This is a genomic window from Entomoplasma ellychniae (genome assembly GCF_002930155.1).
Classification (GTDB): domain Bacteria; phylum Bacillota_I; class Bacilli_A; order Mycoplasmatales; family Mycoplasmataceae; genus Entomoplasma; species Entomoplasma ellychniae.
The window spans coordinates 749725-807395 of sequence record NZ_PHND01000001.1 but is presented as its reverse complement, the minus strand read 5'-3'; the positions used below and the strand labels follow the sequence as shown (position 1 = coordinate 807395).

The window sequence follows — 57671 nt, the reverse complement described above, 5'->3', positions numbered from 1 at the left end:
ATTTTTAACTAAATTAATTCAGGGCATCATGTTAGATGAATGTTCTAATTCTGTTAATAAAATTTCATCATCTTTTTTAATAAATTCTGCAATACCATTTGCCAAAGTGTTAATAGATTGAGTGGTGCCACTAGTAAAAATAACTTCTTCTGTCTTGCATGCATTGATCATATTTCTCACTAAACTTCTAACATAATTTAATTTTTCAAGTGCTTCAAAACCTTTCTCATAATCTGTTACGTGTGGATTAGCACCATTTGTTGTTAAAAAATTCCTTTCTGCTTCAATGACTTTTGATAATTTTAAAGATGAAGCTGCACTGTCAAAATAGACTTTTTCTGGATTATTTTTAAAAAATGGAAACAAATTTTTAATATTTTTATTCATAATGTTCTTTCTTATTTTTTTAACTTTTAGGTCAAATATATTTTATATTCTATCACTTTTAATATATAATTATTTTAAATTGTGAATTGCTTGTGTTATATAATTGATACATAAACAAAGATTTTACTTTTTAAAATTCAGGAGGAATAAGAATGAAAAAATTATTAGCTTTAGTTGGAGCTTTAACCATTTCAGCAAGTACAGCAACAGTTGTTATTGCATGTGATAATGACAAGGATGACACCAAATATGGCGAGGTGTTTATAAATGGCGATGGTAGTTTAAGAATTAATGCTGAAAAATTGAATGAATGGTATATTTCAGTTTATGGACCACTAGGTAAAAATCCAAATAAATATATAACACAGTTTTATAACTTTTTTGCAGTGAGCATATTTATGGAAGCTGCAAGTGATGAAAAAGGTGGAGTTTTAAAAAACTTAGATAAAAATACTTTAGCTGAAATTAAAAAAGCTTGAGGAAATGATTCAACTGTTGGTTCAATTCAATATCAAGCTAAATCTGCTATGGAAGCTAAAAGAAAAACTTATTTAGATAATAAAAAAGAAAAAACTAAGGGTTGATTAAAATATTTAAGAGATCAATTCCCAACAGTTGATGACAATCAAACAGCTTTAGAAAACGCTTTTATATCTAATGACATTTTAAATAACACTGATTATAGCGCTTATAAAACTTTGACTAAAATATTAGCTTTTGCTGGAATGAATACTTCAACTAAATGATCTAAAGGTAATGTCAATAGAAATTTATTAACTTCAAGTTCAACAATTCATAATAATCTTTTACTTGATTTTAAATCTCAATTTGCAGACAAAACAATTTCTGAACTTGAAAATTTAAGTTTAACTGGCTTATCTTCAACACAACAGTTAAGTATTATTAATTTAGTTAACTCTATTGGTGGGAAAAATGCTATTAAATCTTCAACTAGCGAACAATCTCCCTCTTTCAAAGTTGAATACATTGACAATGTAGCGGAAATAAAAAACTTTACAAATTTATTTAATTCTATTTCTAACAGTTATGCTAAAAAACAAATATCAAATAAAGATATTGCAATTGGTAGTTTGTCTGATTTTATGTCAACTTCTGACTTAGAAGCACTTTTAACTAATGACCTTCCTTTTGGTGATTTTTTAAACTGAAAAGGTGTAAAACCAACAAAATTAACCGAAGTAGTCAATTACATTCCTGAATATACTATTGAAAATGAAAAAGTTGAGTTAAAAGCAACTGAATCTACAAATGATGGAAGAGTGGGGTTATTAAACGAAAGTCAAAGATACTTGTCAAATAAATACTTCACAGATAAAAAACCCGTTGCAGTTAGTGAAATAGTTTTAAAATTTAATAACACTTCTGTAGACATTAAAAAAGAAATTAGTTCTAACTTATTTATTAATCCTGAAAGTGATACAAATACTTTGCTTAACTATTTTAAGGGTTTTGGCAAATTTTATGTTGATATTGTTAAAAATGACAAAATAGAAGAACAAACAGGTTTAAGTTTATTTGATTCATTTTATAGGGGTGCTAATAGTGGAACTTTATTAATTAATAGTAGCAACGAGTGAGCAAGTTCATATTTAACTTCAAAAAAAGATGCAGGTATTCTGACTGTTGATAATGAAAGTTATTCAAATGTTGCCAAATATGCTATTTATGACTTTTTAAATGGTGGAAAAGGAACAAAAGCTATTGATGGTGGATTTGATCATGCATCAACAAATATACCAGAATCAGCTTTAAAAGATAAAGCTGTTGCATTTGCTGATCCTAACTTTAAAAAACTTACAGGATTAGTTGAAGCGACAAGAAGATTTGCTGATGTTGATCAAGAAGCTTCAAATAGTGGATCAAATATATATTCTGTTGTTAATTCAAATTTAGGAATTATTGCTTATATAGAAAGTGATGGTTTGCATTTTGCTAAAATAGATGGTTATAGTTTAATGAAGCCTGAAAATAATGTAACTGAAAATCAGGAATCTGTTTCAACAACTGATGATCTAGATAAAAAAGAATCAATTGCTTATGATGCTATTTTCAGCACTTCAAATGCTTATTCCACTTACATATTAAACAGAGATTTAGTAACTGAGTCTTCAAGTAAAACAAATGAGGGTGATCCTACAAGAGCATGAGATATTAAAAATCAAGAAGTGATCGATAAAATTAAAAATATGAATGGTGTAAATGACTACAAAAATGTTATTAACTATAATATTAAAAACAGGTATGAAAGATTTTTAGTTAATAGTTCTATTGCTAAAAATAAAAACACAACTGGGTCTTTATATGATTTTGATTACTTGACAGATTTAACTTCTGCATTATCTAATACTGATGGTGATTTTAAAGAATTAGGGCAATGAATGTGACTTTATTTAAAAGATGTCTTAAATAAAGATGATGAAGGTTTATTTGAAACATTCTTTGAAACTGAAAAAGAAGTTGATAAAAAAGGATGAAAAGCAATTATTGAACAAATTGCTAACATTGACAAAGTATCTGATGCGAAAATTTCAAGTAGTTTTGATAAAAAAAATAAATCTTGAGTAGAAGATGTGAAAAATAATTTTGATGTTCAAAATAACATAATTCTTACAGATCAAGCTAAGAAGTTCATTCCTAACCAAACTTTAAAAGCTGATTATGAAACAACAATTCAAGGTAACACAATTTGATCAAAAACAAAAAAAGTTCAAGTTGCTATGTCAAGCATTCAATTTGTTTTTAATTACGATAATGTTTCTTTAAAAATGAAAGGGGATGAATAGTATGAAAAAATTACTACTAATTTTAGGTGCTGCTGGTTTAACAGCTTCTACATCCGCTATTGTTGTATCTTGTAAAACCTCTGTCATTAGATGAGATAAAATAAAATTTAGTGATGAAAATATTTACAAGAATTTAATTATTAAACTTAAGCAAGGTGGGATTATTACCAAAAGTCAAGCTGATGAATTCTTTGCAATCAGTGATTCTGAAAGAACCACTGATATTGTTAAATTAATAAACAAATCAATTACTGATTATGAGTACGAAGCAAATTACAACAAACAAAATGATATTTTTAAAATAAAACAAGATGAAACCACTTCATCAGATAATATTTTAGATAATTTATCATCAACAATTATTTACAATACTTATACAAGCAAACTTATAAAAAATTCAAATGGATATGATGAAGAATTTGCAAAAAATAGAAGTTTAAACCCAAATAAAATAGTAAAAAATGACGAAGACTATAAATATGCAATTTATTATAAAGAAAGTTCTGAGGAAAACAGTGGCAATGAATGGTTAAGATGACAATTCCAAGGTGAGTTTGGACAAAATGAATCACATCAAACACCAAGTTTAACTTTATTAACTAACAACGATAATGAAACTAACAAAAATTTTATAATAGTCGGTTCTAAAAAAATACAAGGTGTTGAAACGACAAGTCTTGATCAATTGCCTAAAGTCGCATTAGGTGAAGAAATTCCTGAAAACACTGATACTTTTAAAATTGATGCTGAATTTAGTGGTTTTGATATTTTAAAATATCGTTTCCAAAACTACATTACTAGTGAAATTAAAACTACTCTTTACGATCAATTAATTGGGATGGCTTATTTAAATGAAAGTATTATTTCAACAAATTGAACCAATTTAAATTATGTTAATACCAATGCTAGATTAAATACTTCTAACAAATTAGTTAATTCATTTCAAAATAGATTAAATGAAAGTCAAGAATCAAACATTAAAATGATTTGATCAATTCAACACAAAGATACTGATGAAAATATTGCAAAATGAATAGCTAGAATTAAACAAGAAATTGGTGATACAACTGAAAACGGTAACATTAGATTACAAAATTATTCATTACCTGATCTTAAAGAATTAATTGAAAAAGGTCCAGAAGGTACAGAAAATGTAAGTGATTGAAATATTGTTGAGGAAGGATATGATAATTTTTTTGGTATAAAAGGTTATAATGGAATAGTCAGAAATACCGAATCTTCTGTAGAAGCAATTACATCTCAAGAACTAAAAATATCTAGTGATGCTCAAACAGCTGCTAAGTCAATTACCTCTCCAACAATATTAATTAATAATGGTGCGGGATTTAAAGTTGGGGAAGCAGGAGCAAAAGAAATAGTTTTGGTTTTACCTTTATATTTAAATGATATATATAGTGGTCATGGTATAAATATAACTTCAGAAACTTCAACAGAAAGTGATAGTTCTAATTTTAATGAGATTGTTTTACCATTAAATACTTGATTAAGCCTTTCAGATAAAGTGATTAATAATTCACTAATAACAAAAGTTGAAAATGTTGGCGGAACTGAAATCGTTCAAGATAATTCAAATAATTATTATGTTAAATTAGCTGGTGAAGAAGCTGGTAAAATTAAAGTTAATAACATTGAAGTTCAAGTTACACCAACCAGTGATATATCAACTCTTGGTGTTAATGATACAATAGACAAAAAAGCTAGTGTATTTACAAATAAATTTAGTTCTGATGATCAAAGTAAATTTAATGAAGGGGATAAAATTATTTATCAAGTTAACTTATCAAGAACAATTGATCCATTAGCTAACTATAGATTAATGAGAGATTGAGAATTAAATGCAAATCAAAGCACTTATGTTAGAGGATTGTCTGCTTCTTCAAAACAATCTTTACTAGATCAAGTTTCAAATGGTTTGATTTCTAAAGATTCAGAATACGTTGAAGAAGCTAAAACAGTTTTATATACTAAATACATAAGTGATGGGGATAAAGTGCTTTATCAAGGCCTATATGATCAAATTTCTAAATATATTAAAGATGATGAAGATGAGACTAGCGATTAATGAATAACGAGTGCTTATTTTGTAAAATCTTAAATAAAGAAATTCCATCATATCATATTTATGAAAATGAATATGTTTATGCATTCTTAGACGCATTCCCAAATGCAGATGGTCATACATTAGTAATTCCAAAAAAACACTTTAAAGATTTTAGTAGTACTGATGATTTATATATAATAGAAGTCGCTAAGGCTAAAAAGATAGTAGCAAAGATTTTAATGGATAAAATTAAAGACATTAAAGGATTTAATTTCGTTTCTAATCAAGAAGCAATAGCTTCACAAGTAATCTTTCATTATCATGAGCATGTAGTTCCTAAGTATATTAAAGAAGAAGGATATTTACATAATAAAAATGTAATTTTAAAACACAAAGTGCATGATTTACATAAAATATTAAAAGACTCTTAGTAGAGTCTTTTTTTTGACCAAAAGGCCTTGACAAAAAAAAAAAAAAAAGAATAAGATTTATGAATGAAGGTTAATTTGCTAACAATTTTAAATATCATATATAAACAAATTAAAAGGAGCAAATAAGGTGAAAAACTATGATCCCAAAAGAAAAATCATAATAACTTTTGTTTTTTTATTAATTTTAATTTTTTATACATTTTTGGTATTTTCAAAAATTAGCTCTACTGATTCGCATAAGTATGCAGTTGATTATGAAAAAATAGAGAAAAAAATAGATGATTATTCAAAGCAAAAAGAATCTTTTAAAAACTTAGATGAGTTTGAAGAGGGAATTAATCTTTTAAATTTTGATGGGGTTAGTTTAAGTGCATTTGACACAAGTGACAACAACTCAGAATCAAATGAAGAAATCTACTTCAAAAATTTAAATGTCAAAGTTATTTTCAGGTTAAACAAAAATTATTATTGAAAACAAAGCACTTTAGGCACAACTGAACAGAGCCACATTTATCAAATAACTATTGATAAAAGAATTATAGTTGAAAAAACAGAAATAGAAAAAGAATTAAATGAAATCATTTCAGATATAGATTATGAACAGGCCTTATCTTCAGCTTGAATAAAAAATCAAATTAAAACAAGTGAGAAAAGCAATCTAAATGTCTGATATATATTAAATGTTTCAATAATTGATAAAGATGATAAAGAAAACCAAAATCTAAATCAAGAAAATTTTGAAATAAAAATCACTATTGGATTAAGGAAAAGTTACAAATGATTAGAAACAGGAAATCAAGAAAATTTAACTTTTGAATTTACAAATAATATTTACATTTTAAAAAATAAAATTGATTTATTTGATGAGATAGTTGATATTAAAAAATTCTTTAAGAGTAAGACCATAAAAAGTTATGAAGATCTTGAGAATATAACAAAAGAGAAAAATAATGAAAAAACAAATTACAAAATTGATCTACTAAGTAAAAATGAAACCATAAATAAAGAATATATAGTTGAATTACAACTTTCATTAAATGATGGATTTGAATGAAAAATAGGTGATGAATTAAGTAAAGCTGAAATAACTTTGAACTTTACTATCAATAATTTGGAAGAAGGAGAAAAATAATGAAAAAACTATTAAGTATATTTGGAGCAACTTCTTTGGTTGCCACATCAGGGACATTTGTGTTACGAAACAATAACAATATTAATTTAAATTATGAAAATAAAGAAGATGTATCAGGAAAAACGTTGGAAAAAAACACTATTTCTATTATGAGCGTTAGTAGCAAAATTCACGAATTAGCAAAAAGCAAAACTTTCAAATCTATTGAAGATGCAGAAAATGAAATAATAAACAATAAATTAGAAGGTACTCAAATTAAAACTAAAGACAGCGATAGTGTAATTTCAGACAGTGATGGAAATGATATTATCAACGACTATGTAAGCATCTCATTTGAAGCTTCATTATTAGATGACTACCAATGAGACAATGATTGGACAGAAGGTGTAGTTGAAATTACAACTGCTGTAAAGATAGATAATCGAGAAGTTAAAGAACCTTTAGAGGTATCAAAGATTTTTGATTCTTTATATACTGAAGTTCCAGCTACTGATGATAAAGTAGCTCACAAAAGATATTTTTATGATTTGCACAAAGCAATAGTTGAAATTTTAAACACTAATTTTCAAGATGGAGAAATTATTAATGTTAAGCTAAAAGATCCCCTTAAGGATTCAACTTTTATTAATGAAGAAGTTTCATTTGTTGTTGAAGTAATGTTAAAGAAAAAGTGAAAATGAAATAATAATTTACCTTCAAGTATTAATACTTTTGAATTTAAGTTAAAAGTTGATCAAAGAACAGAAGTTCAATTTGAAAACATTAAAGAAGATATTCTTTCTAAAATATCAAATAGTAAAAAGTATTATTCTGAAAGTGAAGCTATAGATGCAATTAATAACTACAAAAATACTTCAGAAATTGAGCAAATTAAAAATGGTGATATAGAATTAGAGATCCAAGAGAAAAGTTATTCTCAAGATTATCCACTTTCTACAAAAGAGTTTGAGATAGTTGTTAAATTAAACAGTGAAAAAATTAAATGAAGCGATGAAACAATATCTGATAAAAAAATAGATCTTTCTACTACAATAGACACAAGACAAGTGGTTAAAAAACAAGAAGTTGAAAAAATATTACAAAATATTGTCAACGATCAAAATCAATTTAATACAGAAGGTGATTTAATTAATGTATTAAATAATACAACAATTGGTGATGGTGTTAACATTGGAAAAATTGAAATAAACATCATTAATAATGAAGCAAATGTTGACATACAAATATTAATGGATTCAAAACACAGATGAGATGATGAAGATGACAATAATAAAGATTGAACATTAAATTTAAAAACTAAAATTGAAGATACTAGAATTGATTTAAGTAGTGTAAAACAAAAAATAAACGAAGAATTAAATTCACAAAACTTTAATTCACAAGATGAGATTAAAAATTATATTGCAAATAGTTTAAAATATACAGGATTAAAAATTAGTGATATCTCAATTGAAGGTGATAAAGAATCACAATGGTTGGTAAGTTTAAAATTAGTTTTAGACTTAAAATACACTTGAATTGATTTAAGTAAGGATGAAAAAGAAATTCTAATGGTGGTAAGTTAACACATGAAAAATTTGTTATCCATATTAGCTAGTTTTTCATTCTTTGCAACTCCAGTACTTTCTTTGTCTGTTAACTTGAATTCTGAAGAGAGTGAAGTTGAAGAAAAGGTCATTTTAAAAGTTGAAGACATCCAAAATGACCTTCATCAACAACTAAACAATGTTTTTGAAACAGTTGAAGAAGTAATAAACAAAATTAATAGTAACTCTGTTGAAGATTTAACTTTTATTGCTGATCTTAATAACAATAATGAAGATTTACTAAGTTATGGATATAAATCTTTTAATGTAAAAATTACAATAAAAGATAATTCTAAAAAGTATAAATGAGAAAATAATGACTCAAGCAGTGTTTATTTGACTTTTGCTGTTTATGTTGATGGTAGAAATAAAATAATTTCAAATGATATTGACAATATTTTGAAAAATCAATTTAAAAATAAAATTTATAACTCTTCATTTGAAGCGAAAAAAGATATTCTTACTAGCAAATTAAATCAAGATGTGTGTATACTGAATATTAAAGAAATTAATAAAAATGATGCAAACTTAAATGAAATTTATCAAATAATTTATGATCTGGAGTTATCTTTAAATAACGACAAGAAATGAGATAATGAAAGTGTTTTAACCAAAATAATGACTATTACTACAAAAATTGATGGTAGAAATAAGATTGATGGTAAAAGCATAAGTAATCAAATAGAATTATTGTTAAAAGATAAAGTTTTTTTAAGCGAAGATGAAGCTTGTCTTGCTCTTGAATCTTTAAAGTATGATGGAAAAGAATATGCTCAAATAACAAACATTAAAATTAAAGAAAATCAAACAAGAATAAAATCAGATGCATTAACTTTACAATATGATTTAAAAATAAATGATTTCATTAAAAATCGTTGATTAGATCAAAATCGTGAAAATGATACTTTTAGTTCAGAAATAGAACTACAAGTTGACAATCGAAGCATTATAGACTTCCAACAAATAACTAACAACATAAACAATCAATTAAACCAACAACATTTTACTTCTGTTAGCCAAGCACAAAGTTATATTAATGATCAACAACTTACAAATGGAATTCAAATCGTTAATATCGTCGCTGACAAACCAAACGCAACATACGATGATGTCATCTTTGCTGTTGAATTCGCACTAACAGATCCAAACGCTTACAAATGAAGCGATGAATCAATAACTAACAAATCAAATTCATTTACAACAAAAGTTGACAATCGAAGCATTATAGACTTCCAACAAATAACTAACAACATAAACAATCAATTAAACCAACAACATTTTACTTCTGTTAGCCAAGCACAAAGTTATATTAATGATCAACAACTTACAAATGGAATTCAAATCGTTAATATCGTCGCTGACAAACCAAACGCAACATACGATGATGTCATCTTTGCTGTTGAATTCGCACTAACAGATCCAAACGCTTACAAATGAAGCGATGAATCAATAACTAACAAATCAAATTCATTTACAACAAAAGTTGACGCAAGAGTATCTCTATCTAAAGATTTGACCAATTTGGATTTAGGATATTTTACTTGAAACGATTCTAATGCTGAAAGCGTGATAAAAGAACAATTAATAGCTAAAAACAGTAATGTTAAATTAAGTGAAATTGAAATATCAAACATAACTAATTCTTCTGCTATTGTAAATGTTATAACAAATTCTAAAATATATTTTAAAGAAACAATAAATATCAGATTGGAAAAAGATGTAAGAGTTAAACTTTCAAGTGTTTTAAACATTAGAGATCTCGGTTTAATAACCACTACTAATAAAAATATAAATGCAAATATAATAAATGCAATTAAAATAAAGAATTCAAATGTGAATACTAGTGAAATATCTTTAACACAAATAAATGTTAACAATCTTCAAAATGCATCTGCAAAAGTTAATGTGAAATCTAATTCAAAAACTTATTTTAACGAAACATTTACTATTAATTTCAAAATAGAAAAAAAAGGTTTAATTTACTCTAGTTCATCAAGAATTTATATTCCAGAATTCGAAAAATTGACAAATACTTCTGCATTGGCTTTCTTATCAAAAAAAATAAATACAATTGAGTGAAGCGATGTTGAAGTTATAGAAATTAAACAAACAAGCAGGCGTTATGATTCTGCATATCAAGTATATAAAATAGAAGGTTATATCACAATACGCCCTAAAACAGATTCGTTGTATTACACTCAAAATACAAAGGGTGTAAATATATTAATGGAATCATGATAAAACCCTTATTGTGACCCTAAACTTTATTTCAAAACATTTAAATTATTTTAACTAAAATAAAATAATTTAAAACTACAAAACTTTTGAGCTAAATTCTCATAAGTCTTGTAGTTTTTTGATGTGTTATTAGTTGTTAATAACGATGCTATTTTCAACAATATTATTACAATAATTTTAAGGGATAAGCATCACTTAAATTATAGTGTTTAAAGTTATACTTATGATGCTTTTTAATAATTAATAGAATAATTCAATGTTAAGTCAAATATTCTACTAGCAAGCAATATCAGATTCATAACTAATTCAAATTTAGTTAGATCATCTTAAAACAGATAATTTTAGGGGGTTTTATATCATTAGTTAAATATTTAAACTCTATTACTTTTGTAATAGGTACAACAATTTTACTTATTGTGTTTATAAAACATTTTTCCATCAACACTAGGTATTCTTTGTGTTCATGATTTCACTTCAACTTTATTAAGTTCGTCGTTGACCTTAAAAACTTTAGCATCCAAGTCGTCAAACATTGATAACATAATTGCTTCGATAATTGCAGGCTCTGTTGGAGAACCAAATTCTTTTTTACCATGGCTCGCTAAAATCATATGTTGTAATAAAGTTAATGATTCATTAATGTTTCCTTCATTATCTTTGTATATATTTAACTCTTCAGCTAGTTTATTTAACTCAGCATTGCCAATGCTAATATGTCCAAGAATTTTACCTTCTAAACTATAATCAACACCAGAGCTATCAATTATTTCAATTACTTTACCAATATCATGCAGTATTGCACCACAAATTAGTAATTCTCAGTCAATTGATGCATAAGCATAATTTGGCTTTAATGCTAAAGCATTTTGAACTAGTGTGAAACTATGTCAAAATAACCCTCCTTTTACATTATGATGAATGGTCATTGCTGCTGGATAAGCCAAAAATTCTTTTTCATATTTTTTAATTAACCCAATTGTTAACTGTTTGTATGTTTGATTTTCTAAACCATTTAAAATTTCTAATAAATTTTTATACTGTTTTTCAACATCTAGTGGGGCTTTAATAAAAAAGTCTTCTTCTCTAATTCCGTGTTGTTGTAATTGATCAGTATCAATTATTTGATAATCAGATATTTTAAGTTGCAATACGCCTCTAAATTCATTGACAACAGCATTTTCTATTCTAATAAATGCATTGGGAATTAAATTAGTTTTGTCTTCTTCTGCAACTGTTCATTTTCTACATTCAATCCTTCCACTAGAATCTGATAAATGCATTATGATATAGCTTGAACCATTTGTTGATGTTGAAAATAATACTTTTTCAATTCTAGCAACAAATGAAACTTGTGACATAGATGTGTTTATTTCATGGATTTTTTTCATTAAAATGCTCCTTTAATTTATATTTTATATTATTTACTTCAATCTATTGGTTTTATACCTAATTCTTTCAGTATTTCATTAATTTTAGAAAATGGTTTTGATTCTTTAAACCCTCTTGAATAGCTCAAAGGTGAAGGGTGAGCAGATGTTATTTTGGCCGATGATTGATAATCTAAAATTTCATATACTTTTTTTGCATAATTACCTCATAAACAATATACAATGTTTTGGTTTATGATATTTAACTCATTCAATATTTTTATTACTATATCTTCTCACCCTAATTTAGCATGACTAGCTGGTTGATTTTCAATAACAGTTCAACTCGTATTTATTAAGAGCACACCTTGTTTCACTCAACCAGATAGATCGTTATTATAAAAATGATCTATATTTAAATCTGCTTTTAGTTCTGTAAAGATGTTAAGTAAAGATTTTGGTGTTTTAACGTCATTTGAAGCACTAAAAGCAATTCCGTTTGCTTGTTTTGGGTTATGATAAGGATCTTGCCCCACAATCACTACTTTGATATCTTTTGGTTCAATTAAATCAAATAAACTTAAAACTTTTTCTTTTGATGGATAAACAACTTTATCAGAACAAAAAATTTGTTCTATCATATTGTTTATTCTAATATCTAATTGTGTTTTTTCAAAAAAAATTTTTCATGCTTTCAACATTTTATTTACCCACTTTAAATACAAGTTTATTTTTTTCAACAAATAATTTTATATTTTTTTGAGATTGTTCGTATGAATAAAACTCTGGTTTAGAATTCTTATTTTCTTGTTCTAAAATCCCTAAATTACATTTCATAGGTTTTAATTGTTTGTGTTTTGGATTAGTAATATAAAAATTTAAAGCACCTATCATCGTTTTTCTGTTAGGTAATTTTAGTTTAGTATTTGCTAAATACGCAATCACATTTAGTGCACAAAGAATTCCACTACTTGCTGATTCTATATAGCCTTCAACACCAGTTAATTGCCCTGCTAAAAAAATATTTTTGTTATTTTTTAATTGTAAATTACTGTTCAATACTTTTGGTGAATTAAGATAATAATTTTTATGCATAACGCCATATCTTATAATATTTAATTTTTCAAGTCCTGGCAGTTTTGCCAATATTCTTTTTTGTTCTGGTCATGTAATATTTGTTTGAAAGCCAATAAAGTTATATAACGTATCAACTGCATTGTCTTGTCTTAATTGGACAACTGCAAAGGGTTGAAGGCCATTTTCATCAACCAAATTGTTTGATGACATTGGACCATTCAATAAAACTTTTTTACTTATCTTAGCGATTTGTTCAATTGGTTGGCAACCTTTAAAATATATTTCTTTTTCAAAACTTTTCAACTCAACTAATTCTGCGTTTTTTAATTCATCAGCAAAATCAAGAAATTGTTTTTCATTTAAAGGGATGCAAATTTGTTCTTTTGATTCCTTATTATGTCGATTAGCTCAAAAAACTTTTGACATATCAATTGAATCTTTTGTAATTATTGGTGATGAAGCGTCTAAAAAGAATAATTTATCCTTATTTAAATATTTTTCTATTTCTGCATTCATTGCACTTGTTGTTAAAGGACCTGTGCATATAATAGTTACTTTAGAAAAGTCTATCTTTGTTACTTCTTCATAAATAACTTGAATCAAAGGGTGATTTTCAATTTTAGAAGTTATATATTCACTAAATCCAATTCTATCAACACTTAGTGCGTCATCACCTGGAACTGTGTTTTTTAATGCTGACTCAATTACAATTGAACCTAGTGCTTGCATTTCTGCTTTTAAAATACCAGCGGCATTTTTTAATGATTTACTTCTTAATGTGTTAGAACAAACTAACTCAGATAAAAAATCAGTTTTTTGAACTGGATTTTTTTTAAGTTTTTTAACTTCAAATAAATTTACTTTTATATTATTGTTAGCTAATGTATATGCAGCTTCACAACCAGCAAGACCAGCTCCGATAATGTTTACTTCTTTTAACATGTATTCCTCTTTAATTTAAATTATAAATTAAAATAAAAAAATGTCCTTAATAATAAAGGGCATTAGATAAATTTTATCAAACTTTGACTCTTTCTTCTTTTGGTTTATACATTTTATCCCCAGGTTTAGTTTTATATAAATCGTGAAATTCATCAATATTAACTAAAACACCGTTACATCTGAAAATTTCAGGTGAGTGAGGGTCGGTTAAAACTCTAAAATTCATTTGTTCTGGAGTTGACTTTCTACATCAAACAAGAGCATAATTTTCAAAAAACTCTTTCAAACTATCACTAGCTTCTTCTTTACAAATATCAAGAGCTGCAGATACACCAGATAAGTCACCAATGTTTTCACCACAAGTTAATTTACCGTTAACTTTTGTATCAACAATTTCATATTGATTATATTGATCAACAACTGCTTGAGTTCTTTTTGAATACTCTTTATGATCTTTTTCAGTTCATCAATTTTTAAAATTACCATCTTTATCAAACTGACTTCCTTCATCATCAAAACCATGACTAACTTCATGGCCAATAACAGCTCCAATTCCACCAAGGTTTGCTGCATGTGATTGGTTTTCATCATAAAAAGGTTTTTGTAAAATACCAGCGGGAAAACAAATTTCATTTGACGATGGATTGTAATAAGCATTAACAGTTTGCGCATACATATGTCATTCTTCTTTGTCTACAGGTAAATTTATGTCTCTAATTTCTTTGTTGTAGTTATGTTTTTTTAAACTTAACAAGTTTTCAAACAAGCTAGAATTATTAGTATAACTTTCAACAACTATATCACTATAATCTTCTCATTTATCAGGATAACCAATTTTTACAGTAAATGATTTTACTTTTTCAATTGCTTTAATTTTTGTTTCTGGTGTCATTCATTCTAATGCGTTAATTCTAATAATGTATTTTTCAAACAAGTTTTTAACCATTTTTAATACGTCTTTTTTTGCATTTTCTGAAAAATGGTGTTTAATATATTCTTTTGATAATAATTCCCCAAGCGAACCATTTACAAATCTTACCGCACGTTCTTCAACAGGTCTTTTTTTCTTAACACCACTAAATACTGAACTAAAATTAAAATTAATCTCATATAATTCTGGAGAAAGAATTGAAGCATAGTCTTCAATAACTCCAAATTTCATAATATCTTTTAAATCTTCAATATTTGTTGCTTTTACTTGTTTAGAAATTTCTTCTAAATATTTTGGTTCAACAACAATTATTTTTGCTGCTTGATCATAACTTAAAGCATTTAAATAACTTTTTCAATCAATAAAATCACAAATCTTTTGTATTTCACTAATAGTCATAATATTATAAATTCTTGCTGGATCTCTAAATTCTTCTGGCTTTAACATATGCTTAGCAATTTTATCTTCAAAATTAAAAACTAATTCAAATAAATTTTTGGAAGCAAATTTAATAGTAGAAGTTTTTGCTAGTTCTTCAACAAAAACTTTATATGCAGCTTTAATTTCTTCATGTCTTGGATTACTTCTTTCATAGAACTCTCTATTTGACATACCTAGACTCATTGATTCAATTGCTAAAGCTCTTAAATTTGAATCTTTGAAATCAGCTGTTATTCCTTTTGAATGAAAAAAACTTATGTGATATTTTTTATACAAAGAAATCATTAAATTCGTCAAGTCTTTAAAGTCACTTAACTGATCAATTTCTTTAATGATTGGAATAATTGGATTAATACCATCTTTTGCTCTTGCTTCGTCATTTAAATAATTTTCATATAGATTGACAATAAACTTGCTTTCTTTAGAAATATCTTTTTGTTTTTGTAAATTCTTAATAATGTTTTTAATGTCATCATTTGACTTTTTATCTAACATTTCAAAACTACCTCATGAAGCATAACCTTCTGGTAATTCTGTTTTATCTAATCATTCTTTATTGATATGATCATAAAAATTATCTTGTGCTCTTACTTTAATACTCATATAGACTCCTTTTTTATGTTTAATTGATTATATTCTAATTAAGTGATTAATTCAATCCTAAATAAAAAAGTGTGACATATCACACTTTATTTTATAATTTAATTAAATTTACTTTATCTAATTTTTCTCATCTGAAATCATCTTTTCCAAAATGCCCATAAGTTGATGTTTTTAAGAAAACTGGTTTTCTTAAATCTAATTCTTTAATTATTTTACCTACTGTAAAATCAAAATTTTGGTTTAACACTTTTGTTATGGTTTCAATGTCTGTGTGTTCTGTTCCAAAGGTTTCAATAAAAATTGAAACTGGTTCAGGTTTTCCTATTGCATATGAAACTTGAATTTCCAACTTATCAGCATAACCAGCAGCAACTAAATTTTTAGCAGCATATCTTGCCATATAAGCAGCACTTCTATCTACTTTAGTTGCATCTTTTCCTGAAAAAGCACCCCCACCATGTCTTGAATATCCACCATAAGTATCAACAATTATTTTTCTACCTGTTAACCCAGTGTCTCCTTGCGGTCCACCAATTACAAATCTTCCTGTGGGGTTAATTAAAACATTAAAATCTGTATTTAAGTTAAATTCATTTGCCACTACATCCATAATGTTTTTTTTAACAAAGTTTTTAAATTCTTTTTCATTAAAATCATTATCATGTTGAATTGACATTAAAACAGTTTCAATTCTGGGATTTTGCACATCAGTATAGTCTATAGTAACTTGTGACTTCATATCTGGTCTAGCTCATTTAAAAAGTTTTTCTTTTCTTAATTTAGAAGCAAGATAAACTAATTCGTGTGATAAAGTTATGGCTAATGGTAAATATGTTTTAGATTCATTGGTTGCATATCCAAACATAATCCCTTGGTCACCAGCCCCAATATTACTATCATCCAGTTCAATTCCCAAAGCAATATCTGGTGATTGCTCTTCAATTTTAATATCAATTTGACAAGTTTGAGCATTAATACCATAATCATTATTGGTATATCCAATTTTTTTAAGTATCTTTCTTGCAACAGCTTCATAATCGACTTTTGCTGATGTTGATATTTGTCCACCTATTAATAAATAATTTGTTGTTGCAAAAACTTCACAAGCAACTTTAGCGACAGGGTCTTGTTTTAAAACCTCATCCAAAATAGCATCTGATATTTGATCACAAACTTTATCTGGATGCCCTTCAGACACACTTTCACTAGTAAATAAATTTCTCATTTTTCCTTTTACCTTTCTTTTTGCTTTAAATATTATACAAAAAAACGATTTGCATCTGTTAAATGAGCAGATACAAAACATTTACTTTTTAATTCTTTTTATTGACTGAGCTTTAAATAGTTTATCATCAATGTCAATAACAACACCATTAAGTTCAGCTTTACCTTTTGCAGGTTCAAACTTTACCATTAATCCAGTTCTTTGTTTGTAAATTGCTTGTTCTGGTTCAACACCAATAACTGAGTTAATGACACCACTCATCCCTATATCAGTAATGAAAGCAGTTCCTTTAGGCAATATTCTTTCATCTGCTGTTGCTACGTGTGTGTGTGTGCCAACAAGAGCAGTTATAATTCCATCATAATTTAATGCGAATGCAATTTTTTCAGCAGTGGTTTCTGCATGAAAGTCAACTAATAAAATATCATAATGCAACTCAAGAGATAAAAAATCATCCATGGCTTCATAAACATTATTTGAAGGTTCCATAAAATTGTTGCCCATTAAATTTAATACACAAACATCAATTCCATTTTTATTAACAATAACATAACCATTACCTGGGGTATGATACATGTTTAATGGCTTTAAGAGATCATCATGTTTTGTAATATAATCCAAAACTTCTTTATTTTTAAAAATGTGATTACCGCTTGTGATAACATCTACGTGATTATTTTTATAGAAATTATAATGATCATAAGAAATAGATTTACCATGTGTTGTATTCTCACCATTAACAACTACAAAATCTATTTTTCTCTCTTTAATAATATTGTTTATTTCTTTTTGAAAAATATCTCTGCCTGCTTTGGCATATATATCACCAATCATTAATACTTTCATTAGTTTATTTCCTTTATTTTTTGCAATATTTCATTTATTTTCGAATTATCAGATTCATATTGATTTACAAGTAAATTAATTTTTTCTTTTTTTTCACTTAATTTTAACTTTGATTCTAAATCTTCAAGTATATTAATTATCTTATTAATGGCATCATGAACAGCTGTTTTTGAAACCGACTTTTCATCAGCTATTTCTTGAAAACTTAAATCTTCTGCAAAATATAGTTCAAAGTACTCAACTTGTTTATCAGTTAATAAATTTTTATAACAATCAAATAGCTTTGAAATTTCAATATTTTTTTCTACTCTATTTTTCATCATTATTGTCTTCCATGAATCCTACAGTTAAACCATATATATATTCATCAACGTCAAATTGGACCAAGTCGTCAACTTGTTCACCAATACCAACTAATTTAACTGGTATATCTAATTCATCTTTTATAGCTAAAGCTATGCCACCTTTACTTGTACCATCCATTTTAGTTAAAACGATTCCACTGACTTCAGCAACACCGTCAAACTCTTTTGCTTGAATAACCCCATTTTGCCCAGTTGTTGCATCAATAACTAAAAATAACTCATGAGGAGCTTTTCTATCTTCTTGTCTTATTATTTGATACATTTTTTCTAATTCTTTCATTAGATTAACTTTATTTTGCAATCTACCTGCTGTGTCAATTAATAGTAAATCATATTTTTCATTTTTTGCTTTTTCATATGCATCATATACAACTGATGCAGGGTCTTGATTTTGTTTCAACCCTTTTATTAAATCAACTTTATTATTTAATCTTGTTGAAATTCATTCTTCTAATTGTTCAACAGCTCCAGCTCTGAAAGTGTCGGCAGCTGCAATTAAAACTTTTTTACCTTGTTTAGCATAAAAATTAGCTATCTTAGATAATGATGTGGTTTTTCCAGTTCCATTAACTCCAATTACCATAAATACATTTAATCTATTGTCTTCAAAATTAATAGGTTTTATTTTTTTGCCCTCATTGTAAAAGTTGTAGATTTCTTCAACAAGAGTCTCTTTAAAACCTTCTTCAGAGGTAGTTGATTTAATTTTTTTTCTTAATGAATTAGAAATTTTTAAAACCATTTTTATGCCCATATCAGTTTTAATTAATACTTCTTCTAATTCTTCAAAAAAATCATCATCCATTTTTTTATACTTTTTAGATAGTTTTTTAATATCTTTTGAAAATGATAATGAAGAATTAGCAATTGCTTTTTCTACTTTTTGAGTTTTTTCTTTTTTCTTTTGATTTTGAAGTTCAATTTTTTTAGCTAGTTTTTTTGCTTTTTGCTTTTGTTTAAAATCAATACTTTTTTCTTTAACCACGATTTCTGGTTTAAAAAATGTTGGTGGAATTTTTAAAACATCAGCGGTGTCTTCAAGAATCACTTCTTCTGAAAGTTTTTTATTAATGGAATCTAATTTAATTTTAGCTTCTTTCGCATAGTTTTTTTTAACTATTTCATTTTCAATTTTATTATTATTAAAATCACTTTCAAATTGGTCATTTTTCTTTTTAGTTATTTTTTGTTTTAAATTACTTCAAAAACTCATAATTGCCTCATGTCTATTTTTAATATTTTACCAAATAAAAAAGTCTTATACCAAGACTTTTTTAACTTATAGTTGAGTTTGTAAATAATAGCATACTTTCAAATAAATCATTTGTTTCTTCAAACTTACCAATACGCATGAAAGAAACAATTTCTTGAACAGTCAATAAGTGATCTCCTGCTCGCTCTAAATTTTTCAACTGCAAAATTGCAGCTGATATCTCACTAGTTTCTTCTTTTGTTTTTGCTTTTTTTAGTACTGATATTAAATGTTTGTATGCTTCAGAAAATTCTTCATTAATTTTTTTTTCAATTTCCATAACTTTTATAACTTGGTCAGAATTGTAATTAATAAAAAAATCTGAAAAAGCGTCTAACATATCAACAACTAATTGAAACATTGTCATAATCGAAGTTGCATGTGCTTTAGAAGGTTTATATTTATTGAAAAAAATACAAAGTTTTTTAGCATAGTTTGCAATTATCTCAATTTCACGAGCTAATAAAATTCCACCAACTGCCATTCTTAAATCTTTTGCTACTAATTGCTGTTTTGCTATTTTTCATAAAGCTGTTGAAGTAAACTCATTAAGCATATTGTTAATAATTTTGTCATGCTCAACTATCATCATAGCTTTTGATTCATCACCAAAATTTAAAATTTCAAAAGTTTCTGCATATTGAATTTTCGTTTCATTTATCATTTTTTCAAGCATGTCTTTTATTTGCAACATATCTTTATCTAAAATTTTATTTGTTGGCATATTAATCACCATACCTTCCTGAAATGTAATCTTCTGTTCTTGGATCTTTTGGATTTGTAAACAATCTTCTAGTTCTATTGTACTCTATTAATTCTCCTTTTAAAAAATATGCTGTTCTATCACTGATGCGTGTAGCTTGTTGCAAGGAGTGAGTAACCAAGACAATAGTATATTCTTTTTTAAGCTCAACTATTAAATCCTCTATTTTTAAAGTTGCTATTGGGTCAAGAGCTGATGTTGGTTCATCCATTAGCAATATTTTTGGTTTCATTGCAATTGCTCTTGCAATACATAATCTTTGTTGTTGACCACCAGACAATCCTGTTGCGGAATCGTTTAGTTTATCTTTAACCTCTTCTCAAAGTGCAGCTTTTCTTAAAGAATCTTCACATAATTGATCAAGTACTTTTTTGGCTTTAACTCCTTGTGATTTTGGACCATAAATTACATTTTCATAAATAGATAAAGGAAATGGATTAGGTTTTTGAAAAACCATACCAACTTCAGTTCTTAGTTTTGATATATCAATATTATTCGAATATATATTTTGACCAAAAACATTAATTTCACCTTTGCCACTTACTCCATTAAATAAATCATTCATTCTGTTAATAGATCTTAATAAAGTTGATTTACCACAACCAGATGGACCAATAAAAGCTGTTATAGTTTTTTCTTTAATTTTTAAATTTATATCAAATAAAGCTTGTTTGTGTTTTGAGTAAAAGAAATTAAAATCTTTTATCTCAATAACTTCTGTGAACTTTTGATGTTTTGTTTCAACAATTGGCGTGTTATTTAATTGAGTAGCCATATTAATCCACCTTCTTTCCTTTTTTAATTTGTCTATACTTGTGGTTTCTTTTAAATCAATTAATTGTATTATTTGGAGCATTTCTAAAAAATCCAATAAAACTATTTCACTGTAACTTTATTTGTTTTTCAAATAGCATAAATCTATATTTAAATGATGGTTTAGTCGCATTTTTAAGCATAACTTTTTTATCTTTAAAATTAAGCTTTAGTTTTTTGGATTTTTGTACCAATAAAGATGAGATATTACCAGCTGTAAAATTTAAAACTATGATAAATGATATTGTAATTAATGCTAGTAAATAAAGAGTATCTTGTGATTCGCTAGGAATACCTTCTGCAACTATCATATAAATACTTGTAGTTAGTGTAGTTCCTTGAGATAAAAAACCTTCTGTTGGTAACTGAATATCAGTCCCCAAAGTTAAATATATAGGAGCTGATTCTCCTATAATTTTAGCCATAGCTAAAATTGTTCCTGTAACAATACCCTCAATGGCATTTGGTAATATGACTTTAAATAAAACTTTTGTTCTACCCATCCCTAAACCAATTGCAGCTTCTCTAAATTGTGTAGGAACATCATTTATTGAAGTTTCAAAATTTGATATTAACATAGGCATAACAACCAAAGTCATTGTAAGAGATGCTGCTAAAATACTAAATGGCAGTCCTAAAAAAACAATAAATATCGTTAGACCAATAATTCCAAATACAATTGAAGGCGTAGATGCTAATAAGTTAATTAAGAATCTGAAAACTTTTGTTGAGAAAGCTTTTTTATTTGCATACTCAGAAAGATAAATTGAACCCGCTAGCGCTAAGGGAATAGCAAATATAAGAACACCTAATACCAAGATCAATGTTGTTAATAGAGCAGCCAATATACCATCTCCACCATCAATACTCATAAATAATTGAGGTGATCTTAATCCTATTAAACCTCTAATAATTACATCGCCTAAAATTCAAAATGTAAATGAAATAACTATAGCAGTTGATATTCACATAAGAATGAGCATTAAAGCTGAATAACTTTTCTTAGAAAATTTATTTTCTGATTTAGATGAAATCATCATTTTCATCATTCTAGAATCATATGTTATTTTACGTTTTTTAACTTTTGCATTTGAATCATAATCATTGAACTCAATATTTGATTTTCTTTGACTTCAAGTTTTCTTTCAACTTTCAGCATTAGAAACTATTAAAATAACCAAATTTATTAAAAACACAATAATAAACAATATTAAACCAATAGCAAACAATGCTGATTTATGAGTAGCACCGCTATTCTCTGTCATTTCTAATCCAATTGTTGCAGCAAGTGTTCTAATAGATGAAAATAAGAAACCACTTACTCCTCCATCTACGATTAAACCATGAGTTGAATTACCAGCAATCATCATGATTGCCATAGTTTCACCAATAACTCTTGCCATACCTAAAATAACAGCTGTTATTATTTGTGGAGTTGCTGATTTTCTAATAATTCTAAATGTTGTTTTTTCTTTTGATATACCCAAAGCTAAACTACCAAGTCGATAACCTTCTGGAACTGCTTTAATTGCATTATAACTTAAAGAGATCATTGTTGGTGCTGCCATAAATGTCATTGTTACAGCAGCTACTAGTAAGTTATCATTATTAGGAGCACCCATTAATTGAAATAAACTACCTATTTGATCTCTTGCAAAAAGTCCAAAAATAACAGATGGTACACTAGCAAGTAATTTAACAATTCCCATAACTCTTTTTTGCATTTTTTCAGAAAGATATTCACTTATAAAAAGTGTTGTAAAGATAGTTAAAGGAACAGCAAATAACATTGTTATTCCTAAAAGAGATATAGTCATTAGTGCAATCATGCCAATTTCATAACTACCTTTTCCGTCTTTTCCAGGCACTCAATTAGTTCCTGATAAAAATTTTCATAAGTTAAAATTTTCACTTTTAAATAAAGGAACTGATTGAACAATAATAAATATTAGTGTTGAAACAAAACCAATCAAAACTATTGATGTTAAACAATAAATAAAGTATTTAAAAAACTTAGAAAGAAAAAATTCTTTAACTTTTAAATTTTTAATTTTGAAATTATTGTTTTCTTTCATATTTTTTATTGTCATAAATTTCTTTCTATGAAGATTTAGTTTTTATTGTTTTTTGAAGTCCAGCATCTTCGTAATGTTTAAGAGAGTTTTCACTAGCGCACATTCAAAATATAAAGTCTAGTGCTCTTCAAAAATTTTTATTGGATTTATCAACTTTTATTATTGCAATAAAAGGTCTAGTTAATGGATAACCTTCTTTATTTTTTTCTTCACTCTTGTTTAAATTTCAAGTGTCTTCACCTTTTTTAACAATTACTGCTTTAACATCTTTAGTTAAGTTTTGACCATATAACATAGATACAAAACCTATAGAACCAGGTGAATGAATTAATTGCCCATATATTGCCCCATTGGAATTATATTCTTTTGCTGCTTGACCAGGATTTATTCCGCCTGTTAAGTTACTAAAAGAACTTCTTGTTCCAGAACCACTTGTAGACGTGTAGGGAATAATTTTTTTGTTAGAAACTTTTTCAGCTTCTGCTTGTGAGTTTAGTATTGTTGGATTTTTAGATGCTAAATATTTTGCCAGTTTTTTTCATGTTCAAAGTTCTTTTGTATCATTATTTTGGTATATGTTTTTAAGAATTTCAATGCCTTGATCATCAATAGTATTTTGATCAGTAATGCCAAAGCTAAATTCTATACCAGTATTATCTAAAAATTCACCAAACCCTGTATCTTTGTCATTATAAACAAAAACAAATGAATCTTTTGCTAACTCAACGCTTCTATAGGTTCCATTTTGAATAGTTTCATCTTTTTTTATAAACTCACTATAAGAATGTTGATTATCATTAGTCCATTTTTCAGCCCCATCTTTAAAAAATTGATCATTTTCACTTACAGGTTGAACTTCTCAATCTGTTGGATTAATACTTTTTGATATAAACCCTGTTTCATAAACATCAGCTTTCACATTTGTTATACCAGCCCCACTTCCAGTTGCTGAGTATACAAAATATTTCTTATCTTCTGTTTTGTACTCATTAGTAAATTTTTTTAATAACGGTTGTACACTTGCACTACCACCAATACTAATAGAGTTAGTTGGAACAGCTAAAGTTCATGTCCATAGCCCAATAACAGCACCAATGATAACGACAAGCACTAAGAAAAGTTTTTTACTCATTATTCCCCTTTTTTATTTAATTAAAAATCGGTCTTTAATATTAATAATATTATATAACAATTTAATTAAATTTTATAAATATAACATCTTTTAAGATAAGAACTTAAAAAGACAGAAAATGTGCTTTTTATTAAAAAGTATTTGCAATAAAATAAAAGTAAAAAATAAGCTTTAAAAAGCTATTTTTACTTTTATTAATTTTTTAAAAGTTTTTTAATTACGTCTCATTTCAAATCAAGGTTAACAATTTTTGTAATACCTTTAGTTTGCATTGTAACACCAAACAATATATCACAGTTTTCCATTGTACCTTCACGGTGAGTAACAATGATAAATTGAGTTACATCTACAAATTCACGCACATATTTAGCAAATCTTGTAACATTAGCAACATCAAGTGGAGCTTCAACTTCATCAAGAATAACTAATGGTAAAGGTCTTACTTTTAAAATTGAAAATAAGACTGATAATGCAACAAGTGATTTTTCACCACCAGACAATAAATTAATATTTTGGATTATCTTTCCTGGTGGCTGAACATCAATGTCTATACCTGTTTCTAAAATATTATCAGGGTCAGTGTAAATTAAAGTTGCAGTTCCCCCATTAAATAGTTTTTTAAACGCTTCTGGTAATGCAGCATTAACATCGTCAACAATTTTTTTAAATTGTGTTTTCATTTCTATATCAATATCAGCGATAATACTTTCAAGTTTTTCAATAGCTTCTTGTATATCTTTTAGCTGAACATCATAATAGTCAAAGCGTTCTTGTTCACCTTTGTATTCTTCAATTGAATCTATTGAAACATCTCCAATTTCTTTTAATTCCATTGATAATTCTAAAATTCTAGCTCGAGTTTGCTCAACATTTTCAATTACATCAAAACTCATTTCTCTTACAGCATCTAAATTTAAATTATACTTTTCTGATAACTTCTGTAATATTATAATATTAGTATTTTCCATCATATTTAAATCTGATTTTACTGACGCTAAAGTATCTTTTCATTCATTTAAAATATTACGTTTTTCTTTGTTATCTTTGTTAATTTCATGTTGACGATCAGAATTTTGAGTGCGCGAATTTGAAAGGATATTTAATTTAACTGAAATTTCATTTCTTTGCGACTCAAGTTTTGCAATTTCTCTAGATATTCTAATTGATTCAGATTCATTTGAAAATGATGTATTTTTATCCGCATATAATTCTTTACCTGTAAGAATTTTGTAATTTTCTGATAGAACTTCTAAATTAGACTCTAAACTGGTTATTGAAAACTTTGAAACTTTAATGTTAGACATTATTTCTTGAATCTTTGCAGAAGATTTTTCCCTTGATTCTCTTAACCCATTAAACTCTTTTTGATAATCTTCATATAAATTATTTAAAGTTTGAATGTTTTTAGCTATTGTTTCAGGGTTAATTGATTCATCTACTCTTTTAGCAGCAAATATATTTGTAGCCTTGCTTACTGAACCACCGCTCATAGCACCTCTAGGCATAACTCGCTGACCATCTAATGAAACAATCCCGTATCTATAATTAATGCTTCTTCCAAGTCTAACAGCATCATCAAAAGTTTTAGTAACAATAGCTGTACCATAAATATAATCTAAAACAACTTGACAGTTTTCTTTTATTTCAACAAGTTCATTAGCAAAACCAATAAAACCAGGAGCTTTTTTAATAACTTGTTTTTGTGCTTCAGCTATTGAAGATGGATTTAAAGTGTTAACTGGCAATGCATTAACTCTTCCAAAATTGTTTCTTTTTAAAAACTCAATTGCTTTTTTAGCATCTTCATCGGTTTTAAAAACAACAGATTGTAAATGATTACCTGTAATTAAACTAAAAGCTACATGATATTCTTCTTTTACACTAATTAAAGATTCAACAGTTCCAACAACACCAGAAAGTCTGTTTTTGTTTTCAATAATGTTTTTAGCACCAGAACTTGCAGAAATACTTGAAGTTCTTGCCCTTTGATTGATGTCATCAAGTTTAAACTGCAATCTGTTTTTTTCAGACTCAATTTCTTGTCTTTTTAAATGTATTCTTTCAAAAGAATCACTGATTTGATCATATTCTCTTTTAGCTTCTTTTTCTTGCGCTTCAAAAGAAGCAACCAAATCCTTTTCGCTATGTAACGAAATAGTTTTTTCATCATATTCTTTTTTAAGATTGATTGCTTTAATTTCATCAATATTTGCTTCAGAATGTTTTTCTGACTCTTTTGAATCAACTTTTTGTTTTTGTGTTTTAAGACTAGCTACTCTTTCAACAATCTTTTGGAATGAACTATTAAGTTCATTTATTTCAATATCAGTTGATGAAGATTTTGATAGCATAACGTCTAATTCATCTTGAGATAAATTAATTTCATTAGCCAATTTTTCCGTTTTAATTTCTAAACTTCTTTTTGCAGTTCTTAATTTTTCAAGTTCAACTTCATAAGTTAAAGCATCTTTTGCTAAAACAGCAAGCTCAATGTTTTGTAATTCTTCAGCTAAGTGTTTATATTTTTCAGCTTTTTCAGCTTTCTTTTTTAAAGTTGGAAGTCTACGGCCTATTTCATCTGATATATCTTTTATTCTCAAAAGATTGTCACTAGCTTTTTCAAGTTTTCTTTGAGTTTCTAATTTTCTTTTCTTATATTTAGCAACTCCAGCTGCTTCATCAAAAATTTCTCTTCTTACATCAGGTTTTGCTTCTGCAAATCTAGAAATTGTTCCTTGAGAAATAATTGCTATTGATGATTTTGTCAAACCAGTTTCTAATGCAATATCTTGTATATCTCTTAGTTTACATTTAACACCATTAATATAAAATTCACTTTCTCTATTTTTTTTAGAGAATTTTCTTGTTATTTCAACTATGTCTGTTGAAAGAGTTGAAAAAATATCTCTTTGGTTATCAAAAACCAAAGTTACTTCTGCATATTCAGCAGCTGGTCGACCAACACTACCAGAAAATACAATATCGTCCATATTTGAACCACGCAAAGACTTATTAGATTGCTCACCAAGAGCTCATCTAATTGAATCAGTAATGTTTGACTTACCTGACCCATTAGGTCCAACAACACCTATCATTTCTTTTGTGAAATTTAAAATAGTTGTATCTGCAAACGATTTAAAACCAGTAGCTCTTATTTGTTTTAAAAATAACATTAATACTCCTTTTTAATTCTTTTTTAATTATAATTTATTTTTACTTGTTTTAATCAATTTTAACAAACAGTCTTTTGCTGCATTCTGTGAGGCTTCTTGTTTAGAAAAACCTTTACCTATACCATATCTAATCCCGTCAAGATTAACACTAACTGTGTATTCAATTTTATTATCTTGCTCAATTGCTTTACTAGATTCTATTTTATATTCTAAATCGCTTCTTATTTCTGCTTGAATTATTTCTTGTAGCTCAGATTTATAATCATGAGTCATAGAGTCAATATTATTATTTTTTAAAAACTCAATCATTGTGTCAAAAAGTCATTTTTCTAATACTTCTTCTGACTGATCTAAAAATATTGCTGCTGTTACTGATTCAAATACATCTGCTAAAATAGAAGATTTTTCATAACCTTTAGATTTTAATTCACCTTGCCCTAATCGAATCATTCTACCTAATCCAATTTTTTTTGAAATTTCAGCGAGTGTTTCTTGCCTAACTAAGTCAGATCTAGTTTTAGTTAATTTTCCTTCTTTAAACTGTTTTAAATTTAAGTATAAGTATTTTGAAACATATAATTGTAGTACTGCGTCTCCAAGAAATTCTAACCTTTGATATGTGTAATTCAAATGTTTTTCATTAGAATAAGAATTGTGCGTTAAAGCTGTTATAAATAACTCTTCATTATTAATTATAATTCCAAAATTTTTAAAAAAATTTTTCATTAAAAATTACCAGCTTTTCTTTTTATTTTATTTAAAACATCATTTTCAACAGCATCACAAGTCATTCTTAAAGTTCCTTTTCAAGATTTCACATCACTTGAACCATGAGTTTTGAAGGCTATACCATCAGCACCTATCAACAATGCTCCTGAATGATTTTTATAATCAAATTTTTCACCAACAGCTTTAAAAGATTTTTTTAAAGTTAAAGCCTTGATTTTTTTAATAAAAGATGACGTTAACTCTTTTTTTATTTCGTTCATCAATATTTTAGAAGCACCTTCTAATGATTTTAGGGCCATGTTTCCTGTATAACCATCTGTTATAATAATATCAACTTGACCTGAAAGGATTTCTCTTGCTTCCATGTTTCCTAAAAAGTTTATAAAAGGATCAGCAGATAAAGCTTTAAATGCTTCTTTTTGAAGTAAAGTACCTTTTGTTTCTTCGACACCAATATTAAGTAATGTTGTTTGAGGGTTTGAAACTTTTAACACTTCTTGAGAATAAACAGTTGCCATTTTAGCAAAACCTAATAAATCTTCTTCATCACATTCCATATTAGCGCCAACATCTAATAATAAAGTAACTTTATTTTTTATTGCAGTTGGGATAGTGGGCATAAATCCAGCTCTTTTTATGCCTTCAATTTCACCTAAAATAAAATGAGAACCAGCTATAAAGGCTGCAGAGTTTCCAGCTGTAATCATTGCATCAATTTCCTTTGCTTTAAGTAATTCCAAAACTTTAACCATTGAAGAATTTCTTTTTCTTCTGATATCCATTATTGAACCACGCATATCAATAAATTCTGTGGTAGGATATATAGAAAATCTATTTGAATCTATTTTATACTTTGCTAGCGCTGATTTTATTTCTTCTTCATTTCCAACAAAAACTAAAAAAAGTTCTTTTCTAGTTTTTATAAATTCACTTGCTGCTTGAATAGCAACTTCAACACCATTGTCACTTCCCATGACATCATAACCTATTTTGTACATAATTTTTCCCTTTACTTTATTTTATAAATATAAAACACCTATCTTAAAATAGGTGTTTTAATTATTCTATAGCAATTATAAAACTATAAACTTTTTGACCACCCTCGATGATTTCGTATTCAACATCACAATTTTCATCTAAAAATTTTCTTAATTGACTAACATTTTTTGAAGAAGCATCTTGACCTACAAAAATAGTTATCATTTCTGTTTTAGAAGTTATATATCTTGATAAGTGTTTTTCAAAAACTGATGAGATTTCAGAAGTTGTCCCAACAATTTTACCATCTACAATTGCCATTTGTTGATCTTTTTTGACAGTTATTCCGTTAACAACTGAATCTTTTGCAGCTTGAGAAATTTGAAATGATATAACGTTTTTAATTGCAGCAGTTAAGGCTTTTGTTATTTTTACAACTGTATTAGAAGGATCAAATGATATTGACGAAACCATACCTTGCTGAATTGTTTTTGTTGGAACAACAACAACTTTAGACTTTAACTCTTCTTTTTCTGCTTGCTTAGCAGTCAGTAGAACATTTCCATTATTAGGCATTAAGAAAACGGTTTTAGCATCTACTTCTTCAATGGCTTTTAAAAAGTCGTTTGTTGAAGGATTCATTTTTGAACCACCATTAATAGCAATGTCAATTCCCAATTCTTTTTCAAAATACTTTTTCATTTCTTCTGATGGTACAACAGCAATTGTTGCAACTTCATTTACTAATTTTCTTTCTGAAACTACAGTTGTTTTTTCTTCTCATTGTCTATCATCAGAAGATTTAACTTGTTTATCAGCTTGCAAATTCATGTTTTCAACTTTAATAGTTTTAAAATCACCATACTGTTGTAAAAACATTAATATTTGACCTGGACTTAAAGCATGTGTATGAACTTTTAAAATGTCTTCATCAATAACTACAACTATTGATGTGTTTCCATAAATTTGAAGCTGATCTCTAATTGCACTAACTTCCAATTTAGAAATCCAATTTTCATTAAGCATTACAATACCCTCAGTACAATAACCAAATTCAGTCTCAATATCCATTTCGATATTTCCACCTTCATTTAACTCAAGTTTATCAGTTTTTGAAATAATTTCATTTTTTTGAAATACTGAATTCATTCCTTCAAAAAATTTCATTAAACCATAAGCTCCAGAATCAACAACTCCGACATCTTTTAATGCTTGCAATAAATTTGGGGTATTTTCTAAAGCTTCATTACCTATTGTTATAATTTTTTTTCATAAAGCTTTTAAATCAACAGAGTCATCTACTGATTGAATTTGATCTGCAATTTCTCTTATAACAGTTAGTATTGTTCCTTCAACTGGTTTCATAACTGCTTTATAAGCAATATTTTTAGCTTCAGCAAAGCCTTTTTTTCATTCATGTGTGGAAAGTTCTGTTGAACTTTGCATTCCTTTTGCTAAACCCTTAATTATTTGAGAAAATATTACACCAGAGTTACCTCTGGCCCCCATAATTAAACCTCTTGAAAATGAATTTAAAAAATCTCCAACACTTTTAAAATCAATGTCTTTAACATCTTTATAAGCATTTGTTGTTGTTAAGTTCATATTAGTCCCAGTGTCGCCATCAGGTACAGGGAATACATTTAATTTATCGATGTAAGGGTAGTTGTTATATAAATTATTAACCGCACTTGTAATTGAGTCTATTAATATTGTTAAATTCTTCATTTTTTCTCTCTCTGTCTCTTTATGTTTTATGCTAAATCGTCAACAACGATATCAGCCATATATTTAACTGTGAATTTAGACATTTTTTCTAATTCGTATTTTACTCTAATTTGAATTTCTTTTAAAACATCCCTAATATTAACGCCAGACAATATAATCACATGTATTCTAAATCGATTTATATTATCTGTATTTGTAAATTCAATAGCTTTTTCAATTTCACTAGTTGGTAGTTCATCTCTGCTATCTGCATTAAAGTTAGAAAATGAAACTACTCCAGGAACAGTAACAATAGCATCTTTTATTACTTTCATAACAGATTCATCTATGCTATTCATGAACATCACCTAACTTTCGCTTTATATATTTTACCAAAAATGAATTAAGAAATTTAATAAAATGTTAATAATTGTTGTTTTTTGGTTTATTTTTTAGTATCATTTTTTAGTATATCTATTTACAAAAAGAGCAGGGGTGAATACAATGGCAAGAAAAGATATGTTAACAGGAAAAGGTCCTTTATCTGGAAATTCTAGATCACACGCCTTAAATGCAACTAAAAGAAAATGAAATTTAAATTTACAAAAAGTTAAAGTTATGGATGAAAATGGTCAATTATTTACAATTAAAGTTTCAGCCAGAACATTAAGAACATTAAAAAAACAAAACTTAATCGTTGAATAGAAAACATCTTCTCGATGTTTTTTTATTAAGTTTTTTTTCAAACTTGTTTTAAAGCTATTTTCAGCTCTTCTTTTGATGCTTGTTTTATTTGTCCAATTGAGTATAATCTATTAGTTTTTAAGTAATCAATTATGAATATATTATCTAATAAAGCTTTTTCAGCTTTTTCATAAATCTTATGTGTATTAGTTTCATAAGTAGAGCTATTTTTAACTTTTTTATAAACATACAAAGAATAGTCATCATATAATTCTCTTAGTTCCTTTGTGATTTCTTCGTTTGTTGATAGATCAATTTTTTTCAATTCTCAAGAAGCCTTTAAATGATCGTTATTTTCTTTTAAACCTAATGAAGTTTTTTTTATCAAAATAAATGATACTCACAAACCAATTAAATTTAAAGAATTTGCAAATAAAATCAAAGTTATAAAGTTAAAGTTCTTTTTTTTATAATCAATTGAATAAAAAACAACAAACGAGATTAATGATAAAATAATAAAAATTATTAGTGAGTATATATATGGACTTTTTACAACTATCAGCAAAATTATTAACAAAAAACATCAGCAAATAAGTGCAATATAATTAAATAAATGTAACAATAAAAAATTTTTATTCATATTTCGCTCCTTTAATATAATTTTATCAAAAAAGTATTATAATTTGTTTATGCCCTCTTGGCGGAATAGGCAGACGCATCAGATTCAAAATCTGACGAGGAAACTCGTATCGGTTCGACCCCGATAGAGGGCACCAATTAAAACATCAACCGATTTATATCGGTTTTTATTTTTTTAAATATGCTAAAATTATAAATAATAAGAGGTTTTAATATATGCCATGGAAAATAAATAAAACTGTTTCAGAAGTTATTGTTATATATGATGAATTAGGAAGTTTTATAACTCAAGAAGATGCAGTTAATGAAGCTAAAAAACTTGCAAGAGAATTTAAATTAATTGTCAGAATATTTGCTAATGAAGACGAACAAACACAAGAACTAATGACAATTGACTACACTAGTTTTTTTAATTCTAAAGAAATGGTTGAAAGAACAACAAGCGAATTAAAGCTTGCCAAAGCTGAAAAAAATGTTGCCATTTTAGAATTAGAACAAAGAATACAAGAACATAAAAAAAATAAAAATTCTAATGAAAGAGTAGCTTTAAAAGAAAAAATTAAAAGCTCAAAAATTAGGTTAAAAAAAGCAGAATTAAAATTAAGGGCTGCTAAAAAAAGATATAAACTCATAAGTTCAAAAAAATAAAAAATCACAAATTTGTGATTTTTTATTTACTCGCTATAACTATTATTTCTTTACTAGTTGATATAATTGGGTTTTGGTTAATTATTAACGCATTTGATATACATTTATTATCAAAACTATTAAATTCAAAATCCTTTACATTATATTTCATATTTTTAATTGAAATTTTGGTGTGACTAATTGCAAAAAAACTAATGTAAGTATAAATTTCAAAATTACTAAAACTCAACTCATTAATGCCTTTAGGTAATTTTTGGATTAAAGTTTCATCATTAACGAATTTTATGTCATAGTTCTTAACTAAGTTTATAGCTGACAATGACATGTCATATCTTTTGGTTTGTTTACTAATAAACACAATTGGTGCATTAGGGTACATTTCCTTTGCTTTTAAAATTGCAAGTTCTCCATCCAAATAGTCCTTTTCGCAATTTTGAACATCAATTTTAATTGCATAATCTTTAATTATTGCTAATTCTGCTGGCAAAACTCTATCAAAATCTGAAATAGCTAAATCTATTTTTATTTTTTTAGATATTAAATCTAAACATCCTCTTTCAACACCAATAATAAAATTATTATGATTATTAAACATGTTTAAATTAATATTCGATTCTGAACAAACTATGAGCACTCTTTTAATCATTTAATTTTTCCAAACTAATTTCAAAGTTACTTGATTCGAATAAATAACTACCTGCAACCACAATGTCAGCTCCTGCTTTAGAAACAATTTTACAAGTAGTTTCGTTAATTCCTCCATCAACTTCAATTGTGTAGTCAAGATTTTTTTCTTTTCTTATTTTTTTTAAATATTCTATTTTATTTATACATGATTCTAAAAATGCCTGTCCACCAAAACCAGGATGAACGCTCATCACTAAAATATTTTCAATTTTTTTTAAATAAGGATTAACTTCTTCAACCGGCGTATTAGGAGATATAGCTAAACTTGGTTTAATTTTGTTTTTTTTGCAAAGTTCTATAAAAATTTCTATTTGTTCTGTTTCCATTGATTCAATGTGCATAGTCATTATTAAAGGTTTGCACTTAATGAATTCATTAAAAAAATCAGAAAAATTTAAAGTTTTAACTTTAATCATAAAATGTATATCTATATTTAAATCGAATTGATTTGTTATATCTTTTAAAATTTTAGATCCAAAAGTTAAATTTGGAACAAAATCAAAGTCCATTACATCATAATGAATTATTTTAATACCTGCATCAACACATTTTTGTAACTCTTTTCTTAAGTCCAAGAAATCAGCAGACAAAATGCTAGGTGCTATTGTTAATGTTTTGTTCATTAATATTTTACCTTTCTTGATAAAAGTTCTTCATAAACCTTTTTATAATCATCATACATGAATAATGGCATATTTCCTTTATTTACTGCACTTTTAACTCCACATTTTTTTTCATGTATATGTGTACAATCTAAAAACTTACAATCACTTTTGTATAGTAAAAATGGTGAAAAAGTTTTTAATATGTCTTCAATTTTTATATCTTGTAATTCAAAAGATGAAAAACCTGGCGTATCAGCAATTAATAAATTATCATCTAAGCTATATATCTTTACAGATGTAGTTGTATGTTTACCTCTATTTAATTTAATAGATATTTCATTAGTTCTAATAACTTCATTAGGTAAAAAATGATTCAAAGTTGTTGATTTTCCAGCGCCAGTTTGACCTGTAAAAAATGAAACTTTATTTACTAGCAAAGATTTTAACTGCCCTAATTCTAATTTGTAATTTTGTTCATTTTTATTATCAAGAATAATAACATGAAAATCCAAATCTATATAATTCTTTATTTTATTCATTACTTCTTTGTACTCTTTTTTTACTTTTAATAAATCAAATTTAGTGAATAGCAATATTGGTTTAATTTTTTTTGCTTGACTTAGCATAATGTATTTATTTAAAATAAAAGATGAAAAAAGTGGTTCGTATAAAGAAGTAACTATTATTGCTTGATCTACATTAGCTATTTTTGGTCTATATAATAGATTAATTCTTTCTTTAATATCAATAATTTGTACTTCATTGTTTTTTAAAAATTCTAAAATAACATTGTCCCCAACAATTGGTGATAATTTTTTTTTAATATTGCCTTTGATTGATGCTGTATAAATTTGATTGAGCTCAGTTAAAACAGAACTAGAATTGCTATTTATTTGTATTATTTTTGCTTTCATAAACTCCTTATAGTAGGTTTATAACCAATAAAAAGGTAAACATAAAAATAATAATAACTACAGCAGGCAACACAATTTTTTTAAAGAACTTTTTATTAAAAGATATGAATACTTCATTTTCTGGATTTTTATAAATTTTGTCTTCACTTTTTAATGTGTTTTGCTTATAATTTTTTTCGACTTTTTCTTTTTTTTCTAACTTCATTAAATCGTTGTAAACTTCTGTTGCAGTGCCATATCTATCCTCAGGGTTTTTTTCTAAACATTTCATAATAATGTTTTCTAAACTATTACTAATTTTTGGATTTATATGTGATGGTAAAATGAATTTTTTAATTAATGTTTGATTTAAGAAAAAATCTTGAATACTTTTACCTTTTTCTTTTGATAGAGAAAAAGATTGGTCATGTGCTTTAATAATTGATGTTCCTGTAGCTGTTTCATACATCATAACTCCAAACGAATAAATATCTGCTTGATAAGATGATAAATCTTCTAATTTAGTTGCGTCTAAAATTTGTTCAGGGGAAGAATATCTAGGAGTCCCAGGTGAGCTTGGTTTTTTTGTTTTTTGTAAATTTCCATCTTCACTAACAAAACCTTTAATATGTGAGATACCAAAATCAGTAATTTTTATTTTATTATTACTTGTTAGCAATATATTATCTGGTTTTAAATCTCTATGAATCATTTTCATATCATGCATCCCTTGTATTGCAAGAGCAATTTCACTGAAGTAATATATTATTTCTTCATAAGTTAAAATAGAACTAGTTTCTTTAATTAAATCTTTAAAAGATTTACCATCAACATATTCCATAACTATAAATAATAACTTATTTCATTCAAAAGAATCTTTAATGTTAACAACTCTACTGTTAAAAATCTGATTAGAATACTTTTTAATTTCATCTTTGATTTCAGATTCTATTATTTTATTTTTTTCAGTTTTTGATTTTGGTAACACCATTATTTTAATCGCAACAAACTCATTTTTAGAAGTTTTACTGTCAAGCAAATCTTTAGCTTTGTAAACAACACCAAAAGTACCCTTCCCAATTTGATCCATTAAAATGTACCTATTAGAAACTTTAAGATTAACAAACTCGTTTTCTTCCAATTCATCAACTCTTGTTATTTTTTCTATTTCAATCGGACTTCTCATAATTTTAATCTCCTGATGCCTCAACTATTAGTAAAGAAAGATTATCAGTAGACAAATTTTTTAAAGCATATGAAACTATTTCTTTTGCTTTTGTTTTTAGTCTGCTTTTTTCTAAAACCATTTCTTTAAGGGTAACTTCATCAATATAATCATGAACACCATCAGTTGTTAAAACATATGTTCCAATAGGTTCTTTAATTAAATATGTATCTATTTTTAAATTTTTATTTGGCCCAAGAGCACTTGTTAAAACTTTTCAATAGGTTAGTTCATTAAACTTAGCGCCTAAAAACTTTTTAATTTCTTTTTTCTTTTCCTCTTTATTTTTTGTGTCATTTCATAAATTTTGATCTTTAGTTACTTGTGATATTTTATTTTTGCTTATTTTGTAAGTTCTAGAGTCCCCTACATTAACAACGAATGCTTTTTTATTTACAAATAAAATTGCAGTTAATGTTGTGCCCATATCTTTAGTTTCAATGTTGATGTTGCTATATTCTTTCATTTCTTTAAGTATTTGTTTTATTGAATTTCTTAATCAAACATTTATTTCACTATCTGTGAAATTAGATAAATCTACTTCATGAAAGTTTTTTAATAATAACTCAACTGCCATTTTTGATGCAATTTCACCATGTGCATGACCACCCATACCATCACACACTACAGAAATCGAAGATCCATTCTTTTTATCTAAAAAACCAATAAAATCTTGGTTTGATTTTCTATAATTACCAATATTAGTGATTCCTTCGATTTTAAACTTCATCGTTTTCCCCTTTAATCTATATTTTATTTTAACACTTTTATTTTTTAATAAACTTAACATAAAAATTTTTAAGCAAAACTGCAAAACATAAAATTAAAGCTGAAGAAATCGAAATTGCAAATAGTATAAATGATTTAGTGTTATTTTTACTCGTTTTTTCTTTTATCGTTTCATATCCTAAATTTTCTTTATCAAACTCATCTTTAGAATCCTTTAAATCTTCTTTAGGTATTAAAATTTCTTTATCAATATAAGGGTTATTTAAAGATGTGACTTTTATAACTAATGAATCTTTTATATTTTTGCAATCTGAATATATTTGATAAGAATCTGTATTTATTTTTCTAATTTTTAAATACTCTTTAAATCAAATTTCTTGGTTAAACAATTCATCAAAAACTTTTTGTTCATTTAAATTGTTTTTTGGAGTTTTAGTTTGTAACTGAAGATTGATACCTATTTGATCAACGTATATTTCTTGGTTAAAAGCTATTTTTATTATTGGTTCTGTCAGTGATTTAAAAAAAGTATCTTTTTTAATGTTATCTGAGTACAAAATTTTTTTCCATATTACATGCCTAAAATTTGAACTAATTTCGTTTAGTATATTTAGCTCTTGTGTTTGAAAATTTTCAATCTTATAAAAATAATTAAAAATTACAGGGTCAACTTTTTGTATTTTTAATAGGGTTATTATTTTTTTATTAACTTCTTCATTAATTTTTTCTAAAGTGCTTAATATTAATTTGGGTTGATAAGTTAATTCGACTATCTGATTCTCTAAAAATAATAACTCTTCTTTTGGTTTAAATGAAACTTTTATATTTCTTATTTTCAGTGTTCTACTTTTAAAAATATTTTGGTTTCTGGTTCAAATTCTTAAAAAATCTTTGTGCACTAATTTCAAAGTAACTTTTCCGTCATCTTCAACAGTTAAATAAATTTCTGGGGTTATTTGCAAACTTTTAAAATTAACATTAAAATATTCTCTTGATTTTAAATAAAATTGTGAAATAGTTTGATCAGTTCATTCAGTTTTAACTACATCTAAATAAGAGTTTTTTTTATTATCATTAAATGTTACATTTTCTTCAAAAGTAATTTCAAGTTGGAATGAAAAATAAGCTTTTTTGTACTTTTCTAACTCTTTGATTTTAAATTTAAAATCATGAATGTATCCCAATTCTAAGTCTTCATTTTTTTCCAATTTTTCTTGTCTAAATATAAATTCATTATTAAATTGAACTGTAGGATAGTGTTTTTCATTATTTACAATTAATCTTGATTGCTCTTTTGAATGAAAAGTTTTTGTTGGAGTTGAAACATTAAATATTAAAAAAATAATTACTAGTAAAAGTTTCATATTAATACACCTCTTTTTCTTATTAATAAAAAAACTTGCAAAATAGCAAGTTAATTTGTCTTTTTAATAATTAATTTATTGATATTTTTACCCATTGCGTGAAATTTAGTTTCATACTCAGTAGCAACATTATTTTTTAATAGTATTGGTTCATTATATAAATCAGTTGTTTGACTAATAATTAATCAATGAGGGTTTTGATTTATTTGTTCAATTGCAAATTCAAAAAATACATCATTGTCTGTTTTAAATTCTATTGTTCCAAATTCTTTTAAAATATATGCATAAATCTTTAAAAAGTTATTATGCATTAACCTTTTTTTCTCATGCTTTGCTTTTGGTCAAGGATCTGAAAAATTTAAATATATTTTATCAATAGAATTTTTCTTAAATATAAAAGATAAATCTTCTGCAAAATAATTAAAGTATTTTAAATTACTCATTTCTTTATTGTTTTCTTTAAATAACTTTAGTGATCTTTTTAAAGCTACCCCGACAACTGTTGTCACTTTTTCCATTCCAATATAATTAATGTCAGCATTTTGTAAAGCTTGCTGAGAAATAAAACTACCTTTACCACATCCAATTTCTAATTGACATAATTGATTAGTTTGAAATAATGATCTTAAATTTAAAGCTTCATTTTCTTTTTCTCAAAAAATTAAATATTTTTTATTTGCTTTTAAAAATTCTCTAACTCAAGGTTTGTTTCTTAATCTCATATTAAACCAACAATACCAATCCAAAAAAGCACAAAACGCAAATAATATCTACAATAGTTGTAATTACTGGAGTTGAAAATACTGATGGGTCAATTTTCATTTTTTTAAAGATGATTGGGAGTATTACACCTAAAATGTTGCAAATTAAAACACAAATAAAAATACCTAGACTAGAATAAAGCATAACTTGCAATTGGGCTCTAGAAATTGATTGATCTTCTATCAAATAAACTATCGACAACCTTACAAGGTTGATTAAAACTAATGATATTGCTAATATTAAAGAAACCAAAGCCTCTTTAAGTAATATTTCTTTAATTTCTTTTTTATGAATTTGATTTAAAGACAAAGATCTTATTGTCATTAAAGATATTTGAGTTGATATTGTATTACACAAGCCTATAACAACAATAATAATAGGTACCATTAAAAGGAAAGGCTGGGTTTTATCTTCAAGTTTAATATTACTTAACGATAAAAATGTTGAAACTAAAATGTGAGTTATCACACCTAAAATCAATATCCCTGACAAAGATGTAATTCTTGATTTAAACATGTTAAATAATGAAGTTTCAAAATAATCAGAATCAACATCATCAGCATCTATGCCTGAAAAGTTTTGAATATCTTCTGTTGATTCTTCCACTAAAACATCAATTACATCATCAACAGTTATGATTCCAATTAATTCATTGTTTTTGTCAACCACTGGTAAAGTGTTAATATCATATCTTTTAAAATTATGAGCAACTTCTTCTTGCTTCATATCAACTGGAACACTAATTATTTTAGTTTGCATTAAATCTTTTAATAAAGCTTTAGGATCATTAATAATTAATTGTTTAATTTCTAATCAACCTAATAATTTATTAGATTTATTAATAACAAATAAATCATCTATTTCATCATAATCCTCATGCCTTCTTTTAATAGCTTTAATTGCCATCTCAACAGTCATGTCCTCTTGAAGTTCAGTAAAGTTAATACTCATAATAGCCCCAGCACTATATTCAGGGTATTTTAAAATATTATTAATATTTTTTCTAACATCTTGAGTTGTTGATTTCAAAATCTTTTTAACAACTTCACTTGGCATTTCATCAATTAAATCAATAATATCATCAGTGTATAACTCATCAATTATTTCTTTAATCTCATCCCCGTTAAAAGCTTGAATAATATATTCTTGATGGTCAGCATCTAAATAAGTAAAAATTTCTGCAGCTGTTTCAACTTCTAATAGTCTAAATATTTTTAAAACATCTTTTGATTCAAAACGCTCCATCGCTTCTGCAAAATCAACATATTGTGTATCTTTTGACATTTGTCTTAAAGATTTTAAATCTTTTGATTCTAAATATAATTTTAACTGTTGTTCTATTTGTTCTAAGGTTTGCATATTATTCTCTCTTATTTATTTTAAAATTTATTTATTAATATTATATAATAAATATATGGGGATGTCCTGGATTCGACAGGATGCTTAGTTTATATAACGGCAGTGGTCTGGTAGACCATAATACTTCTAGGTTTGATAAAATGCAAACAAAAACAAAACTGAAACAAACGAAGTTCCTTCATTCTTAATGAATGGACAAGCTAACTACGCATTCGCTGCCTAGTTTAGACTAATGTTTGGCACTACAGATAATTTTAGGGTTTATTTGTAGTTGATACCCTCTCTAATAGGAATTATGATCATAATAAATAAATTCTGAATTTCATTATGAATGTTAATTTAAGCTTTTGATTATTTTAATTAACTTAACATAATTTGAAAATAATATAAACTGTAGAAGTTATATAAAAGGGTGTTTTGGACGTGGGTTCAATTCCCACCATCTCCACCATTGAAAAAAACAAGCTTGGTTTTACCAAGCTTTTTGTTATATTATTTTGCTATTTCTTAAATCTTCGTAGATAGCTTCTCACATTCAATTTCTAACAAGTTTATTATTGCCTGGGAAAGTGGAAATCATAAACGTTATTGTTATATTATTAACAGGATCAACAATACCAAAAGAACCTAAAGCACCATCTCAACCAAATTCTTCAATTTCAGTTAAAGGTAAATTTTTGTTCTTTAGTCTTACTCTAACACCATACCCATAAGTATAATCCGAATTAAAAGATGATCTTTGATTAAAAATAGTTTTTAAATCACCAATTTGATCAGATGACATCTCTTTTATGGATGCTGTTGATATTAAATGTTGGTTATGGTGTTTAGATACTAAAAGTGAATTTAAAAATTTTGAATAATCATCAGTTGTAGAAAATATCCCATGACCTCCAAATGCTGCATTAGTTTTAAGTGAATGTTTTGCTAACATTCAAGATCAATTATGATTAGGTTTTAAAATGTTTTGAGTTTCATTCAAAAGCGATGCATATACAACTGTTTTTCTGGATAAGTCATTTATTTCAAAATCAGTATCATTCATTTTTAAAGGTTTTGCTATTTCTTTTAACACAAAATCTTGAAATTTCATATTTGTAATCTTTTCAATAATTCCACCTAAAATATCTAAACTAAGCCCATAATGTCAATCTTGACCAGGATTGTATTCTAATTCAATCTTACTTACAAGTTGGCAAAATTCTTGAAGAGTTATATTTTCTTCTTCAATTTTTTTCTTAATTTTTTGTAACTCAAGTGTAGATTTATTTTGATCTCAAAAATAAGTTAATCCAGATGTCATAGTTAATAATTGTTTTATTGTTATTACCTTTGAAAAATTTGGATAATATTTTTGAATATTTTCTTCTAAACATAATTGTTTTCTTTCTTGCAAAATCAAAGCAGCTACAACTGTTATTGGTTTTGACATTGAATATAGAGAAAATATATTATCTTTTTTCATAATAACATTATTTTCAAAATCATTATAACCAAATGCATCAAAAAATAATTCTTTATTATCTTTTACAATTTTTATAACAGCTCCATGAAAAACTTTTTCTGTAATTAATTTATTTATCGTTTTTTGTGTTTTATTAAATATCATGCTTTAATTTTATATTAAAAAAAACTCCTAAGAGTTCTTTTAAATATTATTGAATGAGTTTTAAACAACTTTTTTAGCAGCTCTTTGTTCATCAATTATTTGAATCATTCTAGGTTTTATAGCTTCTTGTTCACCACCATAAACAATTTGAACATTTTTACCTCTTACAAGAGTTCCAGTAGAACCACCCAAAGACATAATTCCTTCTTTGTTTACAAGATCAGGGTTAACAACAGTTAAGCGCAAACGACTAGCGCAAGCATCAACATCAATAATATTTTCTTCACCACCAATAAATTCAATAAGTTTTCTAGCTTTTACCATACGAGCTTCTTCATTATTGTCAGCTTTAGCTATTTTAGAACCATCAAGATTTAAACCTTTTGATTCTTTAAAATCAGCTTTTGTAGCTAATTGAGCATCTGCTGATCCATCTCTACCAGGAACCATGACGTTTCCTTTTTTAACAGCAAAGTAGAATGCAAAGAAGTAAACTGGGCCCATAGCAACACTAACAATTAAAATTCCAAATGCTGACATAACTGACATAGCTCCACTAGCAAATCCTATAACCCCGAACACAATATAATCAATAAATCCACCAGAAACAGTCATAGTAATATGAGTTCCCATGAATCCTGCGAAGAAAAATGATATCGCAGCTAATGGCATATGAATACCATAGAACATTCAAGGAGCTAAGAATAAGAAAGTATATTCAATAGGTTCTGTAATACCAGTCAAGAAGCATATGAAACCAGCTGATAAGTAAATACCCATAACATTTTTTCTATTTTCTTTTGGTACGTTTAATCACATAGCAACTCCAGCTGCTGGCAATCCAAACATCATAAATCCGTATTTACCTGCTTGGTATTGTCCTAAGTTAAGACCAAGTTTTTGTAAGTCAGTAAAATTGATTATATTTAAATTTCCTAAAACTCAAGTCATTGCTGTTTGATCAACAAGACCAATTGTTTTACCACCTGAAATATAATCATTAATTGTACTTTTTAAAGTCTCAAGATCTCTACCATTTGAAAATACTACACCTGCAAATTTTTCAAGACTAGCAGCATTAACTGTTGCTTGAATATCTGCTCCAGCTGATGTTCATCATAAAGGGGCATAGAACACGTGGTGCAAACCAAATGGAACTAGTGATCTTTCAATAATCTCAAATACAAAAGATGAAACTCCCATTGGCAAGTTACCACTTGCAACACCAAGCGCTGCAAGACCAGCACCAAGTAAAGGTCAAATAAACATAATAATAAATGATAAAGGTAATACTGAAAAGAACGCAATAATAGGAACTAATTTAGTGCCACTAAAAATGAAATAGCTTGTGGCAATTGTGTTTTATGAAACTTGTTATATGACCAAGCAGCAATAGCTCCGACAAAAATTCCTGCAAATACTCCTGTATTTAATGATTGGATACCTATATTATTAGTGATAAGTCCACTATTGATTACACCATATCATAATAGTGCAAAAGCAGGTCTTCCATCTGAACCTAAAATAGCTGCTCCATTTGAGTCAAGTGCTGGGTGAATAAGCGCTGATTGAGCACCATTCATAACCAAAAACCCAACAACTCCTGTAATAGCTGCAATCCCTGAATCTTTAGTATAAGCTAAAGCAACAGAAATACAAAATAATATAGGAAGGTTACCAAAGGCTACATCCCCCATTTTATTAAACAGTGTACCAACATATCAAAGAAAACTTTGATCTGCAGCAGCATTAGAAATAGCAGCGCCCACTCCTAAAAATACACCTGCAATAGGCAATAGTGCAATAGGTAATAAGAATGCTTTACTTAATTTTGAAAGAGTAGGCATGATTCCACCAGTAAACTTTTTAAGTTGAGTGATAAAAACTTTAGAGCCTAAACCTTCACGCTTTTTTGAAGTTATCATTTTATCTACTTTTTATAATTTATAGAAGGTTATTTAAAACATCATCAACATACCAGAAAAAGCCATTATAAAACAAAATATAGTTAAAAATAAAGGAAAATTCTTTTTTGTAAATTCTCAAATGGAAGTTGATTCTTTATTGTTTTGGTGAAACTCATTATGAATTCTATTTCCATTTTTTATTCGATATGTTCATATTGAAGATATGATAGTCAATATTACTCCGATGATTAAAATACTTAATCCTATAATTTGTTGATCATTCATGTTTTAAATACCCCCTATTTTTATTATAAAGTTTTTAAATATAAGTTTGTTAAATATAGTAATATTTTCTAATTAAACCCTCTATTTTTGGAATCTATTTTTTTAATTCATTCTTTCATCTTTTGATTATCTTTTTCTTCAAAAAGTTGAATGATAACAACTCTGTTAAATTCGATATCCTTCAAATCCATGTAGTTTCTTATTTTATGAGTTCTATCTTCATTTATTTCAGATATCAGCTTAGTTATTTCTTTTCCTAGATTATCAGTTGTAAAAATATAAACAGGTATAAAAAAATCTTCAACATTTATGCCTTTAAAAGTTAGTGCATAAACTCCTTGTTTATAATTAAAAATTTCATTTAATGAAAAACTTGGTTTTTTTCTTAAATGTTGAGCTCAATTTGTTTCTTTATTTGCTTTTTGTTTTGAAGCAACATAAAAAGATGACATCACTCCTCATAGAGCAAATACTAAACCAATTAGAGAAAGAACAACAATTATAACTATTGCTCAGATAGGTAATTTAAAATTAGCTGATTCACTCATAACTTTCCTTAATATTTGTATTTACGCATTTCTTTACGTTCAATATCTCTTTTTTTGATGGTTTCTCTTTTATCATGCAATTTCTTACCACGACCTAAGCCAATTTCTAATTTAATATAATTTCCATTAAAATATAACTTTAAAGGAACAATTGTTAAAGATTCTAACTGAACTCTTGATAATATTTTTTTAATTTCTTTTTTATGTAAAAGCAATTTTCGTGTTCTAAAAGGATCCACTCCTTGAACAAAGTTGGCAAATTCATATTTTCTAATACTTGAGTTGATTAGAAAAGCTTCACCTTTTCTAATTATAATAAAAGCTTCGTTAATTGAGATATCATGATTACGAATGGATTTTACTTCTGGGCCAAATAACTCTAGTCCTGCTTCATAAGTTTGTAGAATTTCATAATTAAAATACGCTTTTTTATTAGATGTAATTAAATCTATTCCCATTATGACCATCTCCTTACTTTTATTAAACTAATATAAAGTCAATTTTTCTTTTTCTAATATCAGCAGCAATTATTTTGATTTTAACCTTTTGACCCATTCTATAGAACTGGTTGTTTGTTTTAATTAAAACTTGATTAGTTTCATCATAAGTAATTCCTGCTTCTAAATTAGAAATATGTACAAGACCTTCAACCATATTTTCTAGTTGAACAAAAATACCAAATTTTAAAGCAACTGAAATTGTTCCTCCAAATTCCAAACCAATTTTATCTTGAAGATATTCAACCATGCAAGCTTTAACCACTTCACGTTCGCAATCTACACTTGTTGTTTCAGTTTCATTGATAATAGCACAAGCTCTAGTAATAAACTTTTCATTATCTTGCAAATCGTTTTTATTATATTGTTTATTGATCACATATTGTTTTAGTAATCTATGGACAATTAAATCACTATATCTTCTAATTGGAGATGTAAAGTGAGTATAACATTTACTTGATAAACCAAAGTGACCAATATTATCTAATTCATATGCTGCTTTAGCCATATATCTTAACAATGACAAATTTAATAACTCTTCTTCAACTGCATCTTTTGCTTGAACTTTAATATTTATCAAAGTCTTATTAATATTTAATGGATCTAACATTTCAGCTGGTGTTAGTTTAGGATCAATACCAAATGATTTTAGTGATTTATATCAAGTGATTAAATCTTCTTCTTTTGGTTGATCGTGATCTCTATAGATAAATGGTAATTTCATCTCATTAACAATTTCAGCAACAGCTTCATTTGCACTAACCATGAATTGCTCAATAAGTTTTTCAGATTCACCAGTTTGGCGTGCTTTAATTTCTAAAACATTGCCTTCATTATCCATCATAACTTTTGGTTCTCTGACATCAAATGTTATTGTTCCTCTTTTTATTTTGACTGCATCAATAAGTTTATACAATTCAATAGCTTGATCCATCATAACTTTTGATTCTTCATTATAATTCCATGAACCATTAGCTATATATTCATTTACCTCATTATAGTTTAGTCTAACTTTTGAAACCATAATTGTTTCATAAACTTTTTTAGATAACATAACACCTTGTTCATCAAATTCCATTTCACATGCTAATGCAAATTTTTTTGTATTAGGATTTAAAGAACATAAATCATTACTTAATATTTTAGGTAACATAGGTATCACTTTGTTTGCTAAATAAGTGGAGTTACCACGAATTAAAGCTTCATTATCTAATGCTGAATCTATCTTGACATAATGACTCACATCAGCTATAGCAACATAAAGTTTAAAATGATTATTTGGTAGTTTTTCAACACAAATAGCATCATCTAAATCTTTAGAGTCTATTCCATCAATTGTAACAATCATTTTTTCTTCTAAAGAGTTAGTTTTTCTTTTTAACAATTCTTTAACTTCTTGTTCAACTGGTATATTAACTTCTTCAGCTTCTTTAATTGTCTTTTTGTTAAAATTAGTTTTAATATCAAATTCTTCTGCAATTGACATTATTCTGTCATTAGCTTTTCTTGAATCACCAATAATTTTTTTCAATCTTACAAATAAAATACGATCTTTAATTGAAACTATTTTTGCCTTAATAATTTGATATTCTTTAAAATCAAATTCATTTTTATTTACAATTCTAGTTTTAAAATTTGTAAATGCTTGGTCACTTGGTAAAAAATCTAAAAATCTACCATCAAAACTTTTTGAAATTTCTCCAATTAAAAAAAGTTTATTTCTAGTTAACAATTCTACAACTTCTGCTCTTGTTCTTTCATCTTTTATAACTGTATAAACTACAATATCACCATCATAACAACCAGACATAGAAACTGGTGGAACAAAGAACGCTTCTTCTTCGGGTTTTAAAATATCATTAACAAAACCAAATCCTTTTGGATTTAATCTTAAATTACCAGTTTTATATTTGTCACCTAACAAATAAACATTATCTTCTTCAGAAATAACTATTAGTTTTTCTTGAACAAGTATTTCTAATTTATTTTTTAGTTGCACAATGTCAAAAATTTTTAACTTATTCGCTAAATTAGAAATGCTTATTAAATCCTTGTTATTTTTTAAAATTGATATTATTTCTTCTTTTTTCATATTTATAATTATAAAGCAATATATGAAAATATTAGTTTTTAGAATTAATAACTGATATTTTCTCTAACACTTCTATACTTTGAATTGATAAATTTAATCAGTAATTCATTTTTACAAAATCTTGTGTTTTAATCAAATGAATCATTTCTTGAATTTCTTGAATCATTGGATGAATAGTTTCATCTCTTGAGATCTCTATTCTTCCAACTCTTGCAATGTGGTGTTCTGAAATTATTTTATCTAAAGTCACAATTCCTTTAATTTCTAAAGTTTGATCTTCTGAATAAATTTGAGAGTTCACTGTTTGAAAGTTATTTTTAGAACTATTTATAGAAGTTATGTTTCCGTTTACATGCTGTATTAAAACATAATCAGCTATACTTACTCCATTTTTTAAATATTTAGATATTGATTTAACTTCTTTAACTTCACCAAATAAAGCTATAGCCATTTCAACAGGATAAATAAGAATATCATATGTATTACCTTTACCTAATTCAGCATCAAAAACTGAATCAAATATATTCTTATTAATCTTGCTCATTCTGCTTGAATATTGATTTGCATTTAAAAAAGCTCCAGTTGCTTTTGAATTAATAGACATTTCTTTTAGAATTTCAAATTCTTTTGAATGAATTGTCTTAATTGCTTCTAATAAAATAACTTTATTCTTATTAGCAAGTTGAGTAAGTTCTAATATTTCTTTTTTTAAAAACGTTACTGGTTTTTCTAGTAAAACATTTATTTTATTTTTTAAGAAAAACAATGCCTGAGAATAATGCAAACCATTGGGTGAAGCTATATAAACAAAGTCAACTTTTTGATTTACTATTTCTTCAAAAGAAGTTGTAATGATTGTATTTTCTTCGTCAATATTTTTTAAAAATATTTTAGCTGTTGGTAATGTTCTACTATAACATACACCATAATTTAAGTTATCAAATGACTTTGTAGCTTTAATAAACTCTTTTACTATATCACCAGTTCCGATTGTTGCAAACTTCATCTTATTCTCTTTTCTTAAAATGCTCAATTTCTTTCAAAATAGATGATGATAAAGTTCTTTTTTCTTCATCACTGATGAAATAAACAATTTCTAAATTATCATCTAATGCTTTAATTCCATCATAATATTGTACTTCATAATTAAAATCATCTTGTGATCTTAGCCCTCTTATAAGATATTTAGCGTTCAATTTTTTAGCTTGTTCTGTTGTTAGTATGCTTTCATTAATATCTACAAACACATTTGTTAAATGTTTTATTTTTGATAAAACTAATTCTTTTCTTTCATTTGAATTTAATGTATTATTTTTGTTAATATTAAGTGAAATAATTACATGTACTTCATCAAATAATTTTGATGCTTTTTCTATTATATTCACATGACCTTCATGTATTGGGTCAAAACTTCCTGGGTATATAGCTTTTTTCATAATTAACTCTTTTTAATATTTTAACTTAATAAAAAGTAATTAAATTATTTTGAGCATTAAAATAATTTAATTAAATATATTAGTTGCTCTAATAGAGATGCAATCCATATTCAAAATTGCACATTACAACGTATTATTTAAAGATAAAGTTTTGGCTTTCAAAATATATTATGATTTTGTTATTCAACCTTTTTTAAATGAAATAAGAATAAAGCCTATAACTAATTTAGAGATTTCAGGGGCACATAACTTTTTTTGTAGAAAAGATCAAACAAACACAATCTATCTGAAATTTTAGAGCCTATAAACCATCGATAGAATCTTTTGTTGATATTACTTTTGATTGACATATGCATGATTGACATATGGATGCTTAAAATATAAAAATAAACATAATATATATTGAAAAAAGTAAATTATTTTGGAAAAAAGATAATTTACTTTTTTAACTCAGGTGTTAGTATTTCAAATTATAAATTTGGTTAAGCTAATTTGCTTGGTTTTTTAATTAAATTTTATCTAAGTCAACCAATCTTAAAATTAGGGCCCTAGTATTTAAAACAAAAAATAACTTCTTTTGACTTAAATTCAATATAAAACAAAATATTATATTTTTTTGGTGTAGTTACTGGTTTAATTTGTTTTATTCCATTTTAAAATAATTTACTTCTTATTTTTGTTCATTATATCTTAAATATATTTCATCAACGTTTCTTAAAAAATAATCAAGTGTTAATATTTCTTTCATCTTATCTTCTGAAATAAATTTACTAATATTATAAGTTTTAATAACTTCAATAAAATCTTTATTTTCTTGTAAAGCCACTAAAGAAGCTTTTTGAATTAAATCATAAATTTCTTCTCTTTTATTATTCGAATGTTTAATAGCTTCAGTTAAAATTGGCTGAGAATAAAACACATTATTAGCCAATTGGATATTTCTTAACATCTGCTTTTCATCAATAACTATATTTATTAACACTGAATTTAATCTATTTGAAATATAAGTTATTAAGTTAAATACATCTGGTAGCATAATTCTTTCGTTTGAACTATGCGAAATATCTCTTTCATGTCATAAAACATTATTCTCTAAAGCTGGAATAACATATGATTTAATCATTCTAGATAAACCTGATATATTCTCAGAACTTATAGGGTTTTTTTTATGTGGCATAGAAGATGAACCCTTTTGATTAATTGAAAAACCTTCTAAAATTTCTTTAACTTCACTTCTTTGATATAGTCTAATTTCAGTAGCGATTTTTTCAAAAGTAGATGCTAAATTAGCAAAACTTAAAAATAATGAAGCTAAACGATCCCTTTGTGAAACTTGAGTTGAAATTAAATCAACTGGCATTTGTAAATTTTTAGCTACTATGTTTTCGACTTCTACTTCTAAGTTAGCAAAGTTTCCCATAGAACCAGAAACTTTAGTTACACAAACATCTTCAAAAGCTAATGTAACTCTTTTTATTTGTCTTGATAACTCAGCATGTCATAATAAGAATTTTAAACCCAATGATGTTGGCTCACCATATATTCCATGACTTCTTCCCATGATTAAAGTTTTTTTGTGTTTAATAGCTAAATTAAAAATTGTCAAACTTAATGCATTTAATGATTCTAAAACTATTAAGCTTGATTCTTTAATCTGTAAATTTTGAGCAGTGTCAACAACATCAGTTGAAGTAATGCCTAAGTGAACTCATTTTGCTTCTTCATTTAATGACTCACTGATCATTCTTGTAAAAGCAACAACATCATGTTTTGTTTCTTTTTCGATTTCTAACATTCTCGACAAAGAGAGATTAACTTTTTTAATAATAATGTCTAAATCATTTTGAGGTACAACACCCAATATGTTTCATGCTTTTATTACTTCTAATTCAACTTCTCACCATTTTTGAATTCTATTTTCTTCATCTCAAATTTTTTGAATTGAAGAAACTCTATATCTTTTAATCATTATTAAATTCCTCTTTAATCGTGATTGTTTGTTTTCTGTCTGGTCCTACAGAGAAACCTAAAATATCAATTTCACAAAATTCACTAATTCTACTTAAATACTTTTTAGCGTTTTCTGGTAGTTGGTCTCAAGATGTAGTTTGAGTAATGTCTTGTTTTCATCCTGGTAAAGTTTCAAATACTGGTTTACATTTTCCAAATTTATTATTTGATGCAGGAATAGTATCAAACGCCTTTCCTTCATATTCATAAGAAGTACATAATTTAATTTCTTCTTCTACATCCAACACATCTAATAAAGTTATAAATAATTCATCAATACCACCAGTTCTTATTGCATATTTTAATGCAACCAAATCTAATCAGCCAACTCTTCTTGGTCTTTTAGTGTTTGAACCATATTCATTTCCATTAACTCTAATTCTTTCACCAATTTCATTATCTAATTCAGTTGGCATAGCACCATTCCCAACTCTTGAGTTATATGCTTTTGTAATTCCGACTACTTTATTAATTAACTTTGCATGAATCCCTGTTCCAACACTAACATTATTAGCTGTTGTGTTTGAGCTGGTTACATAAGGATAAGTACCGTGATCAATATCAAGTAAAGCTCCTTGTGCGCCTTCGAATAAAACTTTCTTATTTTCTAAAATAACTTTTTGAATTAGTTGACCACCATCAATTACTCTATTTTTAATGGTTTCAAAATTATGCATTTGTTTTTTGTAAAATTTTTCAAAATCTATATCAAATTTATCTTCGTAAATTTTTGTTATTTGATCTTTATGGTATTCAAAATTTTCTTTTAAAATATCTTTAAATTCAAGATCAGCAAAATCACAAATTCTAATACCGATTCTTTGAGCTTTATCTGAATAAGTTGGTCCAATCCCTCTTTTAGTAGTGCCGATTTTTCTGGCTTTTTTTGATTTTTCTTGTAAAGCATCTAAAGTCTGATTGTATTCAAAAACAACGTGAGCTCTATCTGAAATTAATAGTTTATTTGTATTAACATTTGACTTTTCTAAAATATCAATTTCTTCTATTAATTTATCAATATTAACAACAGTACCATTTCCTATAATATTAGTTGTTTTTGGATTTAAAATTCCAGAAGGCACAATAGTTACTTTATATTTAACACCATTACTAACAATAACATGACCAGCATTATCTCCACCAGCAAATCTAACTACATAATCTGCATTTTGTGCAAAATAATCAGTTATCTTACCTTTTCCTTCATCTCCTCATTGGCTACCTAAAATAACCATAGTTTTATAATTATTACTTTTAAACATTTTAACTCCTTAAAAACTTGATTCTTTTAATAACACATAATCAACGTCTTTGATTGCAGACAGTTTATTACCACCAGAATATGAAATGGATGATTGTAAATCTTGTTGCATTTCTTCTAAAGTTTCAAAAATTGATCCACGAATTTTTATCAAGTCTTTTTTGCCTTCAATAAATCTTTTTTCTGATTTATTGAATTCAGATGCAGAACCATAGTATTCTTTGTATAATTCACCATTAACTTCAACAGTTTTTCCTGGTGATTCTAAGTGCGATGCGAATAAAGACCCAACCATTATCATTGTTGCTCCAAATTTAATTGATTTGGCAATATCTCCATTAACTCTTATACCACCATCAGCTATTATTGGTTTTTTAGCATATTTACTACATCATTGTAACGCTGATAGCTGTCAACCACCAGTTCCAAAACCAGTTTTTAACTTTGTTATACATACTTTACCAGGACCAATCCCAATTTTAGTAGCATCAGCTCCTCAACTTTCCAAATCTATAACAGCTTCTGGAGTTCCTGCGTTACCTGCGATAATAAAAGTTTGATCTTTCATATGAATTCGAATATGTTCAATAATTTTTTTAATTGATTCTGAATGGCCATGTGCTATATCAATAGTAATAAAATCCGGAACTAAATTTTGCTTTGTTAATTTTTCAACTAACTCATAGTCTTCATTTTTAACACCAAGTGATATAGATGAAACTAATCCTTTATTTTTCATTTCTTTAACAAATTGAACTGTGTCAATATTAAATCTATGCATGACATAAAAATAACCCTTTTTTGCAAACTGTTCAGCTATTTGTTGATTTATAACAGTTGCCATATTTGCTGGAATAACTGGCATCTTAAATGTAAATTTTCCTAAAGTAACACTTGTATCACATTCTTGTCTTGACGACACTATACATTTTTTAGGAAGCAGTTGAATATCATTATAGTCAAAAGCTATCAAATTTCTTATTTCTTCTTTCATAATAGACTCCTTTTGATGCAAACAATAAATAAGATACATAATTAAATATCAAAATAAAATTATAATCCAATATTATTCAAAATTTTACTTATGAAGAACAAAGATTATACTTTATTGATTTATAATTTTGTCGGTATTTTTAGATTGCCAACAAATGTATTATACATTTAATGAGAATAATAATAAATAAAAAAATCACACTTAGTGATTTTAATTAATTATAACAACCTCTCTTTTTTCACGAATGGCTGTAATTGTTATTTCTCCTGGTATAACAACCTTATCTTTTAAGTTATTTTTGAATGTTTCTAAAATTTCAAACATTTCGCTTTCATTTGATGCTATTGGGTCTATTATTATCCTAATTTGTCTTCCAGATTGAAAAGCATATGTTTTAGCAATTCCCGGTATTTCCTGACCTATTTCTTCAATTTGATTCATTCTTACGAAAAAATTTTCAATTGTGTCATTTCTGACACCAGGTCTTGAAGCACTTATAGCATCAGCAATAGAAACTATTATTGCTATTTCACTTTCTTTAGCTACATCATTATGGTGAGCTGCAATTGCATTTTGAACTATTTCATTTTCACCATACTTACTAGCTTGTTCAACCCCTAATGTAACATGGCTTCCTTCTCTTTCAAAATCTAACGCTTTTCCTATATCATGCAATAATCCTGCTCTTAACGCAGTTTTGGCTGATAAACCTAATTCTGACGCTATTGTAGAAGCAATCTTTGCTACTTCCACAGAATGTAAAAGAACATTTTGCCCATAACTAGTTCTGTATTTTAATCTTCCCAATAATTTTACAAGATTTTTATCCATGTCTAGTATGTTTAATTCATTTACTGTTTGATAACCAATTTCCAAAATATTTTCTTCTAAAAGTTCTTCTTGAATTTTTAATTCTTTTTCAATTCTTATTGGTTGAATCTTCTTTTCCTTCAATAATTTGTAAAGTGTTCTTGTAGCGATTTCACGTCTTATTGGATTAAAACAAGATACAGTAACAACTTTTGGTGTGTCATCAACAATGATTTCAACTCCTCCATAATTTTCAAAGGCTTTTGTATTTCTTCCATCTTTTCCAATGATTCAACCTTTTAAGTCATCATTTTCAAGCTTGACAACACTTGTTGTTTTTTCATTAACAATATCAGTTTTAAACTTTTCCATAGCAGAAAGAATAATATCATTAGATAGTTCTTTTGATCTAGAATTTGCAAAGTTTTCAGCTTTTTTAATTCTTGAAATAATTTCATGTTGAATTTTATTTTCAACATTTTTTAGTATTTCTTCTTTTGCTTCTTCTTGGGTAAACTCACTTAAATTTTGTAATTTAGTTGTTAATTCTTCTTGTTTTAGAATAAGCTTTTCTTTAAGTTTTTGTAATTTAATTTCTTTTTCATCTAATTGCTTTTTTTGTTGATTGTAAAACGTCTTTAGTTGGTTTAGGACTTTTTCTTGCTCTGCAATATTTTTTTGAGCAATTTCATGTTTTTGATGTTCTAAATAACAATTTTCATTAAATAACTTTTTTTCTTGATTTATTTCTCTATATGTATCTGAGAGAATTTGTTTTCTTTCTTTATTTGCTTTCTCTTTCTTCTTCACAATTAAGTGTTTTTGACTTGTAGAAAACATTATATAAAGTAATAAAGATAAGGTTATTATAAAGAAGATTATAAATATAATCATCAGTACAATAAATATCATTTTACTCCTTGTGCCATTAATTAAAATGACACTAAATTCATTATACCAAATTAAGACCTTTCATGTGCTTGCTACACTAAAAGGCCTTAATTTATTGATTAATTACTTCGATTATCTTTTTTTCAATTTCAGTTTGCAAGTTAGGATTTTTTTCAAATCATTCTTTAACTGCAACTTTGCCTTGACCAATTTTCTCTTTGTTATAAGAATATCAAACACCAGATTTATCAATAATATTATAAATAACTGCCATTTCAATTATTTCACTTTGTTTGTCAATACCTTTATTATAATTAATTGTTATAATAGTTTGTTTGAAAGGTGTTCCAACTTTGTTTTTAACAATTTTAACTTTTACTTTATTTGCCGAAATTTCTCCATTATTTATAATATTTTCACCTTTTCTTACTTCAATTCTTAAAGATGAAAAAAACTTTAAAGCTCGCCCACCAGTTGTCGTTTCTGGGTTTCCAAACATGACACCAATTTTTTCTCTTAGCTGATTAATAAAAATAACTGATGTATTTGTTTTAGAAATAATTCCATTTAATTTCCTTAATGCCTTGGACATCAGTCTAGCATGCAATCCAATATTTTGATCAGTCATTTCTCCCTCCAATTCAGCTTTTGGTACTAAAGCCGCTACAGAATCAACAATTATTAATGAAACAGAATTAGATTTAACTAATGTTTCTAATATATCTAATGCTTCTTCTCCATAAGAAGGTTGACTGACTAATAATTTATCAATTTGTACCCCAACATTTCTAGCGTATTTTAAATCTAAAGAGTGTTCTGCATCTATAAAAGCCGCTACTTTTCCTGTTTTTTGAGCTTCAGCAATAGCATGTAAAGATAAAGTTGTTTTACCTGAGGATTCTGGTCCAAACAATTCAATGATACGACCCATAGGATAACCACCAATCCCAATTGCTTGATCAATTAAAAAAGAACCTGATGAAATTGCTTGAATATCAAGATTACTTTTTTCTCCATAAATTATTAGTGCTTCTTTTCCATAATTTTTTTCAATAGCTTTAAGGGCTTCTTTTAATGAATCTGATTTTCAAATATCTTTTTCTGTGCTCACTAGAATCACCTCTTTTTTCTTTGTTGTAATTTCTTGCATAATTACCTCCTAAATATTTATTAAGGAAAATAATTAAATAATGCTATAAATATTCATTAAAACTTCTTTTACCGCATTTTTTTTAAATTCAACTCTTGATAAATTTAATTGCCTTATCTTTAGAACAATTATTTCTTCAAAAGTACACATGCATATATAAGCTAATCCTACTTCTTTATCTTCTAAAGAGCCAGGACCAGCATTTCCAGTAAAACTAATTACAACATCAGTTTTTGTAATTTTTTGAGTGTTTTTTGCTAATTCAATTGCACATTGTTTAGAAACAACTCCATATTTTTTAATAATTCGATCATTAACTTTTATAATGTCTTTTTTAAAATCGTTTGAGTAACAAATAAAAGCACCTTTAAAAGTTTTGCTTGCGTTTGGTATATCAGTAATTAAATTAGCAAAAAGTCCACCAGTAAATGATTCACAAGTAGAGATGGTTAAATTCTTATCAATTAAATATTGTACAAGTTTTTCCATATCTTTTTACCTCAAATTATTAAAAAATATGAGATTTTACTATAACCCACGTTTTGTACCCTAAGGCGTCAATCATCTATCTAAGATCAAAAGATCTTCTCTTAAAACATTCGTTTCTGTTTTTAGAGTTCCTTTACCAAAATTTAAGTTTCTTACTTATGGGGTTTACCGCGTTCCATCTAAAGGTTTCCCTTTTACTCGTCTCTGTGGCACCTTTATAAAATCACCGTGATTATAAAAATTTTAGGTTATTTATGCCGTCAATGTATAACATTGCCTATACTTATTTTTTCGTATAGCATAATCACTACAATCATCACAGATTGTGTAAGCGTGGAGTTTCCTCTACATTATTTTCAAATGCAGCGATTGACCATAAAATCTCTATTAATAATTATAAAGAATTTATAAATTTTTATTGTTATTATTAAATTTTTTCTTTTATTTCTCTAAGTGTTTCACGAATTTCTTCAATAGACTTAATAACATTAAAATCACTAAGTTTTTCTTTTGTAATTTGTTTGTTTTCTTCATGCAATTTGTTAATTGCTTTTTGATACATTGAAATATCGTCAGCATATTTTTTGTTTAAATCATTTAATTTATTAATAGATTTTTCCAAATCATTTATTTGATTAATATAATATTCTAAATCAATAGATACCTTATCTAAAAAATTATTTACTGATTCAATTTTGTATCCTGATAATTCTGTACCAAAGATTTTTTTTGTGATTTCTTGTGGTGTTATTTTGTTAGCCATATTTGAATTTCCTTTATTTTATTTTACATTGTTTTTAAAAAAATATTAATAATATTATATAAAAGGAGAATTATGATTCCATTAAAAAATAAAGGCATGTTTTTAGAAACGATTTTAAATATCACAAATAAAAAGTATAATGATGAAAACATTTGTTTAGTTAATAAAATACCAACTAATTTTAAAATATTGAGCAACGAATTCTCAGATAAAAGAACTTTTGTTTTTGATCAAAATTATAATTGTGATTATATAGGAGTTTACAAAGGTGAATA

At 26.5% G+C, this 57671-nt stretch carries 50 protein-coding genes, 1 tRNA gene, 2 other RNA genes and 1 pseudogene (2 of these 54 only partly in view); 11 read left to right on the top strand and 43 right to left on the bottom strand.

Annotated features, from left to right (window positions below; translation table 4 throughout):
* A protein-coding gene (locus EELLY_RS03745) for an aminotransferase class V-fold PLP-dependent enzyme (RefSeq protein WP_104206120.1) crosses the window boundary here: on the bottom strand, positions 1-387 show its 5' portion. The gene continues 840 nt to the left of window position 1, outside the view; only the first 387 of its 1227 coding nucleotides appear in the window; its start codon is at positions 385-387; the stop codon falls past the left edge of the window.
* Between the two features lie 152 nt (positions 388-539).
* On the opposite strand from EELLY_RS03745, the gene EELLY_RS03740 reads away from it, so the two are divergent.
* The 6 genes from EELLY_RS03740 to EELLY_RS03715 all read left to right on the top strand — a co-directional run bounded on the left by EELLY_RS03740 (position 540) and on the right by EELLY_RS03715 (position 10643).
* Positions 540-3191 (top strand): lipoprotein, encoded by a 2652-nt coding sequence (locus EELLY_RS03740; RefSeq protein ID WP_104206119.1) that lies wholly within the window; start codon positions 540-542, stop codon positions 3189-3191.
* A 1-nt stretch (position 3192) separates the two neighbouring features.
* On the top strand, positions 3193-5274 hold the full coding sequence (locus EELLY_RS03735; RefSeq protein ID WP_104206118.1) for a lipoprotein: 2082 nt from the start codon (positions 3193-3195) through the stop codon (positions 5272-5274).
* A complete protein-coding gene (locus EELLY_RS03730; protein WP_104206117.1) occupies positions 5274-5684 on the top strand; it encodes an HIT domain-containing protein in 411 nt (136 codons plus the stop codon). Before EELLY_RS03735 ends, EELLY_RS03730 begins: the two co-directional genes overlap by 1 nt.
* Before the next feature lie 127 nt (positions 5685-5811).
* Entirely contained in the window at positions 5812-6816 is a 1005-nt protein-coding gene (locus EELLY_RS03725; protein ID WP_104206116.1) for a hypothetical protein, read from the top strand.
* Positions 6816-8381 (top strand): lipoprotein, encoded by a 1566-nt coding sequence (locus tag EELLY_RS03720; protein WP_104206115.1) that lies wholly within the window; start codon positions 6816-6818, stop codon positions 8379-8381. Before EELLY_RS03725 ends, EELLY_RS03720 begins: the two co-directional genes overlap by 1 nt.
* Before the next feature lie 3 nt (positions 8382-8384).
* Positions 8385-10643 carry a hypothetical protein gene (locus EELLY_RS03715; protein WP_104206114.1) on the top strand — a complete coding sequence of 753 codons (2259 nt, stop codon included), beginning with the start codon at positions 8385-8387 and terminating at the stop codon, positions 10641-10643.
* A 404-nt stretch (positions 10644-11047) separates the two neighbouring features.
* Here EELLY_RS03715 and EELLY_RS03710 read toward each other — a convergent pair whose 3' ends face one another.
* The 17 genes from EELLY_RS03710 to EELLY_RS03630 all read right to left on the bottom strand — a co-directional run bounded on the left by EELLY_RS03710 (position 11048) and on the right by EELLY_RS03630 (position 31418).
* Complete coding sequence (locus tag EELLY_RS03710) at positions 11048-12028, bottom strand: 3'-5' exoribonuclease YhaM family protein (protein WP_104206113.1); 981 nt, start codon at positions 12026-12028, stop codon at positions 11048-11050.
* A 29-nt stretch (positions 12029-12057) separates the two neighbouring features.
* Entirely contained in the window at positions 12058-12708 is a 651-nt protein-coding gene (locus EELLY_RS03705) for a uracil-DNA glycosylase (protein ID WP_104206112.1), read from the bottom strand.
* Position 12709: 1 nt separating this feature from the next.
* A complete protein-coding gene (gene trmFO / locus EELLY_RS03700) occupies positions 12710-14026 on the bottom strand; it encodes a methylenetetrahydrofolate--tRNA-(uracil(54)-C(5))-methyltransferase (FADH(2)-oxidizing) TrmFO (RefSeq protein WP_104206111.1) in 1317 nt (438 codons plus the stop codon).
* A gap of 73 nt (positions 14027-14099) precedes the next feature.
* Positions 14100-16001 (bottom strand): M13 family metallopeptidase, encoded by a 1902-nt coding sequence (locus EELLY_RS03695; protein WP_104206110.1) that lies wholly within the window; start codon positions 15999-16001, stop codon positions 14100-14102.
* Positions 16002-16092: 91 nt separating this feature from the next.
* On the bottom strand, positions 16093-17226 hold the full coding sequence (gene metK / locus EELLY_RS03690) for a methionine adenosyltransferase (protein WP_104206109.1): 1134 nt from the start codon (positions 17224-17226) through the stop codon (positions 16093-16095).
* Between the two features lie 81 nt (positions 17227-17307).
* The gene (locus EELLY_RS03685) at positions 17308-18072 is read right to left on the bottom strand and encodes a TIGR00282 family metallophosphoesterase (protein ID WP_104206108.1); all 765 of its coding nucleotides are present in this window, start codon (positions 18070-18072) and stop codon (positions 17308-17310) included.
* Complete coding sequence (gene ylxM, locus EELLY_RS03680) at positions 18072-18392, bottom strand: YlxM family DNA-binding protein (RefSeq protein ID WP_245859156.1); 321 nt, start codon at positions 18390-18392, stop codon at positions 18072-18074. Before ylxM ends, EELLY_RS03685 begins: the two co-directional genes overlap by 1 nt.
* Positions 18382-19650, bottom strand: coding sequence for a signal recognition particle-docking protein FtsY (gene ftsY, locus EELLY_RS03675; protein ID WP_104206106.1), 1269 nt, complete (start codon positions 19648-19650; stop codon positions 18382-18384). The genes ylxM and ftsY overlap by 11 nt, the downstream gene beginning before the upstream one ends.
* A gap of 61 nt (positions 19651-19711) precedes the next feature.
* On the bottom strand, positions 19712-20413 hold the full coding sequence (phoU, locus tag EELLY_RS03670; RefSeq protein WP_104206210.1) for a phosphate signaling complex protein PhoU: 702 nt from the start codon (positions 20411-20413) through the stop codon (positions 19712-19714).
* A 1-nt stretch (position 20414) separates the two neighbouring features.
* A complete protein-coding gene (gene pstB, locus EELLY_RS03665; protein ID WP_104206105.1) occupies positions 20415-21227 on the bottom strand; it encodes a phosphate ABC transporter ATP-binding protein PstB in 813 nt (270 codons plus the stop codon).
* 1 nt (position 21228) lies between these two features.
* Positions 21229-23355: a phosphate ABC transporter permease PstA gene (gene pstA / locus EELLY_RS03660; protein WP_104206104.1), complete on the bottom strand. Its 2127-nt coding sequence runs from the start codon at positions 23353-23355 to the stop codon at positions 21229-21231.
* Positions 23356-23365: 10 nt separating this feature from the next.
* Complete coding sequence (gene ptsS / locus EELLY_RS03655; RefSeq protein ID WP_104206103.1) at positions 23366-24472, bottom strand: phosphate ABC transporter substrate-binding protein; 1107 nt, start codon at positions 24470-24472, stop codon at positions 23366-23368.
* 194 nt (positions 24473-24666) lie between these two features.
* A complete protein-coding gene (locus tag EELLY_RS03650; RefSeq protein WP_104206102.1) occupies positions 24667-27645 on the bottom strand; it encodes an AAA family ATPase in 2979 nt (992 codons plus the stop codon).
* Positions 27646-27672: 27 nt separating this feature from the next.
* Entirely contained in the window at positions 27673-28371 is a 699-nt protein-coding gene (rnc, locus tag EELLY_RS03645; protein ID WP_104206101.1) for a ribonuclease III, read from the bottom strand.
* Positions 28371-29372, bottom strand: a complete 1002-nt coding sequence (plsX, locus tag EELLY_RS03640) for a phosphate acyltransferase PlsX (RefSeq protein ID WP_104206100.1) — start codon at positions 29370-29372, stop codon at positions 28371-28373. The genes rnc and plsX overlap by 1 nt, the downstream gene beginning before the upstream one ends.
* A 61-nt stretch (positions 29373-29433) precedes the next feature.
* A complete protein-coding gene (locus EELLY_RS03635; protein WP_104206099.1) occupies positions 29434-31080 on the bottom strand; it encodes a DAK2 domain-containing protein in 1647 nt (548 codons plus the stop codon).
* A gap of 26 nt (positions 31081-31106) precedes the next feature.
* Entirely contained in the window at positions 31107-31418 is a 312-nt protein-coding gene (locus EELLY_RS03630) for an Asp23/Gls24 family envelope stress response protein (RefSeq protein ID WP_104206098.1), read from the bottom strand.
* A gap of 145 nt (positions 31419-31563) precedes the next feature.
* Between EELLY_RS03630 and rpmB the strand changes: the two genes are divergently transcribed.
* The gene (gene rpmB, locus EELLY_RS03625; RefSeq protein ID WP_104206097.1) at positions 31564-31764 is read left to right on the top strand and encodes a 50S ribosomal protein L28; all 201 of its coding nucleotides are present in this window, start codon (positions 31564-31566) and stop codon (positions 31762-31764) included.
* Between the two features lie 25 nt (positions 31765-31789).
* Here rpmB and EELLY_RS03620 read toward each other — a convergent pair whose 3' ends face one another.
* Positions 31790-32383 (bottom strand): hypothetical protein, encoded by a 594-nt coding sequence (locus EELLY_RS03620; RefSeq protein ID WP_104206096.1) that lies wholly within the window; start codon positions 32381-32383, stop codon positions 31790-31792.
* A gap of 51 nt (positions 32384-32434) precedes the next feature.
* Here EELLY_RS03620 and EELLY_RS03615 point away from each other — a divergent pair.
* Together EELLY_RS03615 and EELLY_RS03610 are read left to right on the top strand one after the other, a co-directional pair.
* Positions 32435-32519, top strand: a tRNA-Leu gene (locus EELLY_RS03615).
* 79 nt (positions 32520-32598) lie between these two features.
* Positions 32599-33030 (top strand): hypothetical protein, encoded by a 432-nt coding sequence (locus EELLY_RS03610; RefSeq protein ID WP_104206095.1) that lies wholly within the window; start codon positions 32599-32601, stop codon positions 33028-33030.
* 22 nt (positions 33031-33052) lie between these two features.
* Here the strand turns inward: EELLY_RS03610 and EELLY_RS03605 are convergent, their stop codons facing one another.
* From EELLY_RS03605 to mgtE, 8 genes are read right to left on the bottom strand one after another with little or no spacing between them, the layout of a single operon-like run.
* The gene (locus tag EELLY_RS03605; RefSeq protein WP_104206094.1) at positions 33053-33676 is read right to left on the bottom strand and encodes a thiamine diphosphokinase; all 624 of its coding nucleotides are present in this window, start codon (positions 33674-33676) and stop codon (positions 33053-33055) included.
* Positions 33669-34340 (bottom strand): ribulose-phosphate 3-epimerase, encoded by a 672-nt coding sequence (gene rpe, locus EELLY_RS03600; protein WP_104206093.1) that lies wholly within the window; start codon positions 34338-34340, stop codon positions 33669-33671. Before rpe ends, EELLY_RS03605 begins: the two co-directional genes overlap by 8 nt.
* Positions 34340-35236, bottom strand: a complete 897-nt coding sequence (gene rsgA, locus EELLY_RS03595) for a ribosome small subunit-dependent GTPase A (RefSeq protein WP_104206092.1) — start codon at positions 35234-35236, stop codon at positions 34340-34342. Before rsgA ends, rpe begins: the two co-directional genes overlap by 1 nt.
* Before the next feature lie 7 nt (positions 35237-35243).
* Positions 35244-36401, bottom strand: coding sequence for a serine/threonine-protein kinase (locus tag EELLY_RS03590; RefSeq protein ID WP_104206091.1), 1158 nt, complete (start codon positions 36399-36401; stop codon positions 35244-35246).
* A 4-nt stretch (positions 36402-36405) separates the two neighbouring features.
* Positions 36406-37170, bottom strand: a complete 765-nt coding sequence (locus tag EELLY_RS03585; RefSeq protein WP_104206090.1) for a PP2C family protein-serine/threonine phosphatase — start codon at positions 37168-37170, stop codon at positions 36406-36408.
* A gap of 37 nt (positions 37171-37207) precedes the next feature.
* Complete coding sequence (locus EELLY_RS03580) at positions 37208-38533, bottom strand: hypothetical protein (RefSeq protein ID WP_104206089.1); 1326 nt, start codon at positions 38531-38533, stop codon at positions 37208-37210.
* A 50-nt stretch (positions 38534-38583) separates the two neighbouring features.
* Positions 38584-39255, bottom strand: a complete 672-nt coding sequence (gene trmB / locus EELLY_RS03575) for a tRNA (guanosine(46)-N7)-methyltransferase TrmB (RefSeq protein WP_104206088.1) — start codon at positions 39253-39255, stop codon at positions 38584-38586.
* A gap of 1 nt (position 39256) precedes the next feature.
* Positions 39257-40654 carry a magnesium transporter gene (mgtE, locus tag EELLY_RS03570; protein WP_104206087.1) on the bottom strand — a complete coding sequence of 466 codons (1398 nt, stop codon included), beginning with the start codon at positions 40652-40654 and terminating at the stop codon, positions 39257-39259.
* Positions 40655-40711: 57 nt separating this feature from the next.
* On the opposite strand from mgtE, the gene ssrA reads away from it, so the two are divergent.
* Positions 40712-41105, top strand: a transfer-messenger RNA (tmRNA) gene (gene ssrA / locus EELLY_RS03565).
* Between the two features lie 36 nt (positions 41106-41141).
* Here the strand turns inward: ssrA and EELLY_RS03560 are convergent.
* From EELLY_RS03560 to EELLY_RS03485, 16 genes and pseudogenes are all read right to left on the bottom strand, one after another.
* Positions 41142-42263, bottom strand: coding sequence for a serine hydrolase domain-containing protein (locus tag EELLY_RS03560; protein WP_104206086.1), 1122 nt, complete (start codon positions 42261-42263; stop codon positions 41142-41144).
* A 60-nt stretch (positions 42264-42323) separates the two neighbouring features.
* Positions 42324-44110: pseudogene (locus EELLY_RS04420) on the bottom strand (PTS transporter subunit EIIC).
* Between the two features lie 111 nt (positions 44111-44221).
* Complete coding sequence (locus tag EELLY_RS03550) at positions 44222-44455, bottom strand: hypothetical protein (protein WP_104206085.1); 234 nt, start codon at positions 44453-44455, stop codon at positions 44222-44224.
* Positions 44456-44523: 68 nt separating this feature from the next.
* The gene (locus EELLY_RS03545; RefSeq protein ID WP_104206084.1) at positions 44524-45003 is read right to left on the bottom strand and encodes a hypothetical protein; all 480 of its coding nucleotides are present in this window, start codon (positions 45001-45003) and stop codon (positions 44524-44526) included.
* Positions 45004-45011: 8 nt separating this feature from the next.
* Entirely contained in the window at positions 45012-45461 is a 450-nt protein-coding gene (smpB, locus tag EELLY_RS03540) for an SsrA-binding protein SmpB (protein ID WP_104206083.1), read from the bottom strand.
* Positions 45462-45483: 22 nt separating this feature from the next.
* Positions 45484-47592, bottom strand: coding sequence for a ribonuclease R (gene rnr, locus EELLY_RS03535; protein ID WP_104206082.1), 2109 nt, complete (start codon positions 47590-47592; stop codon positions 45484-45486).
* A gap of 31 nt (positions 47593-47623) precedes the next feature.
* A complete protein-coding gene (locus tag EELLY_RS03530) occupies positions 47624-48598 on the bottom strand; it encodes a Gfo/Idh/MocA family protein (protein WP_181021057.1) in 975 nt (324 codons plus the stop codon).
* Between the two features lies 1 nt (position 48599).
* Entirely contained in the window at positions 48600-49028 is a 429-nt protein-coding gene (coaD, locus tag EELLY_RS03525) for a pantetheine-phosphate adenylyltransferase (protein WP_104206080.1), read from the bottom strand.
* 670 nt (positions 49029-49698) lie between these two features.
* Positions 49699-50997, bottom strand: a complete 1299-nt coding sequence (gene purB / locus EELLY_RS03520; protein WP_104206079.1) for an adenylosuccinate lyase — start codon at positions 50995-50997, stop codon at positions 49699-49701.
* Positions 50990-52300, bottom strand: a complete 1311-nt coding sequence (locus tag EELLY_RS03515) for an adenylosuccinate synthase (protein ID WP_104206078.1) — start codon at positions 52298-52300, stop codon at positions 50990-50992. Before EELLY_RS03515 ends, purB begins: the two co-directional genes overlap by 8 nt.
* Before the next feature lie 9 nt (positions 52301-52309).
* Positions 52310-53293, bottom strand: a complete 984-nt coding sequence (locus EELLY_RS03510) for a GMP reductase (protein ID WP_245859153.1) — start codon at positions 53291-53293, stop codon at positions 52310-52312.
* Positions 53294-53503: 210 nt separating this feature from the next.
* Positions 53504-55015: a ribonuclease Y gene (gene rny, locus EELLY_RS03505; RefSeq protein WP_104206077.1), complete on the bottom strand. Its 1512-nt coding sequence runs from the start codon at positions 55013-55015 to the stop codon at positions 53504-53506.
* 91 nt (positions 55016-55106) lie between these two features.
* Positions 55107-56144, bottom strand: coding sequence for a recombinase RecA (gene recA / locus EELLY_RS03500; protein ID WP_104206076.1), 1038 nt, complete (start codon positions 56142-56144; stop codon positions 55107-55109).
* Positions 56145-56177: 33 nt separating this feature from the next.
* The gene (locus EELLY_RS03495) at positions 56178-56633 is read right to left on the bottom strand and encodes a CinA family protein (protein WP_104206075.1); all 456 of its coding nucleotides are present in this window, start codon (positions 56631-56633) and stop codon (positions 56178-56180) included.
* A gap of 37 nt (positions 56634-56670) precedes the next feature.
* An RNA gene (gene rnpB / locus EELLY_RS03490) (RNase P RNA component class B) lies at positions 56671-57014 on the bottom strand.
* 46 nt (positions 57015-57060) lie between these two features.
* Positions 57061-57396, bottom strand: a complete 336-nt coding sequence (locus tag EELLY_RS03485) for a DivIVA domain-containing protein (protein ID WP_104206074.1) — start codon at positions 57394-57396, stop codon at positions 57061-57063.
* 72 nt (positions 57397-57468) lie between these two features.
* Between EELLY_RS03485 and EELLY_RS03480 the strand changes: the two genes are divergently transcribed.
* Positions 57469-57671: the 5' portion of a Holliday junction resolvase RecU gene (locus EELLY_RS03480; protein ID WP_104206073.1), read on the top strand. The gene runs 301 nt beyond the window's last position; the window shows 203 of its 504 coding nt (coding positions 1-203); its start codon is at positions 57469-57471; its stop codon lies beyond the right edge, outside the window.